Annotated in this window: 76 protein-coding genes (1 of these 76 cut by a window edge); 65 read left to right on the top strand and 11 right to left on the bottom strand. The window is 68.6% G+C overall.

What is annotated here, in order from left to right:
• The 13 genes from BLT97_RS34750 to BLT97_RS34690 all read left to right on the top strand — a co-directional run.
• Positions 1–314, top strand: the final stretch of a protein-coding gene (locus BLT97_RS34750; RefSeq protein ID WP_093617591.1) for a DNA cytosine methyltransferase. Its footprint begins 493 nt before the window's first position; the window shows 314 of its 807 coding nt (coding positions 494–807); its start codon lies beyond the left edge, outside the window; the stop codon is at positions 312–314.
• A gap of 874 nt (positions 315–1,188) precedes the next feature.
• The gene (locus BLT97_RS34745) at positions 1,189–1,506 is read left to right on the top strand and encodes a hypothetical protein (RefSeq protein ID WP_093617589.1); all 318 of its coding nucleotides are present in this window, start codon (positions 1,189–1,191) and stop codon (positions 1,504–1,506) included.
• Positions 1,507–1,525: 19 nt separating this feature from the next.
• A complete protein-coding gene (dnaB, locus tag BLT97_RS34740; RefSeq protein WP_093617587.1) occupies positions 1,526–2,860 on the top strand; it encodes a replicative DNA helicase in 1,335 nt (444 codons plus the stop codon).
• Positions 2,857–3,087 (top strand): hypothetical protein, encoded by a 231-nt coding sequence (locus tag BLT97_RS34735; RefSeq protein ID WP_093617585.1) that lies wholly within the window; start codon positions 2,857–2,859, stop codon positions 3,085–3,087. The genes dnaB and BLT97_RS34735 overlap by 4 nt, the downstream gene beginning before the upstream one ends.
• Positions 3,088–3,106: 19 nt before the next feature.
• Positions 3,107–3,547 carry a helix-turn-helix transcriptional regulator gene (locus tag BLT97_RS34730; protein ID WP_093617583.1) on the top strand — a complete coding sequence of 147 codons (441 nt, stop codon included), beginning with the start codon at positions 3,107–3,109 and terminating at the stop codon, positions 3,545–3,547.
• 157 nt (positions 3,548–3,704) lie between these two features.
• Positions 3,705–4,073: a hypothetical protein gene (locus BLT97_RS34725; protein ID WP_093617581.1), complete on the top strand. Its 369-nt coding sequence runs from the start codon at positions 3,705–3,707 to the stop codon at positions 4,071–4,073.
• Positions 4,070–5,803, top strand: coding sequence for a hypothetical protein (locus BLT97_RS34720; protein ID WP_143041433.1), 1,734 nt, complete (start codon positions 4,070–4,072; stop codon positions 5,801–5,803). Before BLT97_RS34725 ends, BLT97_RS34720 begins: the two co-directional genes overlap by 4 nt.
• Positions 5,800–6,210, top strand: coding sequence for a hypothetical protein (locus tag BLT97_RS34715; protein WP_093617577.1), 411 nt, complete (start codon positions 5,800–5,802; stop codon positions 6,208–6,210). The genes BLT97_RS34720 and BLT97_RS34715 overlap by 4 nt, the downstream gene beginning before the upstream one ends.
• Positions 6,211–6,270: 60 nt before the next feature.
• A complete protein-coding gene (locus tag BLT97_RS34710) occupies positions 6,271–6,504 on the top strand; it encodes a hypothetical protein (RefSeq protein WP_093617575.1) in 234 nt (77 codons plus the stop codon).
• A complete protein-coding gene (locus BLT97_RS34705; protein ID WP_093617573.1) occupies positions 6,501–6,809 on the top strand; it encodes a hypothetical protein in 309 nt (102 codons plus the stop codon). Before BLT97_RS34710 ends, BLT97_RS34705 begins: the two co-directional genes overlap by 4 nt.
• Entirely contained in the window at positions 6,806–7,123 is a 318-nt protein-coding gene (locus BLT97_RS34700; RefSeq protein WP_093617571.1) for a helix-turn-helix domain-containing protein, read from the top strand. Before BLT97_RS34705 ends, BLT97_RS34700 begins: the two co-directional genes overlap by 4 nt.
• Positions 7,124–7,338: 215 nt before the next feature.
• Positions 7,339–7,983 carry a hypothetical protein gene (locus BLT97_RS34695; RefSeq protein ID WP_093617569.1) on the top strand — a complete coding sequence of 215 codons (645 nt, stop codon included), beginning with the start codon at positions 7,339–7,341 and terminating at the stop codon, positions 7,981–7,983.
• On the top strand, positions 7,980–8,168 hold the full coding sequence (locus tag BLT97_RS34690) for a hypothetical protein (protein ID WP_093617567.1): 189 nt from the start codon (positions 7,980–7,982) through the stop codon (positions 8,166–8,168). Before BLT97_RS34695 ends, BLT97_RS34690 begins: the two co-directional genes overlap by 4 nt.
• Before the next feature lie 81 nt (positions 8,169–8,249).
• Here the strand turns inward: BLT97_RS34690 and BLT97_RS34685 are convergent, their stop codons facing one another.
• From BLT97_RS34685 to BLT97_RS34675, 3 genes are all read right to left on the bottom strand, one after another.
• A complete protein-coding gene (locus BLT97_RS34685; protein WP_176953999.1) occupies positions 8,250–8,822 on the bottom strand; it encodes a GIY-YIG nuclease family protein in 573 nt (190 codons plus the stop codon).
• Complete coding sequence (locus BLT97_RS34680; protein WP_093617563.1) at positions 8,819–9,583, bottom strand: helix-turn-helix domain-containing protein; 765 nt, start codon at positions 9,581–9,583, stop codon at positions 8,819–8,821. The genes BLT97_RS34685 and BLT97_RS34680 overlap by 4 nt, the downstream gene beginning before the upstream one ends.
• 148 nt (positions 9,584–9,731) lie before the next feature.
• On the bottom strand, positions 9,732–9,953 hold the full coding sequence (locus tag BLT97_RS34675) for a hypothetical protein (RefSeq protein WP_093617561.1): 222 nt from the start codon (positions 9,951–9,953) through the stop codon (positions 9,732–9,734).
• Between the two features lie 207 nt (positions 9,954–10,160).
• On the opposite strand from BLT97_RS34675, the gene BLT97_RS34670 reads away from it, so the two are divergent.
• The 33 genes from BLT97_RS34670 (at position 10,161) to BLT97_RS34520 (ending at position 32,523) form a co-directional block, all read left to right on the top strand.
• Positions 10,161–10,580 carry a DUF6907 domain-containing protein gene (locus tag BLT97_RS34670; RefSeq protein ID WP_093617559.1) on the top strand — a complete coding sequence of 140 codons (420 nt, stop codon included), beginning with the start codon at positions 10,161–10,163 and terminating at the stop codon, positions 10,578–10,580.
• Complete coding sequence (locus BLT97_RS38170) at positions 10,577–10,738, top strand: hypothetical protein (RefSeq protein ID WP_176953998.1); 162 nt, start codon at positions 10,577–10,579, stop codon at positions 10,736–10,738. The genes BLT97_RS34670 and BLT97_RS38170 overlap by 4 nt, the downstream gene beginning before the upstream one ends.
• The gene (locus BLT97_RS34665) at positions 10,738–11,118 is read left to right on the top strand and encodes a RapZ C-terminal domain-containing protein (protein ID WP_093617558.1); all 381 of its coding nucleotides are present in this window, start codon (positions 10,738–10,740) and stop codon (positions 11,116–11,118) included. The genes BLT97_RS38170 and BLT97_RS34665 overlap by 1 nt, the downstream gene beginning before the upstream one ends.
• Positions 11,119–11,218: 100 nt before the next feature.
• Positions 11,219–11,407, top strand: a complete 189-nt coding sequence (locus BLT97_RS34660) for a hypothetical protein (protein ID WP_093617556.1) — start codon at positions 11,219–11,221, stop codon at positions 11,405–11,407.
• An 85-nt stretch (positions 11,408–11,492) separates the two neighbouring features.
• The gene (locus BLT97_RS38165; protein ID WP_176953997.1) at positions 11,493–11,651 is read left to right on the top strand and encodes a hypothetical protein; all 159 of its coding nucleotides are present in this window, start codon (positions 11,493–11,495) and stop codon (positions 11,649–11,651) included.
• 160 nt (positions 11,652–11,811) lie between these two features.
• Complete coding sequence (locus BLT97_RS38160; protein ID WP_176953996.1) at positions 11,812–11,985, top strand: hypothetical protein; 174 nt, start codon at positions 11,812–11,814, stop codon at positions 11,983–11,985.
• Complete coding sequence (locus BLT97_RS34655; RefSeq protein WP_093617555.1) at positions 11,985–13,142, top strand: hypothetical protein; 1,158 nt, start codon at positions 11,985–11,987, stop codon at positions 13,140–13,142. Before BLT97_RS38160 ends, BLT97_RS34655 begins: the two co-directional genes overlap by 1 nt.
• Complete coding sequence (locus BLT97_RS34650) at positions 13,142–15,322, top strand: FtsK/SpoIIIE domain-containing protein (RefSeq protein ID WP_245769715.1); 2,181 nt, start codon at positions 13,142–13,144, stop codon at positions 15,320–15,322. The genes BLT97_RS34655 and BLT97_RS34650 overlap by 1 nt, the downstream gene beginning before the upstream one ends.
• A gap of 110 nt (positions 15,323–15,432) precedes the next feature.
• On the top strand, positions 15,433–15,750 hold the full coding sequence (locus tag BLT97_RS34645) for a hypothetical protein (protein WP_093617554.1): 318 nt from the start codon (positions 15,433–15,435) through the stop codon (positions 15,748–15,750).
• Positions 15,751–15,756: 6 nt separating this feature from the next.
• Positions 15,757–15,978 carry a hypothetical protein gene (locus BLT97_RS34640; RefSeq protein WP_093617552.1) on the top strand — a complete coding sequence of 74 codons (222 nt, stop codon included), beginning with the start codon at positions 15,757–15,759 and terminating at the stop codon, positions 15,976–15,978.
• A gap of 14 nt (positions 15,979–15,992) precedes the next feature.
• Entirely contained in the window at positions 15,993–16,478 is a 486-nt protein-coding gene (locus BLT97_RS34635) for a hypothetical protein (RefSeq protein ID WP_245769714.1), read from the top strand.
• Between the two features lie 18 nt (positions 16,479–16,496).
• Positions 16,497–16,742, top strand: a complete 246-nt coding sequence (locus BLT97_RS34630) for a hypothetical protein (protein ID WP_093617550.1) — start codon at positions 16,497–16,499, stop codon at positions 16,740–16,742.
• A 46-nt stretch (positions 16,743–16,788) separates the two neighbouring features.
• Positions 16,789–16,974: a hypothetical protein gene (locus BLT97_RS34625; RefSeq protein ID WP_093617548.1), complete on the top strand. Its 186-nt coding sequence runs from the start codon at positions 16,789–16,791 to the stop codon at positions 16,972–16,974.
• A 235-nt stretch (positions 16,975–17,209) separates the two neighbouring features.
• The gene (locus BLT97_RS34620; protein ID WP_093617546.1) at positions 17,210–17,467 is read left to right on the top strand and encodes a hypothetical protein; all 258 of its coding nucleotides are present in this window, start codon (positions 17,210–17,212) and stop codon (positions 17,465–17,467) included.
• Between the two features lie 87 nt (positions 17,468–17,554).
• The gene (locus BLT97_RS34615) at positions 17,555–17,944 is read left to right on the top strand and encodes a phage tail fiber protein (protein ID WP_093617544.1); all 390 of its coding nucleotides are present in this window, start codon (positions 17,555–17,557) and stop codon (positions 17,942–17,944) included.
• Between the two features lie 11 nt (positions 17,945–17,955).
• Positions 17,956–18,891, top strand: a complete 936-nt coding sequence (locus BLT97_RS34610; RefSeq protein ID WP_093617542.1) for a hypothetical protein — start codon at positions 17,956–17,958, stop codon at positions 18,889–18,891.
• The gene (locus BLT97_RS34605) at positions 18,882–19,178 is read left to right on the top strand and encodes a hypothetical protein (protein ID WP_093617540.1); all 297 of its coding nucleotides are present in this window, start codon (positions 18,882–18,884) and stop codon (positions 19,176–19,178) included. The genes BLT97_RS34610 and BLT97_RS34605 overlap by 10 nt, the downstream gene beginning before the upstream one ends.
• Before the next feature lie 12 nt (positions 19,179–19,190).
• Positions 19,191–19,583 (top strand): phage tail fiber protein, encoded by a 393-nt coding sequence (locus BLT97_RS34600; RefSeq protein ID WP_093617538.1) that lies wholly within the window; start codon positions 19,191–19,193, stop codon positions 19,581–19,583.
• Between the two features lie 13 nt (positions 19,584–19,596).
• On the top strand, positions 19,597–20,712 hold the full coding sequence (locus BLT97_RS38790) for a hypothetical protein (protein WP_245769713.1): 1,116 nt from the start codon (positions 19,597–19,599) through the stop codon (positions 20,710–20,712).
• On the top strand, positions 20,709–22,526 hold the full coding sequence (locus BLT97_RS34595) for a right-handed parallel beta-helix repeat-containing protein (protein ID WP_245769712.1): 1,818 nt from the start codon (positions 20,709–20,711) through the stop codon (positions 22,524–22,526). Before BLT97_RS38790 ends, BLT97_RS34595 begins: the two co-directional genes overlap by 4 nt.
• 9 nt (positions 22,527–22,535) lie before the next feature.
• Complete coding sequence (locus tag BLT97_RS34590) at positions 22,536–23,078, top strand: class I SAM-dependent methyltransferase (RefSeq protein WP_093617536.1); 543 nt, start codon at positions 22,536–22,538, stop codon at positions 23,076–23,078.
• Positions 23,071–23,397 (top strand): hypothetical protein, encoded by a 327-nt coding sequence (locus BLT97_RS37645; RefSeq protein ID WP_143041432.1) that lies wholly within the window; start codon positions 23,071–23,073, stop codon positions 23,395–23,397. The genes BLT97_RS34590 and BLT97_RS37645 overlap by 8 nt, the downstream gene beginning before the upstream one ends.
• A 466-nt stretch (positions 23,398–23,863) precedes the next feature.
• Positions 23,864–24,064 carry a hypothetical protein gene (locus tag BLT97_RS34575; protein WP_093617530.1) on the top strand — a complete coding sequence of 67 codons (201 nt, stop codon included), beginning with the start codon at positions 23,864–23,866 and terminating at the stop codon, positions 24,062–24,064.
• Positions 24,065–24,332: 268 nt separating this feature from the next.
• On the top strand, positions 24,333–24,536 hold the full coding sequence (locus tag BLT97_RS34565) for a hypothetical protein (RefSeq protein ID WP_093617528.1): 204 nt from the start codon (positions 24,333–24,335) through the stop codon (positions 24,534–24,536).
• A 121-nt stretch (positions 24,537–24,657) separates the two neighbouring features.
• Positions 24,658–25,170: a phage terminase small subunit gene (locus BLT97_RS39190; RefSeq protein ID WP_093617526.1), complete on the top strand. Its 513-nt coding sequence runs from the start codon at positions 24,658–24,660 to the stop codon at positions 25,168–25,170.
• Positions 25,151–26,893, top strand: coding sequence for a terminase (locus BLT97_RS34555; protein ID WP_093617524.1), 1,743 nt, complete (start codon positions 25,151–25,153; stop codon positions 26,891–26,893). The genes BLT97_RS39190 and BLT97_RS34555 overlap by 20 nt, the downstream gene beginning before the upstream one ends.
• The gene (locus tag BLT97_RS34550) at positions 26,890–28,326 is read left to right on the top strand and encodes a phage portal protein (protein WP_093617522.1); all 1,437 of its coding nucleotides are present in this window, start codon (positions 26,890–26,892) and stop codon (positions 28,324–28,326) included. The genes BLT97_RS34555 and BLT97_RS34550 overlap by 4 nt, the downstream gene beginning before the upstream one ends.
• Positions 28,298–29,071 carry a VG15 protein gene (locus BLT97_RS34545; protein ID WP_093617520.1) on the top strand — a complete coding sequence of 258 codons (774 nt, stop codon included), beginning with the start codon at positions 28,298–28,300 and terminating at the stop codon, positions 29,069–29,071. The genes BLT97_RS34550 and BLT97_RS34545 overlap by 29 nt, the downstream gene beginning before the upstream one ends.
• A 60-nt stretch (positions 29,072–29,131) precedes the next feature.
• Positions 29,132–29,731, top strand: coding sequence for a hypothetical protein (locus BLT97_RS34540; protein ID WP_093617518.1), 600 nt, complete (start codon positions 29,132–29,134; stop codon positions 29,729–29,731).
• A 15-nt stretch (positions 29,732–29,746) separates the two neighbouring features.
• Positions 29,747–30,703, top strand: coding sequence for a phage major capsid protein (locus tag BLT97_RS34535; protein WP_093617516.1), 957 nt, complete (start codon positions 29,747–29,749; stop codon positions 30,701–30,703).
• Positions 30,703–31,734, top strand: a complete 1,032-nt coding sequence (locus BLT97_RS34530) for a glycosyltransferase family 4 protein (RefSeq protein WP_093617514.1) — start codon at positions 30,703–30,705, stop codon at positions 31,732–31,734. The genes BLT97_RS34535 and BLT97_RS34530 overlap by 1 nt, the downstream gene beginning before the upstream one ends.
• 9 nt (positions 31,735–31,743) lie before the next feature.
• Positions 31,744–32,160 (top strand): hypothetical protein, encoded by a 417-nt coding sequence (locus tag BLT97_RS34525; RefSeq protein ID WP_093617512.1) that lies wholly within the window; start codon positions 31,744–31,746, stop codon positions 32,158–32,160.
• On the top strand, positions 32,161–32,523 hold the full coding sequence (locus BLT97_RS34520) for a hypothetical protein (RefSeq protein WP_093617510.1): 363 nt from the start codon (positions 32,161–32,163) through the stop codon (positions 32,521–32,523). It begins immediately after the preceding gene.
• On the opposite strand, the gene BLT97_RS34515 is transcribed toward BLT97_RS34520, so the two are convergent.
• On the bottom strand, positions 32,520–32,843 hold the full coding sequence (locus tag BLT97_RS34515; protein WP_093617508.1) for a DUF4429 domain-containing protein: 324 nt from the start codon (positions 32,841–32,843) through the stop codon (positions 32,520–32,522). The two genes, BLT97_RS34520 and BLT97_RS34515, sit on opposite strands and share 4 nt — an antisense overlap.
• A 31-nt stretch (positions 32,844–32,874) precedes the next feature.
• On the opposite strand from BLT97_RS34515, the gene BLT97_RS34510 reads away from it, so the two are divergent.
• The 15 genes from BLT97_RS34510 (at position 32,875) to BLT97_RS34440 (ending at position 46,930) form a co-directional block, all read left to right on the top strand.
• Positions 32,875–33,201, top strand: a complete 327-nt coding sequence (locus BLT97_RS34510; protein ID WP_093617506.1) for an HK97 gp10 family phage protein — start codon at positions 32,875–32,877, stop codon at positions 33,199–33,201.
• Positions 33,201–33,599, top strand: coding sequence for a hypothetical protein (locus BLT97_RS34505; RefSeq protein ID WP_093617504.1), 399 nt, complete (start codon positions 33,201–33,203; stop codon positions 33,597–33,599). Before BLT97_RS34510 ends, BLT97_RS34505 begins: the two co-directional genes overlap by 1 nt.
• A 74-nt stretch (positions 33,600–33,673) precedes the next feature.
• Entirely contained in the window at positions 33,674–34,261 is a 588-nt protein-coding gene (locus BLT97_RS34500; protein ID WP_093617502.1) for a phage tail tube protein, read from the top strand.
• A gap of 90 nt (positions 34,262–34,351) precedes the next feature.
• On the top strand, positions 34,352–34,702 hold the full coding sequence (locus tag BLT97_RS34495; protein WP_093617500.1) for a hypothetical protein: 351 nt from the start codon (positions 34,352–34,354) through the stop codon (positions 34,700–34,702).
• 53 nt (positions 34,703–34,755) lie between these two features.
• Positions 34,756–35,106, top strand: coding sequence for a hypothetical protein (locus tag BLT97_RS34490; RefSeq protein WP_093617498.1), 351 nt, complete (start codon positions 34,756–34,758; stop codon positions 35,104–35,106).
• An 18-nt stretch (positions 35,107–35,124) separates the two neighbouring features.
• On the top strand, positions 35,125–39,570 hold the full coding sequence (locus BLT97_RS34485) for a hypothetical protein (protein ID WP_093617496.1): 4,446 nt from the start codon (positions 35,125–35,127) through the stop codon (positions 39,568–39,570).
• Positions 39,570–41,801: a hypothetical protein gene (locus BLT97_RS34480; RefSeq protein ID WP_093617494.1), complete on the top strand. Its 2,232-nt coding sequence runs from the start codon at positions 39,570–39,572 to the stop codon at positions 41,799–41,801. Before BLT97_RS34485 ends, BLT97_RS34480 begins: the two co-directional genes overlap by 1 nt.
• Before the next feature lie 4 nt (positions 41,802–41,805).
• Positions 41,806–42,897 (top strand): DUF5047 domain-containing protein, encoded by a 1,092-nt coding sequence (locus tag BLT97_RS34475; protein WP_093617492.1) that lies wholly within the window; start codon positions 41,806–41,808, stop codon positions 42,895–42,897.
• On the top strand, positions 42,894–43,502 hold the full coding sequence (locus BLT97_RS34470) for a hypothetical protein (RefSeq protein WP_093617490.1): 609 nt from the start codon (positions 42,894–42,896) through the stop codon (positions 43,500–43,502). Before BLT97_RS34475 ends, BLT97_RS34470 begins: the two co-directional genes overlap by 4 nt.
• Before the next feature lie 9 nt (positions 43,503–43,511).
• Positions 43,512–44,132: a hypothetical protein gene (locus tag BLT97_RS34465; RefSeq protein WP_093617488.1), complete on the top strand. Its 621-nt coding sequence runs from the start codon at positions 43,512–43,514 to the stop codon at positions 44,130–44,132.
• A gap of 9 nt (positions 44,133–44,141) precedes the next feature.
• Entirely contained in the window at positions 44,142–44,984 is an 843-nt protein-coding gene (locus BLT97_RS38780) for a peptidoglycan recognition protein family protein (RefSeq protein ID WP_245769710.1), read from the top strand.
• A 16-nt stretch (positions 44,985–45,000) separates the two neighbouring features.
• Positions 45,001–45,363 (top strand): hypothetical protein, encoded by a 363-nt coding sequence (locus BLT97_RS34455; protein WP_093617486.1) that lies wholly within the window; start codon positions 45,001–45,003, stop codon positions 45,361–45,363.
• A 12-nt stretch (positions 45,364–45,375) separates the two neighbouring features.
• A complete protein-coding gene (locus BLT97_RS34450) occupies positions 45,376–45,726 on the top strand; it encodes a hypothetical protein (protein WP_093617484.1) in 351 nt (116 codons plus the stop codon).
• A 628-nt stretch (positions 45,727–46,354) separates the two neighbouring features.
• The gene (locus BLT97_RS38155) at positions 46,355–46,513 is read left to right on the top strand and encodes a hypothetical protein (protein WP_176953993.1); all 159 of its coding nucleotides are present in this window, start codon (positions 46,355–46,357) and stop codon (positions 46,511–46,513) included.
• A 63-nt stretch (positions 46,514–46,576) separates the two neighbouring features.
• Entirely contained in the window at positions 46,577–46,930 is a 354-nt protein-coding gene (locus tag BLT97_RS34440; RefSeq protein WP_093617480.1) for a hypothetical protein, read from the top strand.
• Between the two features lie 4 nt (positions 46,931–46,934).
• Here BLT97_RS34440 and BLT97_RS34435 read toward each other — a convergent pair whose 3' ends face one another.
• Positions 46,935–47,147: a hypothetical protein gene (locus tag BLT97_RS34435; RefSeq protein WP_176953995.1), complete on the bottom strand. Its 213-nt coding sequence runs from the start codon at positions 47,145–47,147 to the stop codon at positions 46,935–46,937.
• 47 nt (positions 47,148–47,194) lie between these two features.
• Positions 47,195–47,392, bottom strand: a complete 198-nt coding sequence (locus BLT97_RS37640) for a hypothetical protein (protein ID WP_143041431.1) — start codon at positions 47,390–47,392, stop codon at positions 47,195–47,197.
• Between the two features lie 56 nt (positions 47,393–47,448).
• On the opposite strand from BLT97_RS37640, the gene BLT97_RS34430 reads away from it, so the two are divergent.
• Positions 47,449–47,673 carry a hypothetical protein gene (locus tag BLT97_RS34430; protein WP_093617478.1) on the top strand — a complete coding sequence of 75 codons (225 nt, stop codon included), beginning with the start codon at positions 47,449–47,451 and terminating at the stop codon, positions 47,671–47,673.
• On the opposite strand, the gene BLT97_RS34425 is transcribed toward BLT97_RS34430, so the two are convergent.
• Positions 47,643–47,852, bottom strand: a complete 210-nt coding sequence (locus tag BLT97_RS34425; protein WP_245769709.1) for a hypothetical protein — start codon at positions 47,850–47,852, stop codon at positions 47,643–47,645. The genes BLT97_RS34430 and BLT97_RS34425 overlap by 31 nt on opposite strands.
• A 159-nt stretch (positions 47,853–48,011) precedes the next feature.
• On the opposite strand from BLT97_RS34425, the gene BLT97_RS34420 reads away from it, so the two are divergent.
• Both BLT97_RS34420 and BLT97_RS34415 read left to right on the top strand, forming a co-directional pair.
• On the top strand, positions 48,012–48,347 hold the full coding sequence (locus tag BLT97_RS34420) for a hypothetical protein (protein ID WP_093617476.1): 336 nt from the start codon (positions 48,012–48,014) through the stop codon (positions 48,345–48,347).
• Between the two features lie 56 nt (positions 48,348–48,403).
• Positions 48,404–48,817 (top strand): Aca2/YdiL-like domain-containing protein, encoded by a 414-nt coding sequence (locus BLT97_RS34415; RefSeq protein ID WP_093617474.1) that lies wholly within the window; start codon positions 48,404–48,406, stop codon positions 48,815–48,817.
• Here the strand turns inward: BLT97_RS34415 and BLT97_RS38150 are convergent.
• The 3 genes from BLT97_RS38150 to BLT97_RS34405 all read right to left on the bottom strand — a co-directional run bounded on the left by BLT97_RS38150 (position 48,814) and on the right by BLT97_RS34405 (position 50,643).
• Positions 48,814–48,963: a hypothetical protein gene (locus BLT97_RS38150; RefSeq protein WP_425442813.1), complete on the bottom strand. Its 150-nt coding sequence runs from the start codon at positions 48,961–48,963 to the stop codon at positions 48,814–48,816. The genes BLT97_RS34415 and BLT97_RS38150 overlap by 4 nt on opposite strands.
• Before the next feature lie 94 nt (positions 48,964–49,057).
• Positions 49,058–49,375, bottom strand: a complete 318-nt coding sequence (locus tag BLT97_RS34410) for a 4a-hydroxytetrahydrobiopterin dehydratase (RefSeq protein ID WP_093617472.1) — start codon at positions 49,373–49,375, stop codon at positions 49,058–49,060.
• A 2-nt stretch (positions 49,376–49,377) separates the two neighbouring features.
• A complete protein-coding gene (locus tag BLT97_RS34405; protein ID WP_245769708.1) occupies positions 49,378–50,643 on the bottom strand; it encodes an NsdA family TPR-like regulatory protein in 1,266 nt (421 codons plus the stop codon).
• 91 nt (positions 50,644–50,734) lie between these two features.
• Here BLT97_RS34405 and BLT97_RS34400 point away from each other — a divergent pair, with 91 nt between their 5' ends.
• Positions 50,735–50,974, top strand: a complete 240-nt coding sequence (locus BLT97_RS34400) for a hypothetical protein (RefSeq protein ID WP_245769707.1) — start codon at positions 50,735–50,737, stop codon at positions 50,972–50,974.
• A 412-nt stretch (positions 50,975–51,386) separates the two neighbouring features.
• On the opposite strand, the gene BLT97_RS34390 is transcribed toward BLT97_RS34400, so the two are convergent.
• Complete coding sequence (locus BLT97_RS34390; protein WP_093617468.1) at positions 51,387–51,620, bottom strand: helix-turn-helix transcriptional regulator; 234 nt, start codon at positions 51,618–51,620, stop codon at positions 51,387–51,389.
• Positions 51,621–52,393 lie beyond the last annotated feature (773 nt).

Genomic DNA, 52,393 nt, shown 5'->3' with positions numbered 1-52,393 from the left:
ACTACGGGCTGCCGCAGAGCCGGCCGCGCGCCGTTTTCCTCGCGTCCCGGCTGCAGGAGGTGGCTCTCCCGGCACCCACGCACGGAGTGCTCGGCAAGCCGGGCCACGTGTCTATGGCCGACGCGATCGGCTGGGGCTACACCCAGCGGCCCGCACCCACGGTTACCGGCGGAGGCACCGCCACCGGAGGCGCCGAGCCGTTCGGCAACGGCACCCGGCAGGCCATGAACCGGCACATCGGGACGCCCTTGTGGCGGGACCGGACTGGTGTCGCGCACCTGAGGCCGACGATCGCCGAATGCGCTGCGCTCTAGGGCTTCCGGCCCGGCCTCACGTTCCACGGAGGCGCCGGCCAGCAGCACCTCATCGTCGGCAACGCCGTGCCCCCACCGCTCGGCGATGCCGTCCTCGCGGCAGCTGGGGCGTTCAGCGAGCAGCAGCTCCAGGCCGCCGCATGACCGGCCCCCACCGCCCGCGCGCCGGCCCGTAGCGCGCCCGCCACCGCCACCCGCACCGCCCTGTTCGCACTGCCAGAGAGAAGCCCGCCGTGACCTTGCATGCCGCTCCGAGCTCGGAGGTGCAGTGATGGGGATCAAGCGCGTCATGGACGTGCTCCTGTATGCGCCTGCCGAACTGACTCCGGCAGAGCGGATGGTGCTCGTCGCGATCGGAGAGAACACGCGGGATGACGATCTGCGGGCGGAGACGTGGCCGGGGTTCAACGCTGCGGTGCTCGCGGAGCGGACCGGGCTGACGGGTCGGGGGAGTTTGAAGTCGGCTCTGCAGCGGCTGGCGAAGCGTGGGTTGGAGGTCCGGATACCGATCACGGTCGGCAAGGACGGCCGGCCGTTGTACGCGGTGCCGGGCAAGCAGTGCCGGTATCGGTTCCCCCAACTTGAAGGGGAGGCTTCCACCTCCCCTAGGTCCGAAGGGGAGGTCACAACCTCGCCAGGCGAGGTCAGGACCTCCCCTAAGGGGAGGTCACAACCTCCGCAGGCGAGGTCAGGACCTCCCCCTACCCCTCACCCCTCTACCCCCCCTCACCCCTCAGCCCGTCCCGAGCCCTCCGGCCCGCCCGAGGACCCCACCGACACGCAGCCGCAGCAAGATCGCCACCTGGCCGACGCCATCCAGTTCCTCGAGAACCTCCCCACCCCCTGGACCGTCGGCCCACGCACCGCCTCCGCCATGGCCGCCGATCTCGCCGAGATGACCGACCGCCAGGGCTGGGCCCTCGACGACGAACTCGTCACCAAGCTCACCGAGAAGCCCGAAGGCATCCGCAACCACAGCCAGATCCTCCGGATCCGCATCGGCGATCTCCCCAAGCGAATCGGCAGGCCCAAGCCCACCCCGATCCGGCAGCTGCCGCCCTGGTGCGGCACATGCGCCGACGGAGCTCCCGCAGCCCGCCGCGAAGGCGCCCTCCGCCAGATCTACGACGACCACGGCAACGCCCGCCCCTGCCCCAAGTGCCACCCCACCCAGACCAGCCACGCCGCCTGACCCGAACGGAGACCAGCACATGGAAGACCAGACCCTCGAGCGCGTCCCCCCGCAGGACACCGCTGCCGAACAGTGCGTGCTCGGCGGGATGCTCCTGTCGAAGCGCGCCGTCGGCGAAGTCGTCGAAGTGACCACCGCCGAGGACTTCTACCGACCGGCCCACGAGACGATCTTCCGCGCCATCGTCGACCTCTACAGCCGCAACGAACCCGCCGACCAGGTCACCGTCGCCAACCATCTGCGTGAACTCGGCCTCCTCAGCAAGGTCGGCGGCGCCGGCTACCTGTCCGAGCTGGTCCGCGCCGTACCGACCGCGGCGAACGCCGAGTACTACGCGGAGATCGTCCGCGACTGCGCCACCCGTCGCCGCCTCGTCGAAGCAGGTCGGCGCATCACCGAGCTCGGCTACACCGGGGAAGGGGAAGCCCAGCACGCCACGGACGCCGCCCAGGTCGAGCTCGCGAACGTCCTGCGCGTGCAGGAAGACGCCGACTCCGCGCTTCTCGGCGAAGACCTCCCCGACGTAGTCGCCGAGCTGGAGAAGCTGCAGTCCGAGGGCCGCGCGATCGGAGTCTCCACCGGCTTCGTCGACCTCGACGCACTCCTGCACGGCCTCCACGGCGGACAGATGATCATCATTGCGGGGCGGCCCGGCCTCGGAAAGTCCACGCTCGGCGTCGACTTCCTGCGCGCCTCATCCCTCCGAGACAAGATCCCCGCCGCGTTCTTCAGCCTCGAAATGTCCAGGCGTGAAGTCCAGCACCGCATCATCTCCGCCGAAGCCCGGATCGGCCTCCACAAGATCCGCGGCGGCAACATGACCGACCACGACTGGGCCGCGTTCGCTAATCAGATGGAACGGCTCACCACCGCACCCCTCACCATCGACGCCACCCCCAACAGGACCGTCACCCAGATCAGGGCCCGCAGCCGGCAGATCAAGCAGAAGACCGGCCTCGGCCTCGTCGTCATCGACTACCTGCAGTTGCTCGACAGCCCCGGCAAGAAGCGCGCCGAGAACCGGCAAGTCGAGGTCTCCGAGATGAGCCGCGGCATGAAGCTCATGGCCAAGGAACTCGACGTGCCCGTCGTTGTCCTCTGCCAGCTCAACCGCGGGCCCGAGCTGCGCACCGACAAGGTGCCCATGCTCGCCGACCTCCGCGAGTCCGGATCCCTCGAGCAGGACGCCGACGTCGTCATCCTCGTCCACCGCGAGGATGCCTACGACAAGGAATCACCGCGCGCCGGTGAAGTGGACCTGATCGTCGCCAAGCACCGCGCCGGCCCCACCTCGAAGATCACCGTCGCGGCGCAGCTTCACTACAGCCGCTTCGTCGACATGGCCCTCACGTGACCGGGTTCGGCGCCGACGACCTGGCCGCCATCCGGCAAGAGGGCTCGCTCGTGGCCCTGTTCACCCAGCTAGCCGGCAAGACCCTCAAGCCCGAGCCGGCTGCCGAGCAGGACACCGAACCCGCGTACCACATCGCCCGCCCCGGTGCCTGGCCATGCGGCACCGCCGCAACGGGCCCCACCCCGCCGAAGAACTGCCCGACCTGCCAGCCACCCGGCGCACGTTGAACCCCGACAGGAGTCCCCCATGCCCCATCCGGATCTGACCGACTTGGACCTGCGGATCATCAGACACTGCGCTGCCGGCGTGGACCGCAAGGACAGTGCACGGCTCCTCGACGTCAACCCGGCGCGCGTGAACATGCGCATCCGCCGCGCCTGCCGCCTTCTCGGACTGCCACACCGGCAAGTGCTGCTCGTCGCCCACTGCCTGCGTGCCGGCCTCATCAAGCCTCCGGTGTGCCAGCCGGTGTTGCTAGCGCAGCCGCTGCGCGACGTGCTGCTGCTCCTCGACGCAGGCCTGTCGGACGTGGAGATCGCGGCCCGTGTGTGCCTGTCGCTGAACGGAGTGAAGTCCCGTGTGGCGGTGCTGCTGCGGCAGTTGGGCGCGGTGGACCGGACGCATGCGGTGGCGATCGGCTACGGCATGGGCCTACTGGGCGCCGAGCAGACCGAGAGCGCGGCGTGAGGCACACATGCCCCGCGGCGGGCGTCCAGCGCCTCTCAGGCGCTCCCGAACCCGTCTGCGGGCTCCGAGCCGCGTTTAACGCCGCGCGAGGCCGCCTGAGGCCCGTACAGGACTTCCGGATCTTGACGTGACCCAACCCACCCCGAAGGAGCCACCAGTGACCTGGCATTCACACCTCACCTGGACCAGCAACAGCCAGACCGTCTACTCCACCCGCCACGACGGCGAGATCTACCACCTGTGGCAGCACGGCACCCGCCCGGACGACAACGGCCGCTCCGGCTACGGCTGGTTCCTCCACGGCGACGACGGCCGGGGATTCCCGCGCCAGGACTACGAACTGAGCCTGACCCTCGGCTCCGTGCTGACGCGCGCCCGCCAGAAGGCCGAACTGCTGATCCTCGGCTGGCAGAAGGCCGGACGCGACCGCCGAGGTGACGAGATGTGGCGCGCCCCAGACGGAGACGTACACCGGCTCGCCGACGTGCTGTCCGGAGCAGTGCCGCACACACCTGCCGCCCCGTGACCGCAGCAGCGCAGCGCCCGGATGAAGGCCGGGCGCTGCTGTCCCAAGTCCACCACAGCACCCAGGAGAAGACCATGGACCAGACGCCCCGCCCCATCCTCGGCACGAGTCCCGCCCTACCCAGCAGCCAACCGGCACGCATCGGGCCGCCCCCTTCCGCGGCCCCGCTCGCCGCCGGTCTGCCGCACGTCGCCGGCCGCTGCCCCGCCTGCGGCCACAGCAGCCTGTTCCTCGGTGACGGTGGGTACGTGACGTGCTCCATGCGCGAGTGCCCGCAGCCGGACGCCGCATCCACCGTCCTGGAACGCGAGCCCGCCGACCAGCCCCCGACCCGCGCCGAGTGGGACTCACTCACCAACGAAGCCGACCGACTGCGCCGGGACGGGATCGCGTTGCGCGAGCGCGCCGACGCCCTCGACGAGGAGGCAAAGCGTCTGCGGTCCGAACTGGATGGCGTGTTCCTCCACAAGAAGAACGCCGAGCTGCACGACGCAATCGAGCGGGTGCGCAACTACCTCGCTGGCCAGACAGGCGCGTTGCCGGAGGGCTACCCGGTTGCCGTGCCGGCCGCCGATGTCCTCGCCGTGCTCGACGACGAGCAGCCCGCCGCGCCGCCAGCGCCCGCCGACCCGGGCCTCCGCGACCGCATCCGGAAGGCGATCTGCGCAGCGTCCGGCTTCGAATGGGACCCCACCGAGCCCGACGAGTACGGCGAGCACGCAGACGCCGTCCTCGCGATCCTCCCCGCGCCCGCCGACCGGGCCGCCGTGCTCGCCGAGGTCGTGGCCTGGCTCACGAAGAAGGCTGGCGAGTACCGCGGAACAGGCGGGCGGCAGAACCTGGCCGTAGCCGACGCGATCACCACCCTCGCGTCCAAAGTCCATCGCGGAGCCGTCCGACCGGACAACCTCCGAGGGGCAGACGCCGACGAGCTCCGCCGCCTGGCCGACGAGGCGCAGCAGACAGAGGCGCGCTGCACGTGCCAGTTCATCGCCGAGCCGTGGATCAACATGACCCACGAGGCCGACTGCCCCGCACGCGAAGCGCAGCAGACCAAGCCGGCCGAGGCCCTCGTGCACGTCGGCTGGTGGTGCTGGCGCGGCGAGCCCGGCCACCTCGCCGCCACCGCATGCCGCAGCGACAACGTCCCCTTGCACACCCCCGCACAGTGGGCCGACGACATGCGGGCCGCCATACAGCGCATCACCGACGGCGACGACGAGGCGCACGCCACCGAGCAGAAGTGGCGTGTAGAGCTGTACGACCCCACGGCCGAGGCATGGGCACCCGGAAGCTCCCTGCCCGACCTGCCCGCCGCACGGGCCCGCCTCGCCCTCGCGCAGGGCCACGCACCCAGGTGGCGCGACGACGGCACCCCCGTACAGCGCCGCATCGTCCGCGAGACCACCACGTACACCGTCGAGCCCGACGAGCAGCAGCAGCTGTCGCCGGAGGCCGAGCACAACATCGCGTCGTCCGGTGTCGACACCCCCGGCTGCGACTGCGGGCATGACGGCATGGGACCCGGCTGGCACCTGAGCAGCTGCGCATGGAAGTCGAGCCGCACCGTCGACGAGGCGCTTGGGGTTTCGCCTCCATCGCTGGCGGAACTTGCGGACGCCGATCCCGAGTACCGCGAAGTGCTGCACACGCGAGGCGCCGAACTGAGCGCCAAGCGGCAGGCCGCGACAACCGACAACGAGGCGCAGCAGACCGAGGAGGGCCGATGATCCGGGAAGACAGATTCCTCATCAGTCGCAAGCCCTACGCCGTAGACCTGGCCAGCCTCCGAGGCAGCCGCACCGACACCCCGCAGGGCCGCAACCCGTACTACTTCGGTGGCTTCATCGACGCCGTCTGGTTCCGCCGCCGCAGGGGCGTGACCGTCGCCTGCATCGGCCATCTCTGGGACAACCAGTACCCAGAACCCGCCGATGGCGCGGCCTTCCTCGCCGCCCACAAGGACGGCCGCTACGGCGGCGACACCTACGGCCGCTGGGACGGCGACTCCTACTGGGGCAACGTCACGCTTGCCGAACAGGAACGCCACCTCGCGATCCTGCGGCCGATGCTTGCCAACTACCCCGCGGTCCCGGCCGGATACGACGGCTGGTGGACGTTCCAGACCCGCACCTGACCCGCTTCGGGGCGGTGGCATGCCGGCCGCCGCCCCACCCCAACCCCTGGAGCAGCACCCATGACCGCTCAACTCCCGCGCCGCTTCCACCTCCAGCGCGACATCGACGAGACCGGCACCTCCGGTACTGGCCTCGTCGTCGAAGGCCTCCAGTTCACCGACGGCACCGTCGCACTGCGCTGGCTGACCGCGCTCACCTCGATAGCCGTCTACCGGTCCGTCGCCGACGTCGAAGCCATCCACGGGCACGGCGGCAAAACCCGCGTCGTCTGGATCGACGAGGAGGCATCGTGACGACCGCAGAAGGCGCCCCGGCCGTCGACAGCCACAAGGCCCGCGCGCTCGCCGCCGCGATCCGCCGGCACTGCAACACCAGCGCCAGCGGCTATGTGTTCGACCACCCCGACACCATCGCTGGCGTCGCCCTCGAGTTTCTGAAGGCACACAAGGAACGCACGCAAGCGCAAGGCCGCTGGACCAACCCCACCATCAAGCGCCTACTCGCCCAGCACTACCCCCGACACATCCCCACCGTCGTCATCGAGCAGGCGCTCCGGCACCTGATCGGACACGACCACGGCACCCAGGAGCAGCGATGACACGCGGCCCGAAGCGCATGCCACTCACCGGCCGGCAAGCCGAAGCCCTCACCCACGCCGCCGACGGCGCCTCCCTCGCCACTGTCGCCGTCCGCATGGGCGTCACCCGCGAACGCGTCTCCACCCTCCTCACCGAGGCGTACATCCGCCTCGGCGTCGCCTGGCTACCCCGCGAACAGAAACGGTCCGCAGCCGTCCGCGAAGCACGCCGCCGCGGGCTCATACCGCAAGCCGCCTACACCAGTGACGGCCCCACACTGGCCGAAGACATCGCCGCGGACCGGGTCTGGGACCTCAAGAAGGCTGGCGAGTAGCCGCCTCGTCGTCCGGCTCATCAGGTAGCGGGTCGCCACACACCTCGGCGATCAAACGGCGTCGCGCTGACAGCCCCGCCGGACGCTCCCGCTGCGCCGGCTCCCGAATGCGCTCGAACGCGACCGACCGCTTGAGGTGATCCTTTTTCGCCATGCCGCGCCAACGATCATCCGCACCAGGGGTCACCACCCGCACCATCGAACGGAGCACCGCCGTGCACACCAACCTCGACGACGCCAGCCCCCGCTGCACCTGCTGCGGCCGCAACCTGTACGCCGACGAACTCCAGCACTACGGATGCCGCATCTGCCTCGACCGCACAGACCTGGACCTGCGCGCCTTCGCCGGCTCCGATGGCCTGTACGCCCGCCTCGGGGCACGCCTTATGCCCGGAAGCAGCGCGGGTGGCCCCTCAGTCTCCGGAAGCCGCACAGCCCCAATCCCGGTCCGGCTGGAGCCGCTGAGCCTCATAGCGCGCGGCGGGGTCGTGACCATTCTGCAGACATGGATCATCGACTGGCACGAGCAACTCGACTACCGGCACCCACGGTGGGAGGGCGACCTGCAGCAGCAATGCGACCAGGCAGTCAAGCGGCTTCGCACCCTGCTCCCATGGGCCGCCGAACGGCACGTCGCCTTCGACGAATTCAGCCGGGAAATCGGCCAGTTGCGGAGGCGGTGCGAAGCCCAGATCTCCGGCGAACGGCCACCCCGGCGCATCCCCCTGCAGTGCCCGTGCGGAGTCGTCCTCAAGGTCACGCTCGACTCCCCGGGCCAGCAGTGCGGCGGATGCCAGACCCACTACGGGCACGACGAACTGTTCAAGCAACTCCCGCTCGCCGAAAGGAACGCGGCGTGAGCGGCCGGCCCGACTACGAGAAGATCGCGCGCCTCGAACGGGAACTCGGCATCGGCCAGCCGGAGCCGGCCGGGCGGATAGGGCCGCGCGTCTGCCTCACGAAGGACTGCGAGGGCGAGACCGAAGAAGCCCGCACATGGTCGGGCCTCCTGATCCGCATCTCCCACCAGTGCGAGCCCCAATAGCGAACGCCCCACCCAGCACGGGTGGGGCGTTCACGTATGTCTGGGGTCAGTGCGGCAGGGTCTCGTCGATGGCCACACTGATCACCAGCGAGCCACGCGCGGGTACTGGACACGCTTGCGGGCGTAGCGAATGTCTCGCGGCTTGTCGGCCTCTCTAGCTACGAAGACGAGCCCTTTTCGGCTGCAGTCGAAAGTGCCGATCGGCAGCAGTTCGAAGGCCCAACGGAGGGTGCTTGCAGACACGCCGTACTGGGACGCGAGGCGGGTGACGAAGATTCGTTGCCCAGGAAGCAACGTTCCGTCCGCCAGGTCGCATTGGAGCTTGAGGTGGGCTCGTTCCAGGTCCGCGCTGTCGTCGTATCGCAGCTGTTCCCAACCGCCTTCAGGGTGCTTCCGGGCGTTGTACAGGGGGCGCTCCTCATCGACTGAGCGAGCTTCCTCCGCCTCCGCGCCAGACCTGGACTCGAACCATGTCACTGACGACCGGGCTATCAAATGCCACCAGTTCTTCGCGTTCTCGTGCTGCCTCCAGCGTTTCGTGACGTTGGTGGCGATGCCGACGTACAGCAGGACGTCGTCCGCGTCGAAGAACCGGTAGACCGCAGTGCGTCCAGCGATCGGCGCGCCCTTCCCTGGCCCGACCTGGGCGGTCACTCGGGCACCCGGTTGTACTTCGCGACGGTCGCCTGATTCGTCGAGGAGTCCTGCAGCGACAGCTCCCACGGCCCGCTATTGATGTCCATGTCCTTGCCGAAGCCGACCCACTTGCCGGCCATGCGGCGGCCGGTGGGTTCGACGAGCATCTGGATCGCGCCGTGGTACCGAGCCCCGCGGTAGTAGCCGTCCTCGGCAGTCTGCTCCACCCACGTGCCGGTGATGACGCTGCCGTCGATCGTGAGATCCATGGTGAGCGGGGAGTTGGGGTTCGAGGATCCATTGGGCAGGGATCGGACGGTGATCCGGTTGCCGTGCTGGAGTACGACGACGTAGTGCTGACCGATGAAGCTGGAGTCCCGACCGCTGGAGTAGTACTCGTAGCGGGAGAGCCACACCCCCGAGTAGTTGGCGCGGGGTGAGGTTGCGGGCGTGGGACCCGGGTTCGGTGCTGCGACACCCTCCGGGGAGGGCGTGACGTCGTGCCCGCCCTGGCCATCGTTCGCGACGCGGGCCACCGGGCCTGCGGTGTTGAAGCCGAGCGAGTCGATCGGCAGGCCGGTCACAACCTCAAGCGCGCGGGCGTAGTTGCCGCGCGGGACGGTGATGGAGCCGGACTCCCAGCGCTGAACGAGCCGCTTGTTGGCGCCATTGGGCTGCCCGGCGCGCTCGCCGGCGTCCCTTATGGCGTGGGCGAAGTCTTCCTGACTCATGAGCATGCCCATACGTACTGCTCGCAGTGTCGCGTTGGGTGTCGTCATGTGATCCAAGGTAGCCCTCCGAGGCTTGTTATGACACCGAAATGACGCCCCTGATGTCGCCGCTCTGACGCCCGCACGGACGCCGCGAGTGACACCGGAATGCCGTCACCTTGTGGTCATGACGAGTCGCGGAGCGCTCTGCAGCCCCTTAGTCGATCTCGTCCCGGTCGAGCGGCTCAGCGTTGCCGGCCTGGACGATTCGGCGGACCTGTTGGCGGGTGTAGCCGGTGGCCTCGCAGATGTCTTTCTGGGGCACGTCATCGGCGGTGGCCTGTCGGATGGCCACCGCCAACTCCTGGCGCAGGATCTCAGTTCGAGTCTCGGACTCTCTGAACCTCTGCGCGAACTGCTCCAGTGATCGCTTATCCATAGCGGTCAGTGTCCCATTCGCCGTCATGAGACATGACGTTACGCGAACAGGTCAGAAATGCCTAGGTCGAGCCGCTTGACGAAGGAACATAATGTTCCCTACGGTGGGGCGTGTTGGCAGTCACCACGCCAACAGAACGGCCCCGCCCGGTGCTGGAACACCGAAACGGGGCCTAGGTCTAAGCCTTCCCAAGCAAGGAGACAGACCATGAGTTCTACGTTACAGACCCGCGCCCATGAGCTGCCGGTCGAATCGCCTCCCGCTTCCCGCATCGTCCCGGCACTGGTTGCCGGCTCCCACGTTCACATCGAGTGCCCGTCGTGGTGCTCCCTCGACCACGTCGCGGAGAACGAGGGGCATCTCGTTGACGTGCACCACCGGGGTGCAACCTCTGATCTGATCGTGCCGACTGCTGGCCCTGAGGTCGAGCTGCTGCTGTCGACGTACCTGTGGTCGGACGCGTTCTCCACGCGGGTCGCCGAGCGCGCCCCAGTCGTCGTTATCGACGACGGCTCGGAGGGCTTCCACCTGTCGCCCGCCCAGGCCGTCCTGTTCGCGGCTCGTGTCGAGCAGTTCGCCGCCCGCATCCGCGACCTGGCGAGCGCCGCAGTGGGGGTGCCGGCATGAGCACCGTCACCCCGATGCGACTCGCCATCACCGACCAGCTGGACCGTGCGCTGTGGCGTGAGCGGACCTACAACGTCCCGGACGCCGAGCGCCGCACCTGCGACGAGCACTCCGACTGGCGCGACAAGTGCGCCCACCTCCACAAGGAGGCGGCGTGATGGCCGTCGTGGAGATCACGTCGTTCGGGTTCCTGCACGAGGCGCCGCCCGCCGCGCACCTGACGATCGACCTGCGGCACCACTTCCGGGACCCGCACGTCTCCCCGGAGCTACGCCACATGACCGCCGACGACGAGCCGGTACAGGCTGCGGCCATGGCCACACCAGGCGTCCTCGCCCTGGTACAGGCGACTGCCCACGCTGTGACCGCGTTCAGCGAGGGCCCGTCAGCCGGCGTCGTGACCGTCGCCTCCGGATGTGCTGGCGGTCGGCATCGCGCCCCCGTGTTCGCCCGCGCGCTCGCCGACCAGCTGCGCGCCGACGGGCACAGCACCCAGGTCCGACACCGAGACCTCGACAAGGCCGTCGTCGAACGCTGACCCGCTCGCCCCAGCTTGCACGTCGCACCCGTACACAACGGGTGCCTGAACCTCAATCCCGCTGGTGGTAGCCACCAGCACCAACCGAGAGGAGCCCGTCATGGGCCTGTTCCGCCGACCCACCGCCGATGAGCTGCGAGCCGAAGCCGCCCTGATGGAGGCGTGCCGCGACGAAGCCGCCCAATGGCAGGAGATTACCGGGACCAGCCACCTCCACCCCTTGGACGACAAGGTCGCCGCCTACCAGTACAAGCTCGACCAGATCAACAAGGAACTGAAGAGCCTCTGATCCGGCCCTTCCGTCCCCCGCGGCTCGCTCCGTGGGGGTGCGGTGGGGCCGGACAGCCCGGCCCGCAACCCGAGAGGAGCCCGCTATGGGCTGGAAGCAGACGTCTGACGCACTGAACGACGCCCTGGACGCCCGCGATGAGGCTGCCAGGCAGTTCGGCGAGAACTCACCGGAGTGGGCCGTTGCGGACGAACAAGCCCTCGACGCGCTCCGAGCCCACGAGAAGAACAGCGACCAGCGCTAACCCAAGCCGCCCCACCACCCGAAGGGAGCCCGTCATGGCACGTGCGACCACCGACAGCGGTAGCGAGGTCGAGGTCGAGGAGAACGGCGACTACACCGTCCACCTCGAGATGCGCCTGCCCGACCAGCCCACCGACACCGACGACTGAGAGGAGCCCGCCGTGAGTTTGTCGTCCTGGCTGCTGTGCCTCGTACTCGCCGCGCTGGCCGTCCACTACCCGTGGCTGGTCGAGGCGCCGATAGCCGGGGCGGCAGCCATCGCCCACCAGCCCGCCCTGCTCGTCGCGCTGGCCGTCGCGATCCTCGGCCACAAGATCTACCGGAGGTGGGCGTGATGAACGCCCTCGTGAACCCGCGCCAGTTGAACAGCTGGCAGTACGCAGTCCTCGGCGTGGCCACGGCACTCATGCTCGCTGTCGGAGCCTTCGGCGGCTGGGGCACTTACAGCAACGTCCAAGCCCAGTTCCACCGCGAAGCAACCGCCGCGGGCGTCGTGGCGGCCGGCGAGGGCCTCGCGCTCGTGCTCGCCCTCACCATGCTCTGCCTCACCATGCTGGATCAGCCGTCTCCGAGCATCGTCCGCATCGGCCTGTGGCTGGCCCCCGTGGGAGCCTGCGCAACAGGCGTGATGATCGCCCGCAACATCGGTGAGGCCGTCGTGTACGGCATCACCCCGATGGCGATGAGCGGCGCCGCCGAGGGACTCGGCCTCATCGCACGCCGCGTCAACACCTACCGCACCGGCATCGACGCCGAGCAACTGCGGCGCAACGCCGACACTGTGCAGCGCATCGCCTACCAGCAGGCTGTTGCGCAACACCACCCCGACGAGACTGTGCGCGACGCCGCGCTGCGCGAGAGCTGGAAGCTCGCCGAGAAGGCCGGCCGCGGCGACAACGCCCTCGGCCAAGACCTCGTCGCCGTACAGCGGCAGCGGCTGCGTGACGGCGCCGATGCGGCCCTGTCCAGGATGTACGGGCGCAGCGAGCCGGCACCGGCCGCCGCGGCCAGCCGATCCGCCCAGGAGGTGCTGCGGCGCCGGTTCGCCGAGATGGACCCGGCCGAGGTGATCCGCATCGCGGACGAAGCACAGCCCGGCCTGCCCCCCGCTGAACTCGCCGCGCAGCTCGTCGGATACGGCGTCGTCGTCGACGCCGTCCAGGTCGCCCTCGTCCTGCACGGCGGGCCGTCGACAACCACCGTGGAACGGGCGCCGCAACAGGGCGCAACACCTGTTGCGCCCCAGGTAGGCCCGCCCCAGCCCGCACTCACCAAGTCCGACGCGATCCGGGATGTTGCGGTGTTGCTCGGACCTGATGCGCCCGCCAAGGACATCGTCGCCGAGGTCGCAGCGAAGCACCGGATCGACGTCGAGGAGAACGCCGTGCGAGCCGTCCTGTCGCGCACCAAGCGGCAGTCCGCAGACAAGGCGAAGGAGCCGCGGCCGGAACCCGACCCCCGGATCGGCCAGGGCGGAGAGGGCTACAACTGATGAGCATCGAAGATGGCGCCAGCGGAACCCTGATCAACGGGGTGCGGCAGCCCTTGAAGTTCGTGAAGGTCAGCGTCGACGGTGACAGCCAGACGGAGACGTTCGCGCTCAAGCCCGACGCCGAGCCGGAGCCCGTCGACACCGAGGAAGTCGCGGCCGATACCGGCACGTGGCTCGATGAACGACGCGCCTACCTCGAGGACGCGCCCCCGGTGCTTCCGTCGTGGCTGCGCAAGGCCGGCGAGTTCGCCGACGCCGCCCGCTGGACCGCGTCCTACTACGCGCACGTCAGCGCCTTCCACGCGGTGCGTGCGCCTGTCTACCTGATGCGGCTGCTCGTGCGCTTCCCGCGCGGTGCCGGACGGTACTTCGTCCGCTGGGTGAAGTGGGTCGTCGACAGTGAGGCCCGCCCGGTTGAGGCCAAGGCGGCAGCCACGGCAGACATCGAGGCATGGCTGACCCTGTCCCGCGAGCACTCCCGCCGCGTTCGGCCTCGCCGGATCGCATCCTTGGCCGTGGCGACCGTGACCGGCATATCCGCGCTGGTCGCAGGGTTCCTCGCCCCTGGATGGACCCTTGCCGCGGCCGTCGCAGGTGCAGCTCTGATCGGATTGAACGGCAACAAGGGCGACAAGCCCGTTGTCACCCGCTACCTGTCCGTGCACCTGCAGCGCCCCCTGGAGTCGGGCGAGCTCATCGAAGCGCTCGAGGCCATGGGCATCAAGGGCGACATCAAGTTCGTTGCGCCCATCCAGGTCGACGGGCCCGGCTGGCTCGCCGAGATGGACCTACCGCGCAACGTCCTCGCCGAGAAACTCCTGGACAAACGCAAGGAACTTGCCGGGGCTATGCGCCGGCCGCTGCAGTGCGTGTGGCCGTCGGTCGGCACAGAGCACCCTTCGCGCGCCAACTTGTGGGTGGCGAAGAAGGACCCGCGCACCATCAAGCGGGTCTGGCCGCTCACCAACCGTGGCCAGGCCGACATGTACGGCGAGTTCCCGTTCGGCGTCACACCCCGAGGCGAACTCGTGCCGCTCGCCCTGATCGGCACAAACATGCTGATCGGAGGCGTGATGGGCTCCGGAAAGACGTCCGCCGTCGTCGTGATCGCCCTCGCGGGAGCACTCGATCCGACCTGCGAGATGTGGATGTTCGAACTCAAGGGGTCCGGGGACGCCGAGTCCGTCCAGCCCGTCTGTCACCGCTACGTCCAGGGGGACGACGACGAGCACTGTGAGGCCGCCCTCGAAGGCATGTACGCCCTGGAGAAGGAGATGAAGCGCCGCAAGAAGGTCGTCTCTGAACTGCCCATCGAGGATGTTCCCAACGGTCGCAAGGTGAGCCGGAAGCTCGCCAACAAGTACCCCAACCTGCGGCTTCACCCGATCCTCGCGATCTTCGACGAGGTTCACACCCTGTTCGAGCACCCCGTCTACGGCAAGGAAGCAGCCGCAGTGGCAGGCCGGCTGATCCGTAAGGCGCGCGCCTACGGCATCATCCTCGTCCTCACCACGCAGAAGCCCGACGCGGACGCGATCCCGAAGATGGTGTCCGACAACGCCATCGTCCGGTTCTGCCTGGCCATCACCGGCCACATCGCCAACGACCTGATCCTCGGCACCGGCATGTACAAGCGCGGCATCCGCGCGAACATCTTCGAACCAGCCGAGGGCGACGACCCCAAGGACTCCGGCACAGGCTGGCTGACCCGGTCCGCAACCAACGCCCGCATCGCACGCAGCTACTTCATCCCGCAGGCCGACGCCCGCGAGATCGGCAAACGAGCCCTCGCCATGCGCACCGCAGCAGGCACCCTCACCGGCGAAGCCGCAGGTGAAGAGGTCAAGCCCGTCGACCACTCCACGATCGTCGACCACCTGCACACGGTATGGCCGGACGGCGCCGAGACCGTGCACTCACACCGCCTCGTCGACGCCCTCGCCGCCTACCTCCCCGAGCTGTACGGGGCGTGGCTGGAGACCGAGAAACCGGCTGCCGAGATGTCGCCCGACGAGGTCCGTGACGCGCGGACCGCAGCCTCTACCGCGCTGTCCGCTGCGCTGAAGCAGCACAAGATCCCGACCCGGCAGATCACCATCCGGGACTGCTGCGGAGGCGCCAAGGGGGTGCGATACGCGGACCTTCCCGACCCCCGCGACAACGCTGAAGACGACCTCTGACCCGGTTTCGGCCGGACCCACTGGTTTCGCCCCGACCCGAAACCGGTTTCGACCCCGATATCGCCCCAGAACCCAACGTGACCTGCAGTGATTTCGAGTTTCGACCCTTCATGACGCACCGCCATATCGCCCTGCACACCCACCAGAAGGAGAAGCACATGCCCATCAACGACGAGGACGACGTCACCCCGGCCGAGGCTGCACGGATCGTGTGGCTCGCGGCCCGCAAGGAGTTCCGGGAGTCGCGCGGCAAGTCCGGCGCCCGCTTCGAGCGGAAGATCGACCGGCTCCTCGACCGTGCCGCAGTTCGCGAAGACGAGAAGCGCGCGATCCGTGCTGAGGTCGAGCAGGCGAAGCGGGCCGCCGAGTACGCGAAGAAGCGCGACAAGGCCGTCGAGCGCGCCACCCGCAAGACCAGCTGGTGGTGAGCCGCCATGCCGAAGACGTACACCACCCCGGTCGGAGAGACCGTGACCCTGCACCCCGGCGTGCTCAAGGACTACCTGTACTGCACGGGCTGCGGACACGGCCGGAAGATCCAGCAGAAGGACTCGGACCGTACCGCCAACGCGCACGCTGCCAGCTGCCACCGCACGCGCTCGGGCAAGCGGCGAACCCCGAACGCCAACGCCACCCACTCGCGCCGCTCACGCTGACCTGAGAGGACACCATGATCCAGCCGCCCGGCCGGCTGCCCGACCACACGGCCGGGCAGCACACCGACAACCCGCTCACCGACTCCGTGATCGAAGCGGCCGTCCGGGACGCCATCCACCAGACCTCATTCCGCGACGAGACCCCGCTGCCGACCGTGGGAGACACGCCACCTGTTGCGCAGCCAGGCCGGCCGCCCATGAGTCAGCGCGCCACCGACGCCAGCACGCTCATGCTGTCGGGCGGTGTCGCGTCGGTCCTCGTCGGAGGAGCCGTATCCCTCGTGATGTGGACCTCCGGGGAGGCCAACTCGGTAGTGGTCGGCATCGTGTTCGGCGCCCCCACCACACTGCTCCTCGCCCTCGGCCGCGTCCTGCGCCGCGCAGGCCAGTCCATGCCCGACGAGCACCACCACCACCACTACGAGGGCCTGGTCCACCAGGAACACAGCCACACGACCAACAACAACCGCTGGTGGGGCAAGAGCTCCACCCGAAGCTGAACACTAGGGAGGCCGACCATGGGCTATGCGCTCTACGAGATCAGCCGCAATGGCGAGAAGATCCAGGCAGGTTACGGCGTCGAAGCGGACTGCGAAGAGCCCGCATGCGAGGCACGCATCGACCGCGGCCTCGGCTACCTGTGCGGAGGTGAACCGGGAGGCGACGAGTACGGGTGCGGCGGTTACTTCTGTGGCGAGCACCTGTACGGGGTCCCGCCCGGAGAGCCTGGCGAAGGTCGCTGCCGTCGCTGCGGCGACTTCTGACCAACGCACTCGTAACCCGCATGTCTGGCCCGCCGTTGATTCCCACATGATCAGTCTGGGGATTGAGGGCGGACCTTGTGACGGCCAGGAGATCACCGTGCCGGTCGGCGAGCACGGCCGGCCCGCAGGGCAGCTCGAGCTCGGCGGCGCGTCATATGTGCTCAGGATGTTCGGCGCGGAGCCGCATGCGGATGCGGACTGGCACTACTGCCACATGAACCCGCAGGAGTAGACGCGCAGGCGGGCCTTCGCAGCTGCACCCGCCTGCGCTGAGACCACGCTAGACCCGTGCCGAACCAAACGGATATCGAACAGCGTGTCGTCATCACGCCAGGCGTACTTGCGCCAGGGCCACTCGTCGTGGGCGTTGCTTGCCGTGCCGATCACCGCTATGTCACACTCGCCTCAGCGGATACCCGTATGTCCGCAGTAACTTGAGCCCCCAGCTTCCGCCGGGGGCTTTCTGCATGTCTGGGGGCGTGATGCATCCGGCCGAGCTGTACCCCAACGACCTGGTGTTCGCGCACGAAGCCGCCCAAGCAACCGGTGTCCCCGAGACCGTGATCCGCAAGTGGGCATCCCGCGGCCGGATCCGCCGCTACCAGGGCAACGGCCGCCTCTCCGGCCAGGGCCACGAGTACAAGACCATGTACGCCCTCCCCGAAGTCGAGCGGCTAGCTGCCGCTTACCGGCCCACACCTCAGCGTGCGCCCAGGGCCGCCTGATCGTCCCGCCGCCTGCTGCCAATCCCCCCGTCACGGGCGGCGGGGCTCAACTCGCGCCACGCGGCGCCCACCTGGATGGAGTTCGCCGTGGCCGACAACTTGACGAACACGGCCGAGTCGCTGCTGCTGAACTGGCTACACGGCGTCGGCACCCCCACCCGGCCGACGACGCCGCTGAAGGTGGCGCTGGTGACGGTGAACGGCACCGACGCAGCGGCCGGCACCGAGGTGACTGGCGGCAGCTATGCGCGCCAGAACATCACCCTCACCAGCTCCACCGGCGGCAGCGGCGTCTCCAACGACGCCGACATCCTGTTCACCGGCATGCCCGCGACGACGATCGTCGGCATCGAGGTGTGGGACTCGGCCGGTACGCCGGTCCGGCTGTGGCATGGTCCTCTCGCCGCGTCCAAAACGGTCGCCGCGAACGACGAGTTCAAGCTGGCGGCCGGAGACGTGGACTTGGCGATCGGTTGAGGTGAGGCATCGTGGCCTCCTTCGACACCCTCGTCGACGACTTCGAGGACGGCGTCCTCAACACCACCCTGTGGTCCGGCAGCTACGGCGACCCCGACGAAGTCGGCGGGCGGGCGCGCGTGCCCTGCACCACCGGGTACGCCGGGCTCAAGTCCGCGAGCACCTACACGCTCACCGGGTCCAGTCTCGTCATGCACCTCCAGGCGCCTATCCCGAACGGGGCCACCACCGCGGTCGCATCGGTACTCGTGCTCACGAGCACCGGCGGGACGGATGGCGGGTTCATCATCGACCCCGCACAGTCCGCGATCGGTCTGTACCTGCGTGAGGGCTATGCGGACGCCGGGGCCGTGTTCCTGACCTATAGCCCGACCGACCACGCCTGGCTGAGGTTCCGTGAAGCTGCCGGGAGCGTCTATTGGGACACCAGCCCCGACGGCAGCACGTGGACGAACCGGCGTACCGCGACCGCGCCCGCGTGGGCAGCGGACACCACGCTGTCGTTCCTCATCGAAGGCCACCGGGACGCCGGCACCCCGGACTTCATCGAGGTCCACTCGATCAACGCGGCGGCCGGGCAGACCGTCGAAGGCTCCGCGAGCTTCACCGCAACCGGCACGCTCACCGCGGCAGGGATCCGCCGGCAGCCCGGGGCCGCCGCGCTCGACGCAACTGGCACGCTCGCAGCCGCCGGCACCCTCAGGGCCCGCGCAACCGCTGCCCTCGACGCCTCTGGCGACCTCGCCGCGGCAGGAACCCGCCGAGCCTCCGGCGCGGTCGCAGCGGACGCCACAGGGACGCTCACGGCGACAGGGACGCGCACGGTCCGCGGGGCCGCGGTGCTCACCGCCAGCGGCAGCGTGGCCATCGCGGAGGCTGCGATCGACTACAGCATCACCATCGGATCGCCGACGCTCGCGTGGGAGGCCGGTGCGCCATGGCTCTGATCCCCGCCGCCTCCACCGAATACCTGCACATCCCCATCACCGGCCCGGCAGGCGTCGACCTCACCAACAGCCCGATACGGATCGCGATCGTCCTGCACAACAGCAGCCCCACACCGGCCGAGTGGCGCGACGCGGCATGGGTCGACGGAGCGGCACGCATCCTCATCGGCCCCGACGGCGGCACGCTCACCCTCACCGCCGGCACCTACACGGTGTGGGTCGCCGTTGATCCGCCCGGCGCCGAGCACATCGTCCGCAAAGCCAAAGGCCTACTGCTCGTCTCCTGACCGCGAAAGGCGGTGAGTCCCATCCCGGACAACCTTTCGAACACCGCCGAGAACCGCTGCCTCGACTTCATCCTCGGCTTGGCCGCGACTGCCCCCACGACGCCCCTCAAGGTCGCCTTGGTGACGGCGAACGGCAGCGACACGGCCGCCGGCACCGAGGTGGTTGGCGGCTCGTATGCGCGGCAGAACCTGACCGTCGCCGCAGCCGCCTCCGGCGCCACCTCCAACAGCGCTGATCTGGTGTGGACGAACATGCCGGCCGTGACCGTCGTCGGCGTCGAAGTATGGGACTCGGCCGGCACTCCGGTGCGCCTCTGGTACGGGCCGCTGACCGCGTCCCGCACCGTCGCCGCGGGCGACGAACTGCGCCTGACCGCGACCTCGCTGAGTTTCTCCCTGTCTTGAGCGGAGGGCGAGCATGCCGCTTCTCTCCACCTTGATCGACAACTTCAACGACGGTGTCATAGGTCCCGAGTGGGGCGACTCCTACGGCGGCGTCACCGAAACCGGTGGACAGGCGCGCATCCCGCTCGTCGCCGGCGCCTACGCCGGATACCAGACCGGCCGCGCGTGGACGTTCGCCGGCGCCACCGTCTACCTGAAACTCGCCACCCGGCCCGCCACATCCACCGGCACCGATGTGTCCGCGAATTTCCTGATCAAGTCCGCCGTGGATGGAACGGCGCTCGGCTTCAAGTACGACGCCGTCACGAACGTGCTGCGCATGCACTCCATGGTCGACTACTACGACCCCACCGGCGTCGAGATCCCGTTCGATGCGGTCAACCACCTGTGGCTGCGCCTACGCGAGGACGGCACCAACGTCTACTGGGACACCTCGCCGAACGGGACCGTGTGGACGAACCGGCGCACCCTCGCCACCCCGGCCTGGGTGCCCGCCAACATCGACACCTGCGCCCTCGACCTCTTCGCCTACCGCAACGCCGGCGTGACGGACTACGCGGCCTACGACAACGTCAACACCCTCAACGACGGCGCCGTCTGGAGCGCAGCCGCGGCACTCACCGGCGAAACCAGCCTCACCTCCACCGTGCGGCTATCCGCCCGCACCAACGCCGCCCTCACCGCCGACACCACCCTGACCGCAGGGCTCGCGCTGTCCGCGCACGCAGGCGCCGACCTGACCGCAGAAGCCGTCCTCGACGCCGACGCCGCCAGCACGGAAATCCCGGAGGTGGCCGAGTTGAGCGCCGGAGACTGGGACCTCTACATCGAACAAGGCTCCACGTTCGTCCAGAACTACACCGTCACCGACGAAGGGTTCACCTGGGCCGGGTGGAACGCACGCGCCCAGATACGCTCCGCGCCCGCCTCGGAGAACGGGATCCTCCTCCTCGACCTCACCCCCTACCTGACGGTCATCGGCGCGGCCATCCGCTGCGCCGTGCCCGCCTCCGTCACCCAGACGCTGGAGCGCAACGGGGTGTGGGACCTGGAGGTGTACCAGGGGAACACCGTGGTGCGGCTCCTCAACGGGCGCGCCATCGTGTCCCGGGAGGTGACCCGCTCGTGAGGATCCAAGTCACCGGCGAGACCCAGCCCGACCAGATCAGCGTCACCGGCGGACGCAAGTCGCCCGTCATCGAGGTCAACAACGGGGCCGTGTTCGCCGTCAACGGCCGATCCGGCAACGTCACCCTCCAAGGCGTCACCGACTGGACCAACGTCACCCTGCCCCCGCACAGCGCGGCCGGGAACGGCATCGCCGACGACACATCCGCGATCCAGGCCGCGATCGACGCCTGCCCGCCCGGCGGCGTCGTCTACCTCCCGGCCGGCGTGTACAAGACCACAGCCACGCTCGACCTGAAGAACGGCGTCAGCCTGCGCGGCGCGCACGCCAACCTCATGACCGGGCCCGGCATGACCGGCACCGAATACCCCTGCTACATCCAGCCCGCCGCGCCGTTCACCGGCACCTCCGTCATTCAGATCATCGGCGACCCGGACGGAACCCACCCCAACATCAGCGGCGAGCAGCGCATCACCGACCTCATGGTCGACGGATCACAACTCGGCGGCTCCGGCATCGACGGCATCTACGCCCGCGGCAACGTACAGAACGTTGTGCTGGACAACGTCACGATCCGGCAGATGCCCAACAACGGCATCGTCACCGCCTCCCGCGGCGACGGGACGTTCCCGTACTCGTGGCGCCTGCACCACGTCATGGTCGACAACTGCCACGCCAACGGGCTGCTCCTGACCGGTTGCACCGACGTCACCCTCGACGACGTGCAAGTCATCGGCTGCTGGGGGCAGGGCTTCGTCCTGCAGAACTGCACCAACGGACAGTTGCTGTCCTGCCGGGCCGAATGGAACGGCAGCCACGGCTACCGCATCACCGGCACCTGGGGCGACTGGGCCGGCTCCGGCGGCATGCAGATCACCGGCTGCCAAACCGACCGCAACGGCCAGCACGGCATGCTCATCGACGCGACCGGCAACACCCCGATCCTCGTCACCGGGCTGCAGACCCGCCGCGACGGGCGCAACGGCGGCAGCGGAGGCGGCGCCTACGCCGGACTCGCCGTCATCGGCGCCACCGTGCCCGTGTCGATCGACGGCGTCACCTGCTACCCCGGCGTCGACGACGGAGGCTCCAGCACCAACAGCCCCCAGTACGGGCTGAGGGTCTCCGGTTCCGCCACCGTCAGCGTCGACAACGCCTACCTGCACGCCGACACCGCCGGCTACCTCGACGACGGCACCAACACCCTCGTTTATGCCGGCAGCATCATCACCGCGGCAGGTGCGACCACGGCCACCGCCCGCACCCTCACCTCCGGCGGCAGCACCGACGCCACGTTCACGCCAGCCGACCACGGGCTCATCGCCTGGACCCACGACCCCGCGACCCTGCGCTCCGCGTCCAACGCGACCGTGTCCGGCACCGTCTACCTGTGCAAGGTCAAAGTCGTTGGCAGGCCCCGCCAAGTCACCAACATCATCATCGGGATTGAGGCCGTAGGTGCCGGACTCATCGCAGGGCAGTGCCTCGTCGGCATCTACTCGTCGGCCGGCACCCGGCTCGCCGTCAGCGCCGACCAAGCCACGAACTGGACCACCACCGGGCAGAAAACCATCCCGCTCACCGCCCCGACCACGCTCGCCGTCGGCAGCTACTACGTGGCGATCCTCGCAGTCGGCACCACGCCACCCCAGTTCGCGATGGGAGCCGGCGGATCCACCACCGTCAGCCCCGGCCTCACCGCAGCCACAGCACGCTTCCTCACCGGGCCCACCGCCCAGACCAGCCTGCCCGCGACCATCGCCCTCGCCAGCCAGACCGTCACGTCCGGCGCCCGCTGGGCCGCCCTCAGCTAGGAGACCGCCATGCCCACCAGCATCGCCGAGGGCAAGGACTGGTCCCTCGAACGGTTCGAGCAGCACAAGCCCGACACCGTGACGGACGTCGGGCCCGGCGAAGGCACCTACGCCAAGCTGTTCCGGCCCGTCCACAAGGGTGTGTGGTGGACCGGCATCGAGATCTACAAGCCGTACATCGCGAAGTACAAGCTGAAGTCCACGAAGACACGCAGCATGTACGACGAGCTCCACGTCGAGGACGCCCGCGACTCTGCGGCCCACCTGTTCCACCGGGACCTCGTCATCTTCGGCGACGTCCTCGAGCACATGCCACGACTCGCCGCCGACGTACTCCTGCAACAGGCCGCAGCAGCCGGCGCATGGAACATCCTCGTCAGCGTGCCCATCGTCGAGTCCGTACAGGGCGAAGTCGACGGCAACCCGCACGAGGCACACGTTCACCAGTGGGACGCCGACGACATGGACCAAGTCCTCGCAGGGCTCGGCGGCAAGGTCGAATCGATACGCGGCGACACGCTCGGCTGCTGGTGGTGGAGCCGACGTGGCTGATGCACAGACCCCTTTCGTCCCAAAGGGAGAGCGGCGCTTCGACAGCACCCAAACGTGCGGCTACCAGCCCTCCACAGCGGGCGAAGCCTGCGGCAAGCCCGGAGCCTGGCATGTCATGTGGGATGCCGAACTCGACAACAGCATCACGTGCAACGAGCACATGGAGCTGATTCAGCGGCGCTGGATGTACATCGACCGGCACCCGATCACGAGCGACTGCACCATGCCGGGCGCCCTGTGGATCTTTCTGAACGACCGCTGCGAGTACCCGAGCGAGACATCCGCCGAAAAGGCTGTCGTTCGCGAAGTCCCCGCTTAGACCCGAAAGGCCCGCGCCCATGCCTCAACCCGAGGACCCCATAACCCAACTCGCAGCCGCAGCTGTTCAGCTCCACGAGGCGTACCTCGCCTACGTCAACGCAGGATTCACCGAAGACCAGGCCTTCGAACTGACCAAGGCCATCCTCGTTGCGAGCCTAGGACAGCAGTGAGCGGCGGCTGGCAAGACTCGAACCGGAAGAGCCGGCTGCCGTCCGGGTGGGAGAAGATCCGCGCACGGATCCTGGCGAGGGATCCGATCTGCGTTCTCTGCAAGGTGCGGCCGAGCACGCATTGCGATCACATCGTGGCCAAGGCTGATCGGGATGGGGACGACGACCTGCAAGGTGTGTGCGGCCCCTGCCACGATCGCAAGAGCAGCGCCGAAGGCCACGCCGCCCAGCGAGCAAACCCCCGCCCCGGACGGAAGCGACCCCCCGAACAACACCCCGGGCTGAGGTGAACCCGTGCCCCGCTACCTGATCGTCCACCCCAGGGACCAGAAGAGGGACGACGTCCTCATCGAAGACCCCGCCCTCACCCTCCACTTCGACGCCGGCTGGGCCGTCCTCACCGACACCCAAGGCGTCTGCCTCGCCATCCCAAGCGGGCAAGGAGCATCCATCCAACGGGTAGACGACGAGGAGCCCGCGCCACAAAAGGAGTGATCCACCGTGGCAAGCAAGGGCCGAGGCAACGCATCCACACTGCGCAGGTACTGGAGCACAGGACCAGGCGCAACCAAGATCCGATGGGGCACACCCGGCGACTGGACCAGGTGCACACGCCAGCTCCACAAGTACCTGGGATCCAGGGCCCAAGGGCTACTGCCAGCTACTCCACATCCGCAACACAGGGGCAGGCACAGGCAGCAGGACCAACGCAGGCAGGCGCAGGCGCTAGGCCGGCCACCCAAGGGCACCGAGGGAGGCAGGCATGGACGTCTCCCATGTGCGGCAGCGGGTACAGGCCATAGGCGACGCTGCCGACGACCCCGAAGTCGCGCACCTCTGCGAGGACGAACTCCTTGCCGACGTGCTCAAGGCCATCGCAGCCGGCTCCACGGACGATCACGCCAGGGCCCTCGCCGGCGAGGCACCGCGAGCACAAGAGATCAAGTTCGAGCGCTGGTACTCATGATCACCCCGGGGGGATACCCCCCTCCCCGGCGATCACCCGGATCGGAGCCGTGTAGCACCTGACCGGCTGTACGGGTTCCCTAGGGCCTCTGGCCTGCACGTTCATCGCCTTCGATCAAGGGATGCCCTGGTGGCGGGCCTTGGCGTGGGCTCGTTCGCCCGGCGTCCTGGTGGCGCCTTGGACCCTGGAGGTCGTTGTGGGCGCTCATGGACCTATCCCGAAGCGCAGCGAGGAACGCCGTCGTCGGAACAAGGACGATGGGCCTGGCCTCGTGAAGGCGCCGTCTGGGCCGCCGGCTGACCTGCCGGACCTTCCGGAGCCTGATCCGTTGTGGCATCCGATCGCGACGGACTGGTACTTGTCGCTACAGGAGTCCGGTCAGGCGGTGTTCTATCAGCCGTCGGACTGGGCGATGGCCCGGTATGCGGCGGAGTTGATGTCGCGTGGCCTGTCGTCGGATCGTGCGCCGAATGGTCAGTACGTGGCGGCGCTGAACAGCGTGATGGCGAGCCTTCTGTCGACGGAGGGAGACCGTCGGCGGGTGCGGATCGAGTTGGAGCGTAAGAAGCCGACGGGTCCGCAGCTGGCCGCGGTCAGGCCGCTGGACGCTTACCGTGACATCGCTGGCGGCTGACGAGGAAGTCCCCGCGGTTGTTGCGCCGTTCACGATCGGCCCGACGTGGAAGCGCGGCCCGGACGGTCGCTTCCTGCTGCCGGAGTACACGCTCGGCTGGCATGCGCTCGCGTGGACGTCGACGTACTTGCAGCACTATGTCGGGAAGCCGTGGCAGTACACGCCGGAGCAGGCGCGGCTGACGTTGTGGTGGTACGCGCTGGATCCGGTGACGAACCGGTTTCTGTGGCGCGACGGCGTGATTCAGCGCCTGAAGGGCTGGGGCAAGGACCCGCTCATCGCCACGTGGAGCGCCTTCGAGTTCGTCGGCCCGTGCCGGTTCGGAGAGGTGGCCGACGAGGGCAACGAGTGGGGCGTTCCCGCGGGGCAGCCGCTGGGCGTGCAGCATCCGGCGGCGTGGGTGCAGATCGCGGCGGTCTCGCAGGATCAGACGCGGAACACGATGACGCTGTTCCCGAGCATCCTCACGAAGCGGGCGATCGAGGAGTACCGGATCGACCTCGGCAAGGAGATCATCTACGCCGACAAGGGCCGGGCCCGCATCGAGGCCGTCACCAGCAGCCCGCGGGCCCTCGAGGGTGGCCGACCGACGGCCGTGAACCTCGGCGAGACGCACCACTGGCTGGAGTCGAACCAGGGCCATGAGATGGCCGCGGTCATCGAGCGCAACGCCACCAAGAGCGCAGACGGCCAGTCTCGGACCCTCGCGAACACGAACGCCTACGAGCCCGGCGAGGACTCGGTTGCCGAGCGGACCCGGGAGGCGTTCGAGTCGGCGGAAGCCGGCCGTGCGGTGGATGTGGGCCTGTTCTACGACTCGCTGGAGGCTCCGGCCGAGGCGAAGTTGACGGAGGCATGGATCGAGCCGACGCTCCGTGCGGTCCGTGGGGATTCGACGTGGCTGGACATCGAGCGGTTGAAGGCGTCGATCCTCGACGTCCGCAATCCGCCATCGAGGTCCCGCCGGTTCTGGTTCAACCAGATCGTCGCCGCGGAGGACGCGTTTCTCGCGCCCTACGAGTGGGACGCCTGCCGGCGCGAGGGTGTCGAGCTCGCCGACAACGACGAAGTCGTCATGTTCTTCGACGGCTCCAAAAGCGACGACGCGACGGGCCTTGTGGCCTGCCGCCTGTCGGACGGGCACGTGCAGACGCTCGGCGTGTGGCAGCGGCCCGCGAATTGGCCGGAAGGCGCGCCCTGGCGAGTTCCTCGTGAGGAGGTCGACGGGGTGGTGGACCGCGTATTCGCTCAGTACAAGCCGCTGGCCTTCTTCGCTGACCCCGGCGCCGGGTACGACGATGCGGACGGCGAGCGCTACTGGGATGGCTACGTGGATGCCTGGGCGCAGCGGTATGGGAAGCGGCTCAAGCTTCGCGCCGTCCCATCTGGGCACGGGCAGCACGCGGTGATGTGGGACATGGGCGACCGGCGACGTCAGCAGGCGTTCACGGAGGCCGTTGACCGCTTCTACCGCGACGTTCTCGAGCGGGGCCTGACCCACGACGGGCACAAGGTGTTGCGGCAGCACGTGGCGAACGCTCGGCGGCGCACGAACGCGTGGGGCTACACGATCGGTAAGGAGCACCGGGAGTCGGCGCGGAAGGTCGACTTGGCGGTGTGTGCGATCGGGGCGCGGATGCTGCGCCGCATGGTCATGAACTCCCCGGCGTGGGCGAAGCGTTCGACAGTGCGCGGTAGGGGAAGGGTGGTGGTGCTGCGATGACCGTGGTCATTCCGGAGCTTCCCCTCCTGGCCCTGTCGCCGGATGAGATGGACCTGGTGACGAAGCTCCGCACCGATCTGCTGACGCAGCGGTTCAAGCTGGAGCTGCTGGATGCGTACTTCAACGGCGAGCAGGTCATCCGCGACCTGGGCATTAGCATTCCGCCGCAACTGAAGTCGCTGCATACGGTGATCGGGTGGCCAAGGACAGGCGTGGAATCGCTGGAGGAGCGCCTCGACTTGGAGGCGTTCCGCTGGGCGGACGGCTCGGATGCCACCGACTTGGAGGAGATCGCCGAGTCGAACAACCTCTACGACGAGGCGAGCTTGGCGCACCTGGATGCGCTCACTTACGGCCGGGAGTATGTGTCTGTCGGCTCCGGCGAGGCTGGCGATCCGCCGCTGATCACGTTCGAGTCGCCGCTGGACATGACGATGCTGTGGGATGCCCGGCTGCGGCTGGCGACGGCAGCACTGCGCGAGTCCGTCGAGGACGGCACACGTATCGTCACGCTGTATCTGCCGGATCAGACCGTGTACGCGGCCGAAGTGCAGGGCGGCTGGGAGGTCTTCGACCGCGACATCCACAGGCTGGGCATGGTGCCGGTGCTGCGAATGGCGAACCGGCAGCGCACCGCTGACCGCATCGGCAAGAGCGAGATCACCCCTGAGGTCATGTCGATTACTGATGCCGCATGTCGGCGCCTCATGGGCATCGAAGTGCAGTCAGAGTTCTTCGGCGCTCCGCAGCGATACATCCTGGGTGCCTCGGAGTCGGCCTTTCAGGATGCGGAGGGCAATGCCCGTTCGGCGTGGGAGACGTACATCGGCCGTGTGCTGGCGCTGGAGCGTGACGAGGACGGCAACGTTCCGACGGTCGGTGCGTTCACCGCACACGACCCGTCCGGGCAGACAAAGATCATCGACCTGTACGCCCGCATCATGGCCTCTCAGCTCTCCGTGGCCCCGCACGTCCTGGGCTACAGCAGCGACAATCCCGCGAGCGCTGACGCGATCCAGTTCGCTGATAACCGGCAGGTGAAGAAGGCGGAGCGCCGCATTCGCCGGTTCTCGGCGACGCACCGGGACGCGATGCGGCTGGCTCTGTGGTTCCGCGAAGGGGAGCCTCCGCCGAAAGAGCGCCGCATCGAATGCGTGTGGCGCAACCCGGCGACGCCGACGCTGGCCGCTCAGACGGACGCGACCGTCAAGCTGGTCCAGCAGGGCATCATTCCTGCGGACTCCGATGTAGCGCTCGAGATGGCAGGGCTGACCGAGGACCAGCGTCGCCGCGTGCATGCGGACCGCCGCCGGGCCGCGGCTGGTGCTGCGAGCGGCCGCTTGATGGAGCGGCTGGCTGCTCTCGGTGGCGCGGAGGAGTTGCCGCCGTCATCGGAGGTGACCGGTGGCGACGACGGTCTCGGACAGCAGTGATGACGCCACCCGGTATCGGACTGCTCAGCTCGGCCTTACCCGGTTGCTGGTGCGGGACGTGCGGGGGTTGCGGCGGCTGATCCTGCCGTCGCGTCTTCGAGAGTCGGTGCCGGACTGGCTGACCGCAATGAACGCGGTGATCGTCCAGTACGCGCGCACCTCCGGCTCCCTGGCTGCGGAGTTCTACGACGCGCAACGTGAAGCGGCCGGAATGTCGGGCCCGTTCACCGTGCCCTTGGCGGAGCCTCCGCCGGAGGAGCAGGTGACGGCGTCGCTGCGGTGGGCCACGAAGGATCTGTGGCCGCGGGATCCCGACGAGGCGACTCCTGCTCAGCTACAGCCGATGGATGTCCGCCTGGAACAGGCGGAGACGAAGGCCGAGCAGGTGGCGCAGAAGCTGGTGGCCGATACTGGCCGCGGCACCGTCCGGGAGGCGGTGCGGCAGGACCGGCAGGCCACCGCGTGGGCGCGGGCGGCAGCGCTCGGCGCATGCGCGTTCTGCAAGCTGCTCGCCAGCCGCGGCGCGGTGTACGCGCAGGACACGGCAGATTTCCGGGCGCACGACGGCTGTCATTGCGGCGTGATCCCGGTGTTCAAGGGGCAGCGGTTCGAGCTGTCCCGGCAGGCCCGCGAGTGGGAGCGCATCTACCGCGAGTACGCGGAAGGCCACCCGGGCGACCAGCTGCGCCTGTTCCGGCGGGCGCTAGCCGAGTACGACAGCAACCCGCTGCCCGGCTCGCACTGACCAACCCCTTTCGGCTGCCCTGGTGGCGGCCTTTCTCAGCCCCTGGAGGGCCACCTAGCCATGCCCGAGAACGAGGTGCCGGCCGAGCAGGTCGAGCAGCAGAAGACGCCGGAGTCTGAGGCCGCCCCGGAGGCGGAGCAGAAGCTGACGGACCCGTGGGCGGACCCCGAGGCCGCCCGCAAGGAGATCGAGAAGCTGCGTCGGGAGAGCGCGAACTACCGCTCCAAGAACAAGGAGCTGGAGCCTCTCGCCCGTAAGGCGAAGGAGCTGGAGGAGGCGCAGAAGTCGGAGCAGGAGCGGCTCGCCGAGCAGCTCACGGCCTCGACGGAACGTATCCAGGCGCTGCAGCAGCGGGCCGTGCGCTCCGAGGTGAAGGCTCTGGCGGCGGCGGAGTTCGCCGATCCGGAGGACGCGCACGCCTTTCTCGATCTCAGCGCCTACGTCGATGACGAGGGCGACGTCGACACGGCAGCGATCAAGCAGGACCTGACGGACCTGCTGAAGCGCAAGCCGCATCTCGGAAAGCCGGCCGATACCTCCCCGCGACCTCCGCGACCGGATCGCTCGCAGGGCTCTTCGGGCAACGGCAACAGAACCCCCAACGATCCGGCGGACGTGTTCGCCGACTTCATGAAGCAGGGCCTCGCACGGGGCCACTGAGAGAGGTAGTCCCCGATGGCGACGAATCCCATCAAGCTGTCCGCTGTTGACCCCGTCTTTCTTCCGGAGACGCTGGTCGCGCCCATCTTCGAGAAGTCCGTGGAAGGCTCCGCGGTCATGTCGCTGGCGCGGCGTGTGCCGCTGTCGATGACGGCGAATACCGCGGTGCCGGTGCCGCTCGATGTGCCCACCGCGGACTGGGTGTCTGAGGGCGGGCGCAAGCCGCTGAGCTCGGGCGGTGTCGAGGTCAAGCAGATGAGCGGCAAGAAGATCGCCGTCCTCATCCCGGTGTCGATGGAGGTCGCGAACTCCAACGCGGCCGGCCTGTGGACGCAGCTTCAGCAGGATCTACCGACCGCGTTCGCCAGGGCCTTCGACATGGCCACGATCCACGGCAAGAACATGAAGGGCGGCTCGGGGCCGTTCGCCGACTATCTGGCGGCGACGACGAAGGCTGTCAGCCTCGGTACGACCGCCCAGAACCAGGGCGGTATCTGGGGTGACTTCGTGAAGGGCATGGACGTCGTCATTGACGACGACTGGGACTACACGGGCACGGTCGCCGATAACCGGCTGAAGCCGAAGCTCCTCGCCGCGACCTCCACGACGGGCGAGCCGCTGTTCGTGGCGACCCGGGAGACGTCCGGGACTGGCACGGCGCTGGCTGGCGAGCTGATCGGTGAGCCGCTCGCGTACTCGCGGTCGGTGTCCGGGAAGCTGCGCCGCCAGTCGACTTCGGTGGACTCTGGCCTGCGTGCGGTGGGTGGCGACTGGTCGCAGGCGGCGTTCGGTGTCGGCATGGACATCTCGGTGAAGCTGTCGCGTGAGGCGACGTACATCGACGAGGACGGCGGCGTGCACAGCGCGTTCCAGGAGAACCTGGTCCTTCTCCTGGCGGAGGCGCACTACGGGTTCGTCCTCGGCGACGCGGAGGCGTTCGTGAAGTTCACCGGCACCCCGAGCGGTTCCTGATGGCGAGGGCTGTCCCGGCTTCCGCGCCGGGCGGGGCAGCCAAGCCCCTGCAGATTGTGGCCCGCGTTCATGCGATGCCGCCGGAGCACAACGCGGGTGCTGAGCACATGCTCGTGTCGATGCTGCGGCCGTTGGTGGAGCGCGGGCACGACGTGCAGGTGTGGTTGTCCCGGTACGGCAAGGCCAGCAAGGTCTACGACTACCGGGGCATCCGCGTGGTGCCGCTTGAGGCCCGCCTGGACTTCCCCTCGGCGGTCCGTAAGGCGGACGTTCTCGTCTCGCATCTGGAGTGCGTGCCGTCGACCGCGGCGCTGGCCCGTGGCTACGGCAAGCCGGTGGTGGTGATCTGCCATAACACGCATCGGCCGACGTTCCGGGATGCGGCGGCGGGCGGTACTGCGCTGGCGGTCTACAACTCGCAGTGGATGCGCGCCGAGGCGGAGTTGTTCTTCGCCGAGTATCCGAAGGCCGTGCGTCCGGGTGCCGAGTTGATCGTGCGTCCGCCGGTGTTCGCCGACGAGTACGCCACGCGGCCCGGCCAGGCGATCACGCTGATCAACTGCAACGCGGAGAAGGGCGGCAAGGTCTTCGCCGAGCTGGCTCGTCGTATGCCGGAGCAGCAGTTCCTGGCCGTGCGCGGCGCCTACGGCGAGCAGATCCTGCCGGATCTCCCGAACGTCGAGGTCGTCGAGCATGTGCGCGGCGAGGACATGCGGGAGAAGGTGTACGGCCGCACGAAGGTGCTGCTGATGCCGTCCTCGTATGAGTCGTGGGGCCGTGCCGGAGTTGAGGCGCTTGCGAGCGGCATTCCGGTGGTGGCTCACCCCACTCCGGGGCTGTGCGAGTCCCTGGGCGAGGCCGGTGTGTTCGTCGACCGCAACGACGTCGCCGGGTACGAGGCGGTATTGGGCAAGCTCCTGGCGCCTGCGGAGTACCGGCTGGCGTCGAAGCGGGCCAGGGCTCGCAGCATCGAGCTCAATCCGACTGCCGAACTGGCCGCCTGGTGTGATGCCGTGGAGGCTCTGGCCTAGGAGGTCATCGTGGCGTTCGTGGCACCGACGGCCGAGGAACTGGCCCTGTACCTGGACCTGACGGAGATCAACGGAGACCGCGCGGAACTGCTGATCACCAAGGCGATTTCGCTGGCGCAGACGGTCGTCAAGCCGCTGCCGGAGGGTGCTGACGCTGTGGTGCTGTCGGTGGCCGGCCGCGCCTACGTGAACCCGCAGCAGGTGTCCTACGAGACGATCGGCCCCATGTCGGTACAGCGGCCGTCCGGTTCGGGCGGCCTGTATCTGACGAAGGCCGACAAGACCGCCCTCAAGTCCCTGGCTGGCCGCGGGGGCGCCTTCACGGTGGACCCGACACCGGCCACAGCGGACCCGTCGCCGACCTATCCGGTCGATGACGATTACGGTCCGCCGGGCGATTACGAGCCGGGCTGGGGGTGGGTGTAGGTGCCCGCCCCGTATCCGGTCGGGGAGACGGTGCGGATCCTGCGCATCGGTCCTTCTCCTGGCCGGGATCCGCGCGGGCAGCCGCTGCCCGGTCCAGATGAGTCGTTCGACGTGCCCGGCTGCGTGGTGACGCCGCGGGAGCAGACTCCGTCGGTGGGCGGTTCGCAGCAGCAGGCCCGGGACACGGTGATCGTCGGTTGGACGGTGTACGCGCCTGCGGGCACCCGGATCCGGACGACGGACAAGGCCCGTATCCGGGGCGTGGTCTGCGACATCACCGGCGAGCCGGGTGACTGGGGCCGTAACCCCTTCACCGGTTTGCGTGGTGTGGTGCAGTTCGCGGCAGACCGGGTGACCGGCTAGCCGCGGGCCTGCTCGACGGCGGCGATCAGTCTCTCTGCCGCTTCGTTGCTCCTGCGCGGGATGGACAGGCTGTATGGATCCTCATACGGCGGCCGTCCGCCGCCCCACGATCCGGTCGGCTTCTCCGGTGCGGGCTGGCTGTCGGGCATGAGGAACTGCACATATCCGTGGAAGAGCCGGTTGCCGGGCTTGAAGCGGCTGCCGGTCACATCTGCGGCGCGGATCCTGACGGGCGCGGGTTTCGGCCCGTGCGGTGTCTTGGTGATGGTGATCCATTCACCGTCGAAGCTGATGCGCCCAAGGACCCCTTTGACGTCCATACGTCCCCCTAGTTGTTGAGGAGTTGAGGGTATGGCAGCACGTTTCCGGTTGAAGCGGAAAGGCGTAGGTCAGCTCCTCAAGTCGGAGATGGTCCGGGCGGATCTGGTGCGCCGCGCGGAGCGGATCAAGTCGACCGCGGTCGGCCTGTCCCCGGTCGGCGGGGCGGGCGACCCGCATTCGGGCCAGTACAAGGCGAGTTGGGAAGTCAGCAGCACTCGCCTCGGTGGCCGGCGCCGGGACCGTGCTGTCGCGACGGTGTACAACACGTCGTACTACGCGCGCTGGGTCGAGTACGGCACCGAACGTGTCCCTGCCCATCACGTGCTGCTGCGGGCTGCTGCCGCGGGCGGCGACTGATGGCCGCGGTCGGCTCCGTAGATGTGGAGCTCGAGGTGATGGTCGCCTTGCGGGCGTTCCTCGGCGACGGCGTTGTGGTGCGCGACGAGCTCGACAACAACCTCGCGAATGAACTGCCCACCGTCCAAGTGCAGGTTGCCGGGGGTGACGATGACGGCATCCGTCTGGATCGGCCGTTCGTCGACATCGACGTCTACCACCGCACCCGGGGTGAAGCCGTCGCCCTGGCTGCCTCAATCCGGGGCTGGGTTCTGACCCAGCTGCGGGGCAGCACCACCGCGAACGCGGTGTTCGGCCGTACCGGGACGATCTCCCGTCCGGCTGTCCGTCCCTACGAGAACACGTCGCTGCGCCGTGTCGGAGCGACCTACGAGGTTTTCTGTCACCCGGTCTCCTGACCGGCTGGGCCCGCGCCGGACCCCATAACCCGACCCCGCCGCACGCGGGGTCTTCGCATGTCTGGAGACCCTTCATGGTCAACATCACCCGCGCGGCGGACCTTCTGGAAGTCGGCGCCAATGGCGGCGGCTGGGTGGCACCGCTCGGCACCACCTCACCCGGCGACCCGGAGATTCAGCCGCTGTCGCCGTGGCTGCCGCTCGGCGCCATCAGCGACGACGGCCTGGTGCAGGGCTTCGAGGAGGACTCCCAGTCCTTCACGCCGTGGGGCTACACCGCCCCGATCCGCACCACCATCACCTCGTCGCTGCGGACGTTCGGCCTGACGGTGTGGGAGACCGGCCGCACCACCGTGCAGTCGCTTCAGTACCGCATCGATGCCGCGGACCTGACCCCGACCAGCGGCCTGACGACGTTCGCCGAGACCGCCTCCCCGGTCCCGGACCGCCGCGCGTTCTGGCTCGTCGTCCTCGACGGCGACACGTTCCAGCGCGGCTTCTATGTGCCCGAGGGCGAGATCACCGAACGCTCGGACGTCACGCACAAGCAGGACGAAGTCGCCGGCTTCGAGTGGACGATCACCGCCTACCCGGACACCGCCGGCAACACCGTCTACCACTTCGACCGTGTCCCGGAGACCGAGGCCTACACCGGGTCCTGAGCTGGTGGACGGGCCGCCACCCTGGCGCGGGCCCGGCCCGTCCACCTTCCCCCGTTTGTTCGCCCGCGCCCGTACTGAAAGGCCCGCGCTATGCCCGCCACGAAGAAGCAGATCGAAGCCGCCTCCGCCCAGGAAGCCGAAGCTGCCGAGCAGGAGTACGTCACCGTGCCGCTCGCCGGCCACGACGGCGTCACCAAGGACGTCCGGTGCGTCCCCTCGGGGCGGTGGCGCGCGTCGGCGCTGCGCGCCCTCAACACCGGTGACATCGACGGGTTCATGGAAACCGTCCTGCACCCCGACGACTTCGAGCTGTTCCAGGAGCTCGACCCCGACATGGACGGCTTCGGCAAGTTCGTCGCGGACGCCGGCCGGATCAGCGGCGAGTCGGTGGGGAAATCCAGTGGACCCACGCGGTCCTCTCGGAGCACGCGGAAGCGGTAGAAGCCGACCTTCTCGCCCTCGGGATCGACGTCCTCGACGTCCACCGGGGGCTCATGACCTGGCGCAGGCTGCGCGTTCTGATCCAGCACCTGCCGCCCGAGTCCGCGACGTGGACAGCGCTGCGGAACTCGATGGACCCCGCAGAACTCGCGGAGCAGGCCGTCAAGGGCGAGCCGGAGAAGGGCCGATGGTCTCAGCTCGAGCAGCTCGTCGCGGTCGTCGCTGACCGGGTCGCCCGCGTGGAGTGGGCCCTGCTCTGCGTGAACATCGAGAAGAAGTCCAAGCGTCCCGACGCTCCGGAGCCGATCCGCAGGCCCGGCGCCGCGCCGGTCAAGAAGAAGCCGAAGCTCAACGAGAACAGCGCCAACCGGCTGTTCGAACTGTTGCAGGGAGGCGCCGCGTAGCGCCACGGAGGAGGTGCCGTGGCCGCGATCAGCGTGGGCTCCGTCGAGGTCGACGTCATCCCCAACACCCGGGGAATCCGGTCGCAGTTGCAGGCCAGCCTTGTTCCGGCGGCGAACCAGGTCGGCGACGAGATCGGCCGGATCATCGGCCGTCACGTGTCCACGCAGATCGCGCAGGCTGTCCGGAACGGTGTCGCGACCGGGGGCCGTACAGCTACCCCGCAGGCGGCCCGTTCCGGCGAGCAGGCCGGTGGCGCGTTCGGCCGGACGTTCCGGTCGCGCGTGCAGGCGGCGATGCAGAACTTGCCGCGCGCGGACGTCCGGATCGATGAGACCGGGTTCAACGCGGACATGGCCCGATTGCGGGCCCGGCTGGAGACGCTGTCGAACAAGCGGATCGGCGTGGACGTCGACGCCGGTACGGCCCTGGCCGAGGTGGAGCGGCTGCAACAGCAGCTGCGTCGCCTCGGCGCGGAACACCCCGACGTCAACGTCCGGGTCGACACCGGGCAGGCCATCGCCGAACTGGAAGCTCTCCGGGCGGAGATCAACCGCCTGGATGGGCGGACCGCGAAGGTCGACGTCGACACCCGCTCCGCCGCGGCGAACCTGCGCCTGCTGTCCACGGCTGCGATCACGTTCGGCCCGGCCCTCATCCCGGTGCTGCCGGTGGTGGCGGCCGGGCTGGGCGCGATTGCTGCCGCGGCGTCTGCTGCTGCGGTCGGCATCGGTTCCATCGCGCTCGTCGGTATCCCGGCGTTCGTGCAGATGGGCAAGGTCATGCAGGCGCAGAAGGCCGCCCAGGACGCGTCGACGAACGCGACGCTCCGCGGCAGTCAAGCCGCCGCACAGGGCGCGTCGAAGGCCCTGCAGATGGCATCCGCTCAGCAGGCCCTGGCCGCGGCGGAACGCAACGGGGCCCGCCAGATCGCGCAGGCGCAGCGTGCAGTCGGTCAGGCCAAGCAGGCTGCCGCGGATGCGGTGGCGCAGGCAGCGCAGCGCAACGCCGAGGCTGCGCGCCGGGTGCAGGACGCTGAGCGGTCCCTCGCGGACGCTCAGCGCGATGCTCGGCGTGCCCAGGAAGACCTCAGCGACGCCCGCAAGCAGGCAGCGCTGGAACTGGAGGATCTCAACTCGCGGCTGGCGAACTCCGTGCTCTCCCAGCGGGATGCGGAGATCGCCCTCAAGGAGGCGACCGCGCAGCGCGACGCGGTCCTCAACAACGCCAACGCCTCCGGCCTGGACCGCGAGAAGGCGCTCCTGGCCTACGACCAGGCGGTGCAGCGCCTCAAGGACCAGACGACCGAGACGAAGCGTCTGAAGACCGAGACGACGAAGGCGAACAAGGCCGGCGTCGAGGGCTCTGACACGGTCCGCAACGCGCAGGAGCGGCTCGCCGAGGCCCAGCAGAATGTGGCCGACCGGGCCCAGGCAGTGAAGGACGCGCAGGCCGAGGCGGCACGCACACAGGTGGAGACCGCGCGTCAGGTCGCCGAGGCGCAGCAGCGCGTATCGGAGGCCACGGAGAACGTGGCGGTCGCCCAGCAGAACGCTGCGGACGCGGTCGCCTCGGCGCAGCGGCAGATCGAGCAGGCCTCCCTGTCAGCCGCGGGCGGAGTGGACCAGGCGGCGATCGCTCAGGCCAAGTACGAGGCCGAGCTCGCGAAGCTGACCCCATCGGCGCGGGAGACGTTCGAGGCGTTCCTCGACCTGCGGGACGCATTCAGCGCGTGGTCCCGGTCGTTGCAGCCCGCCGTCATGCCCATCTTCACCCGTGCCCTGGAGGGCCTGAAGAACAGCCTGCCGGGGCTGACGCCGTTCGTCCTCGCAGCGGCGGACGCCATCGGCGACTTGCAGGACCGTGCGAGCCGCGGCTTCAAGTCGCCGTGGTGGAAGGAGTTCAAGGCCGACCTCGAGGGCTCGGTGCAGCCTGCTCTGATCGGGCTGGGCGTCTCCTTCGGGAACGTGTTCAAGGGGATGGCCGGCATACTTCAGGCCTTCTTCCCGCACATGGACTCGATCTCGCAGCGGATGCAGGACATCACCGGCCGCTTCGCGAGCTGGGGCTCCAGCCTCAAGGGCAGCCCGGAGTTCGAGCGGTTCCTGTCGTACAGCGCGGAGCACGCCCCGCTGCTCGCGGAGACCTTCGGCGACATCGCCGGGGCGTTCCTCGACATCGGCGAGGCCCTGTCCCCGGTGTCGGGCCCGCTGCTCGAGGTGCTCGGCGCGATGGCGCAGGGCGTCAGCTCCCTCGCCACGAACGTGCCCGAGCTCGTCATCGCCCTGTGGGGCCTTTGGGCGATCACCCGCCTGTGGGGCCTCGCCATGCTGATCGTGAACGGTGCTCTCGCCGCGTTCAACCTCATCTCCATGGCTGGTCCTTGGGGTTGGATCGTCCTGGCGATCGCGGCCGTGGTGCTCGGCGTGATCTACCTGTACCGCCGCTTCGAGTGGTTCCGCGACGGAGTGCAGGCAGTCTGGACGGCGATCCAGGACGCCGCGATGTGGCTGTGGACCAACGCGCTTCAGCCCGCGTTCGGCGCGATCTCCGGCGCGCTGCGGGCGATCGGCGACTGGGCGATGTGGCTCTGGACGAACGCGATCAAGCCTGCCTGGGACGCGATCGTCCTGGCCGGCCAGATCCTGGCGACCACGATCGTCACGCTCGTGTTCCTGCCGATCTACGCCGTGATCCTGCTCGTCGGCGGGATCGTCACGTGGCTGTGGGAGAACGCGATCCGGCCCACCTTCAACGCCATCGCCGACCTCGCGATGTGGCTGTGGACGAACGCGATCAACCCCGCGTTCACGTGGATCGGCGACAAGGCCCTCTGGCTGTGGAACAGCGCGATCAAGCCTGCCTGGCGCGGTATCCAAGAGGGCGCGAAGTGGATGTGGGAGAACGTCCTGCGTCCCGTCTTCCGCGCGTTCATGGACGGTCTGCGCGAGCTCGGCCGCTGGGGCACCTGGCTGTGGAAGAACGCCATCAAGCCCGCCTGGGACGGGATCGTTTCCGCGGGCAAGTGGGCCTGGGACCACGGGATTCGGCCGATTTTCAACACCGTGAAAGACGCTGTAAAGGCGGTCGGCACGGCCTTCGGCCGAGCCAAGGACGCGATCAAGACAGCTTGGGACAAACTGATCGGAATCGCGAAGAAACCGGTCGAATTTGTCGTAAATACGGTCTATAACAACGGAATTCGCAAGGTTTGGAATCTGGTTGCCGGCGCGTTCGGGGCACCGAAGCTCGACAAGGTGACCTTCGCGCGCGGCGGCATCATGCCCGGCTACACGCCCGGTCGCGACGTCCACAAGTTCGTGTCACCCACGGGCGGGGCGCTGGAGCTGTCGGGTGGCGAGGCCATCATGCGGCCCGAGTTCACGCGCGCGGTCGGCTCCGGATTCGTCGGCAGCATGAACCAGCTCGCCCGCAGCGGCGGCACGAAGCGCATCCGGGAAACCCTCGCACCGATCCTCGGCGGTAACCCCCGCACCCCGACGGACCGCTCCCTCAGGTACGCCCGCGGCGGCACCTTCCCGGTGCAGTCGTTCGCGGACGGCGGCGTGTTCGGCTGGATCAAGTCCGCCGGTGCGGCCGTCGCCGGCGCCGGCTCGGCCGCGTGGAACAAGGTCAAGCAGGCGGCCTCGTGGCTGAAGGACACCATGGAGGCCTCCGCGCGCGCCGGCGTCGAGAACGTCGTCGACCCGATCCTGAAGCGCTTCCCTGGCATGGATACAGGCTTCGGGAAGATGCTGCGTCGCATCCCGACGCGGATCATCGACGCTCTGTTCGGCTACACGAAGGAGGCCGACAAGCGGGGCGCCGGTGGTGTCGGCGGACCTAAGATCCAGAAGGCTCTGAACTGGGCCAAGACACAGCACGGAAAGCCGTATCAGTGGGCTGGTAACGGCAACCCGTCGTGGGACTGTTCCGGGTTCATGTCGGCGATCGAGTCCGTGATCCGCGGGCAGAAGCCGCACCGCCGCTGGGCGACGATGGCGTTCCGCGGCAAGACCGCCCCGCCCGGCTGGGTCCGCAACGGCAAGAGCGCCTTCCAGATCGGCATCACCAACGCCGGCGTCGGCCACACCGCGGGCACGCTCGGCAAGACCAACGTCGAGAGTCGCGGCGGCGACGGCGTCGTCGTCGGCAAGAAGGCCCGCGGCGCGATGAGCGCGATGTTCACCGACGTCTACGGCTTCATGCCCGGCAAGTACGACAACGGCGGCATGCTCCAGCCCGGCTTCAACCTCGCCTACAACGGCACCGGCCGGCCCGAGCCCGTTCTCACCGGCAGGCAGTGGAACAACATCTCCACCGCGGCCAACAGCGGTGCTCACGGCGGGGAGTTCACCGGGAATCTCTACCTCGATTCGGGTGAGTTCCTCGGCGTTGTGCGCGGTGAGCTGCGCGAACGGGACCGGCTGCTGATCGAGGCAGTGAGCGCGAGGAGGTACCCCTGATGCCGATTCCGGGGAACTTCCTCAGCTCTACGACGGAGATGGTCGACCCGAACACGTCGGGCTGGGTGGCCAAGCAGAACTGCACCTTGTCCAAGGGCACGGGCGGTCGGAACGGGGACGGCTGCCTCGCTGTCCGTTCGGTGGCGGCGGGCGAGATGCAGGCCCGCACCGTGTCCTCGTACCCCGTGACCGCGGGCACGACCTACCAGACGTTCGCTGACGCGTCCGGGTCGGTCGTGGAGCGCATCGGTATCCGCTGGCTGAACGCCGGCGGCACCGAGGTGGCCGTCACCTGGTCGCTCAACACCATGGCGGCAGCAACCTCGTGGCACCGGGTCGGCGTCGCGGGTGTGGCGCCTGCGGGGGCGACGCAGGCGCAGGTGCTGCTGTCGTCCAGCCCTGCCGCCGGAGCGGTCTACCACTACTGGGAGAACGTCTACTTCGGCCTGCCGATGCGGACCACGGGCAACCTGTTCCCGTTCTCCACAGAATCGGCCGAAGTCAACGCGGCCGGGTGGGTCGCCGAGGTCAACGCCACGATCAGCCGGCAAGTACCAGCTGTGACATGGGCGGTGGATCAGTACAACGCGGGCGCCCACACCATCGCGATCACCGCGACCGGGGCGGGCAACGCGTCCGCTCGCGGCACGGACCGGCCCACGGTCACCCCCGGCACCGAGTATCTGGCCTACGCCTACCTCAACCCTCCGACGCTCGCTGCGGACACGTGGGTTGAGCTGCGGTTCTACGACGCCAACGGCAACCAGATCGCCGTGCAGCGCGGCTCCTTGGCGCAGCCGGCGCCGGGAACGGGCTGGTACCGGCAGCGCGCATCCGCTATCGCCCCGGCGAACGCGGCTACGTGCGGGATCGCCGCGGGCATCAACGGTGCGAGCGCCGGCCAGGTGCTGCGCGTCGAGAACGCTGTCGTCGGTGTGGCCGCTCCGGTCGTCGCCGGGAACGTCCTCACCTACTCCGCGTCCAGTTTCGAGCAGGACGCGGGCGGCTGGACCGTACCCGCCGGTGTGGCGGCGGTGGCCCGCTCTACTCCGTGGGGACTGCAGGCGTTCGGTGGCTCCTACTCGCTGGCCGTCACCTCGGCGACCGCGACCTCCAGCACCCTCCGTTCGCCGCGGTTTCCGACACTGGCCGCGGGCGCGAGTTACAGGGCACAGGTCGCCGCGAAAGTCGGCGTCGGCAGCTGGACCGTCACGGTGCGGGTGCGCTGGTACAACGCAGCGAACGCCGACCTCGGCACCACGGGCAGCACCGTGTATCCGGTGCCCGGCGGTAGTTGGTACGCCCTTCCTGCCGACGCGGCCGTTCCTGCGGGTGCGACTCAGGGTGCGGTCGAGCTCGTCGCCGTGGCCGGCACGGCGGCATCGAGCCTGTACGTAGACCATGCGGCGATGTGGGAGGCCTTGCCACTCACCACGGTGGAGGTCCACGAGGCCGACGCGTACATCCGACTGACGCTGCGGGAACTCGTCGTCGGCCAGTCGATCAGCGTGTACCGGGAGGCCACGGACGGAACCCGGACTCTGGTGCGTGGCAGCGGCGGTCTGTTGAACCGAACGCTGATCGACTCGGACCTGCTCGTCGTGGAGGACTACGAGGCGCCGCTCGGCGTGCCCGTCACCTACCGCGTCGAGATCTATCCGGCCGGGTCGACGACGCCGAGTCTGCGCTCGTCGGAGACGGTGACGATCCCTGTCGGCGACATCAACGAGGCGTGGATCAAGGATCCGGGCAACCCGCAGCGCAACCTTCGGGTGCTCGTCGCGAAGGCCCCGGACTGGCAGCGGCCAATCGAGCAGTCCGTGTACCGGATCAAGGGCCGCCGCAACGCGGTCGTCCTGTCCGGGATCCGCGGCGGCCTCGAGGGCGAGCTGCAAGTGTGGACACGCAGCGACGACGAGCGAGCCGCACTCCACTGGATCCTCGACTCCGGCACCACACTGCTGTGGCAGACCGCCCCCGGGCTCGGCGTCAGCGACCTGTACGTCACCGTCGCCCAGGCCTCCGAAGCGCGGACGGGCGGTGCCGCGAGCGAACCGTGGCGCCAGTGGTCGCTGCCGCTCACCGAGGCGGACATGCCCGTCACCACCGGAGTTGCCGGGTCGCGGGGCCGGACGTGGCAGGACGTACTCGCCGAGTTCGACACCTGGGACGCCCTGGCATCGGTGTATCCGACGTGGGAGGACTTGCTCCTCGACCGCAGGACGGGGTGAGCCGTTGTATCCCGTCTCTGCCCGCTTCCTGCCGCGTCTCGCCGAATCCCACCAGCCCGTCACACGGGTGCAGTTGTTCCGGACCGACGGCAGCGTGGTCGACCTCCCGCACACGGGCGGAAGCGTCTCGGTCGACCGCGGGCAGGCGATCCGGCGCAGCTGCCACGTCACCTCAGCTGACGTGTCGCTGATCCCACGCACACCCGCGGATCAGCTACTCACCTACGGTGCTCGGCTCCGAATCGTCCGCGGCGTCGACTACGGCGACGGCACCAGCGAGTTGGTGCCGCTGGGCGTGTTTCGGGTCGAGTCCGTCGACGGCGATCCCACCGACGGGCCCGTCACCCTTCAAGGCAAGGGCCTCGAGGTGTGTGTTGCTGACGATCGATTCACCGAGCCGTACCGGGCAACCGGCACCGTCATCGGCGCGATCACTGCGATCGTGCACCGCACCCTGCCGACCGCGGACGTCATCAGCCTCATCGCCGACACCTCGATCGGCAGCCGCACCTTCGATGTTGAAGCGGATCCGTGGGCGGCCTGCCAGGAGATCGCCGCCGCAGCCGGCGCGGAGGCCTACTGCAACGCCGATGGCGTGTTCGTCATCGCCACCCTGCCCGACCTGCTCACCACGCCGCCCGTGTGGGAGGTCGCAGCCGGCGATGGCGGCGTGTATGTCACCGGCAACCGGTCGATGACGTCAGACAAGGTGCACAACGCCGTGCTCGCCCGTGGAGAGAACACGGAGGCGAACACCGCGCCTGTGCAGTACCTGGCGGTCGACAGTGACCCGAACAGCTCGACGTACTGGGGCGGCCCGTATGGGCGCCGGCCGATGTTCTACAGCTCGTCGACGCTCACCACTGTGGCCGCGTGCGCGCAGGCCGCGAACCTGAAGCTCGCCGCGGCCAAGGCGCCCAACGCCAGCGGTGACTTCAGCAGCCTGCCGAACCCGGCGCTCGAATGTGGCGACGTGCTGCGCGTCATACACCCTGACGACACCCGCGAACTCCACCAAGTGCAGTCCTTCAGCGTGCCGTTGGACGAAGGCGGCGACTTCCCCATCCAGACGATCAGCGCCAAGGAGGACGCATGACGACCTCCGCACACACCGATGCGCGTCGCCTCGCCGACGCACTCAGCGGGGCAGCTGTCGCCGCCGGCGAGACCACCCCGGCGGTGCGGGGTGCAGATTGGCGGCTCGCCGAGGTCGACACCGTCAACGCGGACGGCACCATCGAAACCACCGACGGCATCATCGTGCGCCGCATGGAGTCCTACGTGCTGCCCGCGGCCGGGGACGTCATCGTCATCTCCCAGTCGAGCTCAGGGAACTGGATCGCCCTGGGTCGCACCGCCACCAACTCGGGCGGCTGGACGGCGCTGACGCTCGCCGCCGGATACACCAACCCCGGCCACGGCTACACCGCCTCGTACCTGCGGGAAGGGCGCCGCATTTGGCTGCGGGGCCGGATCGGACCGACGTCGGGAACGATCGCGGACGGCGACACCATCCTCACCCTGCCTGCTGCGATCCGCCCTGCGGACAGCCCGACGGTGTCGTGGGCGGTGACCAGGGACGCGTCGGCAATGCCGGCCGTGTGCCGCCTGGAGATCACCACGGCGGGCGCGGTTCGCACCTTCCAGACCACTGCCCTCCCGTCATGGGTGGCGCTCGACGGCATCAGTTACACCATCTAGGAGGGGCGCGTGCCCACCACCGACAAGTACGGGCAGGGCATCAACATCGCCTCGCTCACTGACGCCCCGAACGCCGAACGGCTCGCCCAGGATCTCGCGGACGGGTTCGCCTCCCGCGGGGTGCTGCGGTTCGCCTCGGCTTCCGCGCGTGCGGCGACGATGACAGGGCCAGCAGCGCCGGTCGAGGGCATGTTGTCGTGGCTGCAGGACCTCAACCGCTTGGACCTGTACGACGGTTCGACTTGGGTGTCCGTGTCGGTGGGCGCCTCGTCGTGGACGACGATCGCGCTGGCGTCCGGCTACACCCACAACGGCAACGACAACGGCACGTTCCAGTACCGGCTGCTGAACATCTCCGGTGAGGAATCGCTGCAGTTCCGAGGGGCGATCAACCGGACCAGTTATCCAGCCACCCCTCCCGCCAACTCGATCATCAACTCGGTGGCGCTGCCCATTGCGGTGCGCCCGCAGACGAAGCGGACGGTGCTGGTGCCCTGCTCCGACGTGTCATCCGACCGCATTTCGTTGAAGTTGGACATCACCACCGGAGGCGTTCTGGAGCTCTTCGGATTCGGATCCGCCACAAAGCCGCCGTGGATCGGCTTCAACGGCGTCATCGTCAGCCTGTAGGAGGGGTTCATGAAGCTCGTCACCCGCGCTCAGTTGGGGTGGCCGGCGTCGGCTGCTCCCTCGCAGGCCAGCACGCGCGGCGTAAAGATCCATTACGAAGGCACGATCGTCAGCACCAAGCTGCTCACCGACCACGGTCTGTGCCTCGCCAGGTGGAAGGCCATCCGCGCCAGCCACCTCGCGAACAAGACCGAGAACTACTCGGACGTCGCCTACAACTATGCGGCCTGTCCGCACGGCTACTTGCTCGAGGGGCGAGGCCTCGGCAAGCGCACCGGCGCGAACGGCAACCAGTCCCTGAACCAGGCGCACTACGCGATCGTCGGCCTCGTCGGATCGTCCGGCCTCACCCAGCCGACGAACGCGATGTTGAGCGCCATCCGAGACGGCATTGAGCTGCTCCGCAAGCACGGCGCGGGCAACGAGATCAAGGGACACCGGGACGGTTTCGCCACGGCCTGCCCCGGCACGCCGCTCTACGCCTGGGTCCAGAAGGGCGCTCCCAGGCCCACCGCAACCACCCTGCCCACGGAGGACAACGTGCCGCTCACTGACGCCGACCTCACGAAGATCGCGGATCGTGTGCTGAAGCACGACGGAGTCATCAAGGTTCCGGGTGCCGCCTCTTCCAATCCGACGTGGACCCTCTCGTCGGTGCAGACCGAGATCCTGACCCGCTTGGACAAGGCCAACGCCTCCATCGCGGCGCTGAGCACGGCGAACTCCAAGCTCGTCGACGCAGTCGCGAAACTCGCCGCCGATGTCGGCGACCTCGACCCGGCGGCGATCGTCGCCGAACTCACCCGCGCGATCGAAAGCGTCGAGGTCCGCCTCGACGTCACCGACGCCTGACAGAAGCGAGACCATCATGAAGATCCTCGGTCGCGAGCCCGCGCTCTGGCTGAACAGCCTGTCCGCTGTCCTCGGCCTCGTCGTCACTTTCAACGTCGGCCTCACCGAAGACCAAGCGGGATGGGTCGTCGCCAGTGTTTCCGCGATCCTCGGTGCGATCGCCGCAGCTCTTACCCGACCGATAGCTGTACAGGCCTTCACGACGCTCGTCGCCACCCTGGCCTCCGCCATCGCGGCCTTCGGATACGACGTGGCCCCCACCACCACGGCCGCCGTAAACGGCGCCGCCCTCGCACTCCTCATGTTCATCACCCGCGGTCAGGTGTCCCCGGCCAGCCCCAACTCGCCCGCCTCGCAGCCTGCGAAGCCGGTCCTCTGATCGGAGCCACACATGGCTGATGAGCCGTCTCTCGGCGAGCTGGGGCGGCAAATCGGCACGCTGCAAGTCGAGATGCACCGCCGCCTCGACACCCTGAACCAGCGCCTGACGGAGTTCGTTCCGCAGAACCTGTACGCGGAGCGCAGCCAGTACATCAGCGAGCGTCTCAGTCAGGCTCAGGTGGATGTGCAGAAGGTTCGGGACCTGTATGACCAGCTGGAGAACTCGTTCGAGCAGTACCAGCGGGACGAACGTGACCGGCGGGAGCGTGAACGCCAGTCGCGCATGTACCAGCTGACGGTGCCGATACTCCTGGCGTTGCTGTCCGCGGCGGTCGCGATCTGGGCGGTGGTCTCTAAATGACCGGCGTCCGCAAGAAGCGCAGGACCTGGCGGCTTCCGCGCGCTGAGTGGCTTGTCGCCCTCACAGGCGTGGTCGTGGTGTTGTTCCTTGGCTGGCTTGCGCTCCAGGTCGTCTCCCTGTCCGGTGACCTGCGCACCGCGAATGAGGCCCGGGACCTGCTGGCGCAACAGGTGGAGGGCCTCGGCGAGAAACCCATCGCAGGCCCGCCCGGTAGCCGCGGCGAGCCCGGTGAGAGCATCACCGGGCCGCGGGGCCCCGAGGGTGATCCGGGCCCGCCTGGCCCGACCGGCCCGAGTGGACCTCCCGGCGAGGACGGGCAGGACGGCGACGACGGCGCTGCGGGTGTCGGCTCGCCCGGACCGAGCGGAGACCCGGGGACGGACGGACAGGCCGGGCCACCCGGACCGCAGGGCGAACCCGGACCAGCTGGCCCTCAGGGCGAGCCGGGCCCGCCGGGTGAGGACGGCCGCGACGGGCAGACCTGCCCCGACGGGTACTCACTCCAGCCCCCGCCGGACGATCCCGATGCACTCGTATGCCGCCGCGACGGGGCGCCCGCACCGCAGAAGGGCCGCGGGTTGCTCGGGCTCGGCATGCTCACCGCGACACCCATGTACAGGAGGCTGTGATGCCCGACCCCGTACCCATGGCGCCGCGCACCGACGACTGCGCCGGCGACATGACCAGCCTCGTGCGCCTCGGCCTCGCCGAACCACAACCTGTGCCCTCCTATCAGGGCCTGTTCCTCGAACCCGACATCCCGCCACCCGACGAGAACGACGAATAGACGACGCCCCGCCCTCCTGCTTCGGCAGGTGGGCGGGGCGCTTTGTTGTGTCACTCTGCCTCCGTGACAGAAACCGAGATGATGCAGCGCGTGATAGCCATCCTCACCCAGGCGAAGGTGACGGCAGACGGGCTCAGCGAGGACGAAGCCTTCGAGGACCTGAACTCGGACACGCAGCTGATTGGGCAGCTAATCAGGGAGACGCTCGACTTCGACTCCATAGTCGTTGGCAGTAACGATCCGCAGGACGTCGCCAACGCCGTGGCCGATGCACTGACGGAACGAGTGGGCCTCCTGGCGTCCTGCTTCGTTGCCGCGTTCGTGCACCTCGCCAGTCATTACGACGCGGGAGACGGCTCAAGCGCGAGGGTTCTGCAACAGTTCGCCTTGGCTTGGGAACTAGACGAGTCGGACTAGTACGTCACGCCGCGTCGTACTCGTGCGCCCGGCCGCCGCGCCACCACACCCACGCCTCGTCGTCGAGGAGCGTCTCCGCGTCGGGGAGGCCGGCGCGGCGCAGGAACTCCAGGAGGTCGGTGTCGCTGTAGGCGAGGCCGACGATCTGTCCGCGCACGGTGACGCGCCGGCCGCCGGTGCCGGTCGGCGGGTGCACGATGATCGGGGCGCCCTCCATACCTTCAGGTTCGCGCGCGGGGTCGTGGGCCGCATGTGCGCGGTAGGTCACGGAACCAGTTCGACCTGCGCGCCACTGGCTTCGCACTGATTGAAGGTGCCGCGGGCGCGGTGCGGCAGGACGGTGCCGTTCTCGTCGACGTCGGCCACGCGGCGGCAGATCCCGATGGAGCACCGCCGGAGACCCACGATCTTGCCGTTGACGATCAAGGCGTCAGCTTCTCGAACCTCAACAACTTCGCTCACGTGTTCGATAATAGGGTTGCGCTGCCACCGCCACGACCAGGGGAGACGATGACGGCATGGACTCGGCAGGCAGATACCGCCTCACCCTGACCATCGACGGCCGCGCCGTGGCGCACGGGTGGTGGCACTCGCTCGCCACCGCCGAGCGGAAGTTCGCGAGCGAGGTCGGCGAGTACGGGCACCGCGCGACTGCACGGATCACGCTCGTCGACACCGAGACGGGCGAGGTACTGAAGTCCTGGCCAGCGGATCAGGCAGCGTCGGCATCCGGCGCGGGGTGACGGACGGCCCGCTTCAAGGCCATCTCGACGTCGATGCGGGACTCTCCCGACTCTGCGGCAACGGCTGTGATCCGTGCTTGCACTGCCGCCGCGGTCTCCACCGTGAGGGCCCCGGCCTGGATCTCCTCCCAAGCCGTGCGTTCCAGCGCGATCAGATCATCAGGGAGTTCGATAGCCACCGCAGGATCTTAAGCCGCCGGGTCGCCCTCGCCACGCGCCACCGCCGTCGACCACGCGGGAAGTTCACCGAACCCCTTGCGGCTTCCTAATTTAGGAAGCTATGTTGGTGGTCGTGAGGTCAGGGGACCAGCCCCAGACCCTTCCGGAAGGAACCGGACATGAACGTCACCACCAGCTACGGCACCTGGGCCAACCACGGCGACCGGCGCAACGCGTCCGTCGAGGCCACCATCCTGGACGCCATCAACGGCGGCGACAGCGACTGGCAAGAGCGCATGGAGACCAGCGGCGCCCTGGACCGCATCGCCGACGACTACCGCGACGCCATCGACGACGCCCTCCCCGAGGGGATCTCGATCTCCGGTAACGAGTTCATCGGCCTGCACCACACTGACCCCGACTACACCGACGCCATCGGCGACTTCGACATCCGTGCAGCGATCGAGGACATCGACCTCTACGCGATCATTCAGAAGCACGACGTGGACAACTGACAGCCACCGCCCCGGCGACGTTCGCCGGGGCTCCCTGCTGCCCGGAGGCACCAAATATGACCGAGTACACCGACCCGCCCGGCATGCCCGAGGACGAGAGGATGACTGCCGCAGAGTTCAAAGTCGTCCGCGAGTTCCTCGGCCTCACAGGCGACTGGCTCGCTGGCCACCTCGGCGTCTCATCGCGCACCGTCCGGCACTGGGAGCAAGGCAAGTTCGCAATCCCCGACGGGGTACGCCTCGCCGTAGAGGACCTGGAGCAGCGCACCGCCGGGTTCGTGTCCGGCATCGTTGCGAAGCTGATGGACGTTCCCGACCCGGCGCTCATCACCTACCGAGACGACGAGGAGTACCGCGCAGCCCATCCCGACATGGAGTTCCCTGCGTCCTGGCATCGCGCCGTGATCGCCCGGGTAGCTCAGGAAGTCCCGGCCGTGTCCATCGTCTTCGCTGACGAGGTGCCCGCCTAGGCCGCCTTCGCGACCTCTCCGCGCACCGCCGCAGCCCACTCCGTGACCAGCTGCTCGTACAGCTCGCGCTGCTCCGGGCGCAGCCTCACCGCAGGGCACGACCACATGGCACGGATCTGCCGGTTGATCTCGTCAGCAGAGCGCACGGGGCCACGGTCGGCAGGAGCGGGAGGCATGAGATCAGTTTATGAGCCAGGTCTGACACCGGACCACGATGATCACGAGACGGCATATGCCGTGTCAGGAGACTGGCTCAGCCCCGTGCGCGCGAGCGATGTCGTCGATCCGCTTGGCGAGGTCGAAGTCGGCGACGGTCAGCTTGTGGCTGGCGTCGTGCGTGGTGATCCCGAACCGGATCTGTCCCCACCGCAGGTCGATGTCTGCGTGGTGTCCGATGAGGCGCTCGACGTCGGCGACGTGCACGATCATTGCGACGCCGCCGTGGTAGCGGATCCGGAACGTGCGGGTGATCTCATCCCGGTCACGTTGCCACCCGGGCGCCCCGTCGAGCGCGATCACGATCTCGTCTTCGGTCAGCGGTACCGGGTTCTCCGCCACGCTCAGCTCCCCTCCGTCACGGGCGCCAGAACCTCCGCAAGATCCCGGCCGACCGGAGCATCCTGCCACGGCCGCATCGACCGCTGAAGAGCCCCCAACTCCCTGCGCATCCTGGCCGATCGCGTCTCCGTCGCAATGCCGGCCACTTCCCGTGCGATGTGCAGGGCCTGGTCCGGGTCGCCGGCGCCGGCCGCGGCGGTCGCCTGCCGAGCCATGTAGACGCCACGGTCACGGCGGGCTGTCTCGGGGACGACCGCGAGCACCTGGCCCCACAGTGCGCCGGCCTCGACTCCGAGCCCCAACCGGCCGTAGCAGGTGGCGCGTTGCACCTCCAGGTAGCCGGGGGTGCGGCGGCACGCATTACCCCACGGCAGGTCGTCGTCGACGCGGGGCAGGAGCTGGTCGGCCTGGTCGATGAGCCGGTCCACAGCGGTGCGGTCGCCGATGAGGCTGGAGCCGTGCGCCTGCTGCTGCATCGCCATGATCCGCACCTTCGGCACCAGGCGCCGAGAGTCGTCGAGCGCGGCCTCGCACAGGTCGACGACCGCCGGCCCGTCGCCCAAGTCGGTGCGCACCTGTGCCTGGTTCACGAGGGAGTAGCCGATCAGGTGCGGGTCGCGGGATCGCATCGCGATCTCCTGCGTCACCCCGCGCCAGAACGAGGCGCCGTCCATGTCGCCGGCATCCTGGTACAGCCAGCCCACCAGCGCCGCATACGCCGCACCCACCCTCAGCAGACCCCGCCGCGTCTCCCCGGTCGCCGACCGCACCAGCTTGTCGATGAGCTGGTACTGCGCGGACACGGTGCCGATCAGATCGTGCGGGCCGAGGAACATGTCCGCCCGGTAGTGGCCCTCCAACTGCTCCTGAAAGTAGGTGATCAGGGCGGGGTCGACGTGCTGCGGGGCGATCGGGCCGGCGACTAGCGCGGCAGCAGTCACGGAGATGAAGCCGCGGCGTTTCATGTCGTCCTCACGGTGATGCTCGGGCCGGATCCAGCCCGGCGGGGTGGTGAAGCCGAGATCCTCGGGCCACTGCCCGAACGCGTCGTGCAGCACCATCGCCGTCTCGTCGCTCGGCCAGCCCGGCTTCTGCCCTTCCCAGCGCCGCCACGTGCGCGCCGACACAGTGAAGTGCGGATCGTCCAGAAGCCGTTGGCCGAGCAGCTGGATCTCCTCGGCGGCCCGTTCCGCCGAGCGCCAGCCCTTGCGTAAGCGGGCGGCCCGCAGTGCGTCGTTGCGGCCCATGCGGTCAGTGTGCGCTGTCATCGCCCGTACTTTCGGCCATGGCCGCGACGTGGCCACGCGTGGCCATCGGACGGCCTATCTCCCGTCTGACGTGCACACCCATCATCGACCTGTGACCACACCGCGTACAGCAAACGCAGCAATCAGCAGCCGAAAGAGGCCGGTTCAGCTCCCGCCGCTCGGCAAGCTGAGCGAACCGCAGATACGCGGACGCGACTGCGTGTGGTGCTCGATCACCCTGGCGCCCGGCCGTGTTGTCGACCTCGGCGAGCAGTATGCGCGCCGGGCCGGCCAGCGCTTCGCCTGGTTCCCGCGCGCGTGCAGCAGATGCGGCAAGGAGGGCTCGTCGTGAAGATGCCGGACCCGCAGCAGTTGAAGCGGAGGCCGACCGGCTTGCCGTGCCAGCATCCGCATCCGAGCGGCGCCCCGTACTGCACCGAGTCGGAGTGGCATAGGGGCGATCACTATCACTGGCCGTCGAAGACCCGGTGGCCGAACAACGCGGCGCAACCGTCCGCCCTGCGGCAGGGCGACTGAGACCCCCGCCCGCCGCAAGGAGCGCCCACCTTCCGGGGGCGTGATGGCAGCGGCGGGCGGGCCTTGACCAGTGGTTGCACGTTCGGTCACATTCGCGCCCCGTGTGAATGCGGCCTACAAACATCTCCTCCGCAATCGCTTTCCGGCCAGTGGAATATGCGATTTACTCTCCTGACCGATCCATGAGAGACAGGGCAGGGCTGGCCCAAACCCCGCCGGTACATGCCCTAGCGCAGGAGGTCTGCAGCAGGAACACGGAGCTCCTTGGCAATCAGCAACAGGTGATCAAGGAGGGTGGAGTACGCGCCGGTTTCCAGCCGGTTGACTGTCTTGCGATCCAACCCGACGAGGTGTCCTAGCTCTTCTTGGGTCAGGCCTCGCTCGCTTCGGGCGTCGCGGACTCGGCTGCCGATCTCCCGGCGGCGCTGAAGCACCCACTCAGGAATCGGATCAACAGGCACGTGCCAACCGTGTAGCTGGCAAGATCCATTGTCAGTACCAACGATGGTACAAAGTTGATCAACATGACTCGGCTCGCCCGGACCCCGCGAGCAACCAGCTCCGCCCGCCCTAGTCCCGGTGGAGGGGACAGGGGCGGGCGGTAGTCGGTCAGCGTATGGCAAGCATGTTCGGGCGCCCAGGTCTGGCGTCCGCCACATACCCCGTCCTTGGCGCGATTGCGTCGCACCCAGGGCGGGTCGGTGAGGGTCGCGTAGGTGCATCCGCGCCCCGCCGTAGACGCCAACGATTCGTCAAGGCGTCCCGCCCCGGCCCTCGTTGAGGGTCGGGGCGGTCTACTGTCAGCAGCAGAACGCCCCCGTCGACAGATACGACGGGGGCGCCTCCAGTGGAGTCGAGGCTCCACCGACGGCGCCGTAACGCCGTCGACCATCTTCCCCACCGGTCCTCAGGTGGGGGGTGCATCAGGGACTGCGCGATGAGCGCGCGCCCTCCCCGGTGATCACGACCATAGGCGCTGACACACCTGACCGGAACCGCGCTGACGGCTCATCACCCCTTTGGAGGACACATGATCGAATCGACGTTGTGGCAGGGATGTGGAATTCCACAGACTTCGGCAACTGAAAACGGGCCCCTCGTGATCACGAGAGACCCGCTTCGACCTGGGATTTAAACCCGGTGGGCGCGGACGGTTTCGAACCGCCGACATCCGCCTTGTAAGGACTAGACTCCCTCGAATGTGGACTCTCTATCCGTTGATGTGAATGGATGT

Source organism: Streptomyces indicus (genome assembly GCF_900100315.1).
Taxonomy (GTDB): domain Bacteria; phylum Actinomycetota; class Actinomycetes; order Streptomycetales; family Streptomycetaceae; genus Streptomyces; species Streptomyces indicus.
The sequence above is the reverse complement of the archived record's forward strand: the minus strand, read 5'-3'. Positions and strand labels throughout refer to the sequence as shown.

What these genes read in the sequence shown, in the direction of transcription:
- BLT97_RS34745 (WP_093617589.1), top strand. Translation starts at nt 1,189, where the DNA reads ATGGCCGCCGATCTCGCCGAGATGACCGACCGCCAGGGCTGGGCCCTC.
- dnaB (WP_093617587.1), top strand. Translation starts at nt 1,526, where the DNA reads ATGGAAGACCAGACCCTCGAGCGCGTCCCCCCGCAGGACACCGCTGCC.
- BLT97_RS34730 (WP_093617583.1), top strand. Translation starts at nt 3,107, where the DNA reads ATGCCCCATCCGGATCTGACCGACTTGGACCTGCGGATCATCAGACAC.
- BLT97_RS34715 (WP_093617577.1), top strand. Translation starts at nt 5,800, where the DNA reads ATGATCCGGGAAGACAGATTCCTCATCAGTCGCAAGCCCTACGCCGTA.
- BLT97_RS34710 (WP_093617575.1), top strand. Translation starts at nt 6,271, where the DNA reads ATGACCGCTCAACTCCCGCGCCGCTTCCACCTCCAGCGCGACATCGAC.
- BLT97_RS34700 (WP_093617571.1), top strand. Translation starts at nt 6,806, where the DNA reads ATGACACGCGGCCCGAAGCGCATGCCACTCACCGGCCGGCAAGCCGAA.
- BLT97_RS34680 (WP_093617563.1), bottom strand. Translation starts at nt 9,583, where the DNA reads ATGACGACACCCAACGCGACACTGCGAGCAGTACGTATGGGCATGCTC.
- BLT97_RS34675 (WP_093617561.1), bottom strand. Translation starts at nt 9,953, where the DNA reads ATGGATAAGCGATCACTGGAGCAGTTCGCGCAGAGGTTCAGAGAGTCC.
- BLT97_RS34670 (WP_093617559.1), top strand. Translation starts at nt 10,161, where the DNA reads ATGAGTTCTACGTTACAGACCCGCGCCCATGAGCTGCCGGTCGAATCG.
- BLT97_RS38170 (WP_176953998.1), top strand. Translation starts at nt 10,577, where the DNA reads ATGAGCACCGTCACCCCGATGCGACTCGCCATCACCGACCAGCTGGAC.
- BLT97_RS34665 (WP_093617558.1), top strand. Translation starts at nt 10,738, where the DNA reads ATGGCCGTCGTGGAGATCACGTCGTTCGGGTTCCTGCACGAGGCGCCG.
- BLT97_RS34660 (WP_093617556.1), top strand. Translation starts at nt 11,219, where the DNA reads ATGGGCCTGTTCCGCCGACCCACCGCCGATGAGCTGCGAGCCGAAGCC.
- BLT97_RS38165 (WP_176953997.1), top strand. Translation starts at nt 11,493, where the DNA reads ATGGGCTGGAAGCAGACGTCTGACGCACTGAACGACGCCCTGGACGCC.
- BLT97_RS34655 (WP_093617555.1), top strand. Translation starts at nt 11,985, where the DNA reads ATGAACGCCCTCGTGAACCCGCGCCAGTTGAACAGCTGGCAGTACGCA.
- BLT97_RS34650 (WP_245769715.1), top strand. Translation starts at nt 13,142, where the DNA reads ATGAGCATCGAAGATGGCGCCAGCGGAACCCTGATCAACGGGGTGCGG.
- BLT97_RS34645 (WP_093617554.1), top strand. Translation starts at nt 15,433, where the DNA reads ATGACGCACCGCCATATCGCCCTGCACACCCACCAGAAGGAGAAGCAC.
- BLT97_RS34640 (WP_093617552.1), top strand. Translation starts at nt 15,757, where the DNA reads ATGCCGAAGACGTACACCACCCCGGTCGGAGAGACCGTGACCCTGCAC.
- BLT97_RS34635 (WP_245769714.1), top strand. Translation starts at nt 15,993, where the DNA reads ATGATCCAGCCGCCCGGCCGGCTGCCCGACCACACGGCCGGGCAGCAC.
- BLT97_RS34630 (WP_093617550.1), top strand. Translation starts at nt 16,497, where the DNA reads ATGGGCTATGCGCTCTACGAGATCAGCCGCAATGGCGAGAAGATCCAG.
- BLT97_RS34625 (WP_093617548.1), top strand. Translation starts at nt 16,789, where the DNA reads ATGATCAGTCTGGGGATTGAGGGCGGACCTTGTGACGGCCAGGAGATC.
- BLT97_RS34620 (WP_093617546.1), top strand. Translation starts at nt 17,210, where the DNA reads ATGTCTGGGGGCGTGATGCATCCGGCCGAGCTGTACCCCAACGACCTG.
- BLT97_RS34605 (WP_093617540.1), top strand. Translation starts at nt 18,882, where the DNA reads ATGGCTCTGATCCCCGCCGCCTCCACCGAATACCTGCACATCCCCATC.
- BLT97_RS38790 (WP_245769713.1), top strand. Translation starts at nt 19,597, where the DNA reads ATGCCGCTTCTCTCCACCTTGATCGACAACTTCAACGACGGTGTCATA.
- BLT97_RS34590 (WP_093617536.1), top strand. Translation starts at nt 22,536, where the DNA reads ATGCCCACCAGCATCGCCGAGGGCAAGGACTGGTCCCTCGAACGGTTC.
- BLT97_RS34565 (WP_093617528.1), top strand. Translation starts at nt 24,333, where the DNA reads ATGGACGTCTCCCATGTGCGGCAGCGGGTACAGGCCATAGGCGACGCT.
- BLT97_RS39190 (WP_093617526.1), top strand. Translation starts at nt 24,658, where the DNA reads ATGCCCTGGTGGCGGGCCTTGGCGTGGGCTCGTTCGCCCGGCGTCCTG.
- BLT97_RS34550 (WP_093617522.1), top strand. Translation starts at nt 26,890, where the DNA reads ATGACCGTGGTCATTCCGGAGCTTCCCCTCCTGGCCCTGTCGCCGGAT.
- BLT97_RS34540 (WP_093617518.1), top strand. Translation starts at nt 29,132, where the DNA reads ATGCCCGAGAACGAGGTGCCGGCCGAGCAGGTCGAGCAGCAGAAGACG.
- BLT97_RS34535 (WP_093617516.1), top strand. Translation starts at nt 29,747, where the DNA reads ATGGCGACGAATCCCATCAAGCTGTCCGCTGTTGACCCCGTCTTTCTT.
- BLT97_RS34530 (WP_093617514.1), top strand. Translation starts at nt 30,703, where the DNA reads ATGGCGAGGGCTGTCCCGGCTTCCGCGCCGGGCGGGGCAGCCAAGCCC.
- BLT97_RS34515 (WP_093617508.1), bottom strand. Translation starts at nt 32,843, where the DNA reads ATGGACGTCAAAGGGGTCCTTGGGCGCATCAGCTTCGACGGTGAATGG.
- BLT97_RS34510 (WP_093617506.1), top strand. Translation starts at nt 32,875, where the DNA reads ATGGCAGCACGTTTCCGGTTGAAGCGGAAAGGCGTAGGTCAGCTCCTC.
- BLT97_RS34505 (WP_093617504.1), top strand. Translation starts at nt 33,201, where the DNA reads ATGGCCGCGGTCGGCTCCGTAGATGTGGAGCTCGAGGTGATGGTCGCC.
- BLT97_RS34500 (WP_093617502.1), top strand. Translation starts at nt 33,674, where the DNA reads ATGGTCAACATCACCCGCGCGGCGGACCTTCTGGAAGTCGGCGCCAAT.
- BLT97_RS34495 (WP_093617500.1), top strand. Translation starts at nt 34,352, where the DNA reads ATGCCCGCCACGAAGAAGCAGATCGAAGCCGCCTCCGCCCAGGAAGCC.
- BLT97_RS34490 (WP_093617498.1), top strand. Translation starts at nt 34,756, where the DNA reads ATGACCTGGCGCAGGCTGCGCGTTCTGATCCAGCACCTGCCGCCCGAG.
- BLT97_RS34480 (WP_093617494.1), top strand. Translation starts at nt 39,570, where the DNA reads ATGCCGATTCCGGGGAACTTCCTCAGCTCTACGACGGAGATGGTCGAC.
- BLT97_RS34470 (WP_093617490.1), top strand. Translation starts at nt 42,894, where the DNA reads ATGACGACCTCCGCACACACCGATGCGCGTCGCCTCGCCGACGCACTC.
- BLT97_RS38780 (WP_245769710.1), top strand. Translation starts at nt 44,142, where the DNA reads ATGAAGCTCGTCACCCGCGCTCAGTTGGGGTGGCCGGCGTCGGCTGCT.
- BLT97_RS34455 (WP_093617486.1), top strand. Translation starts at nt 45,001, where the DNA reads ATGAAGATCCTCGGTCGCGAGCCCGCGCTCTGGCTGAACAGCCTGTCC.
- BLT97_RS34450 (WP_093617484.1), top strand. Translation starts at nt 45,376, where the DNA reads ATGGCTGATGAGCCGTCTCTCGGCGAGCTGGGGCGGCAAATCGGCACG.
- BLT97_RS38155 (WP_176953993.1), top strand. Translation starts at nt 46,355, where the DNA reads ATGCCCGACCCCGTACCCATGGCGCCGCGCACCGACGACTGCGCCGGC.
- BLT97_RS34435 (WP_176953995.1), bottom strand. Translation starts at nt 47,147, where the DNA reads ATGGAGGGCGCCCCGATCATCGTGCACCCGCCGACCGGCACCGGCGGC.
- BLT97_RS34430 (WP_093617478.1), top strand. Translation starts at nt 47,449, where the DNA reads ATGGACTCGGCAGGCAGATACCGCCTCACCCTGACCATCGACGGCCGC.
- BLT97_RS34420 (WP_093617476.1), top strand. Translation starts at nt 48,012, where the DNA reads ATGAACGTCACCACCAGCTACGGCACCTGGGCCAACCACGGCGACCGG.
- BLT97_RS34415 (WP_093617474.1), top strand. Translation starts at nt 48,404, where the DNA reads ATGACCGAGTACACCGACCCGCCCGGCATGCCCGAGGACGAGAGGATG.
- BLT97_RS34405 (WP_245769708.1), bottom strand. Translation starts at nt 50,643, where the DNA reads ATGACAGCGCACACTGACCGCATGGGCCGCAACGACGCACTGCGGGCC.